General features: G+C 45.9%; 37 protein-coding genes. 19 read left to right on the top strand and 18 right to left on the bottom strand.

Annotated elements, in window-relative coordinates; all coding sequences use genetic code 11:
• The first annotated feature begins 15 nt into the window (after positions 1 to 15).
• From DWU89_RS07930 to DWU89_RS07895, 8 genes are all read left to right on the top strand, one after another.
• Positions 16 to 2832, top strand: a complete 2817-nt coding sequence (locus tag DWU89_RS07930) for a SusC/RagA family TonB-linked outer membrane protein (protein ID WP_115499107.1) — start codon at positions 16 to 18, stop codon at positions 2830 to 2832.
• A 24-nt stretch (positions 2833 to 2856) separates the two neighbouring features.
• The gene (locus tag DWU89_RS07925) at positions 2857 to 4347 is read left to right on the top strand and encodes a RagB/SusD family nutrient uptake outer membrane protein (protein WP_115499106.1); all 1491 of its coding nucleotides are present in this window, start codon (positions 2857 to 2859) and stop codon (positions 4345 to 4347) included.
• A 265-nt stretch (positions 4348 to 4612) separates the two neighbouring features.
• On the top strand, positions 4613 to 5776 hold the full coding sequence (locus DWU89_RS07920) for a site-specific integrase (protein WP_115499105.1): 1164 nt from the start codon (positions 4613 to 4615) through the stop codon (positions 5774 to 5776).
• 290 nt (positions 5777 to 6066) lie between these two features.
• The gene (locus tag DWU89_RS07915; RefSeq protein ID WP_115499104.1) at positions 6067 to 7341 is read left to right on the top strand and encodes a replication-associated recombination protein A; all 1275 of its coding nucleotides are present in this window, start codon (positions 6067 to 6069) and stop codon (positions 7339 to 7341) included.
• An 83-nt stretch (positions 7342 to 7424) separates the two neighbouring features.
• Complete coding sequence (serC, locus tag DWU89_RS07910; RefSeq protein WP_115499103.1) at positions 7425 to 8492, top strand: 3-phosphoserine/phosphohydroxythreonine transaminase; 1068 nt, start codon at positions 7425 to 7427, stop codon at positions 8490 to 8492.
• Positions 8493 to 8494: 2 nt separating this feature from the next.
• Positions 8495 to 9418: an NAD(P)-dependent oxidoreductase gene (locus DWU89_RS07905; RefSeq protein ID WP_115499102.1), complete on the top strand. Its 924-nt coding sequence runs from the start codon at positions 8495 to 8497 to the stop codon at positions 9416 to 9418.
• A 17-nt stretch (positions 9419 to 9435) separates the two neighbouring features.
• Positions 9436 to 10683, top strand: a complete 1248-nt coding sequence (locus tag DWU89_RS07900; RefSeq protein WP_115499101.1) for a DUF1015 domain-containing protein — start codon at positions 9436 to 9438, stop codon at positions 10681 to 10683.
• Positions 10684 to 10828: 145 nt separating this feature from the next.
• Positions 10829 to 11455, top strand: a complete 627-nt coding sequence (locus DWU89_RS07895; RefSeq protein WP_115499113.1) for an HAD family hydrolase — start codon at positions 10829 to 10831, stop codon at positions 11453 to 11455.
• Between the two features lie 13 nt (positions 11456 to 11468).
• Here the strand turns inward: DWU89_RS07895 and DWU89_RS07890 are convergent, their stop codons facing one another.
• The 10 genes from DWU89_RS07890 to DWU89_RS07845 form a co-directional block, all read right to left on the bottom strand.
• Positions 11469 to 13847 carry a response regulator gene (locus DWU89_RS07890; protein WP_115499100.1) on the bottom strand — a complete coding sequence of 793 codons (2379 nt, stop codon included), beginning with the start codon at positions 13845 to 13847 and terminating at the stop codon, positions 11469 to 11471.
• Between the two features lie 773 nt (positions 13848 to 14620).
• The gene (gene galE, locus DWU89_RS07885; RefSeq protein WP_115499099.1) at positions 14621 to 15661 is read right to left on the bottom strand and encodes a UDP-glucose 4-epimerase GalE; all 1041 of its coding nucleotides are present in this window, start codon (positions 15659 to 15661) and stop codon (positions 14621 to 14623) included.
• A 24-nt stretch (positions 15662 to 15685) separates the two neighbouring features.
• Positions 15686 to 16258 (bottom strand): electron transport complex subunit RsxA, encoded by a 573-nt coding sequence (rsxA, locus tag DWU89_RS07880; RefSeq protein WP_115499098.1) that lies wholly within the window; start codon positions 16256 to 16258, stop codon positions 15686 to 15688.
• An 11-nt stretch (positions 16259 to 16269) separates the two neighbouring features.
• A complete protein-coding gene (locus tag DWU89_RS07875) occupies positions 16270 to 16854 on the bottom strand; it encodes an RnfABCDGE type electron transport complex subunit E (protein WP_115499097.1) in 585 nt (194 codons plus the stop codon).
• On the bottom strand, positions 16847 to 17491 hold the full coding sequence (locus DWU89_RS07870) for an RnfABCDGE type electron transport complex subunit G (protein ID WP_115499096.1): 645 nt from the start codon (positions 17489 to 17491) through the stop codon (positions 16847 to 16849). Before DWU89_RS07870 ends, DWU89_RS07875 begins: the two co-directional genes overlap by 8 nt.
• Positions 17492 to 17493: 2 nt before the next feature.
• Positions 17494 to 18453 carry an RnfABCDGE type electron transport complex subunit D gene (locus tag DWU89_RS07865; protein WP_115499095.1) on the bottom strand — a complete coding sequence of 320 codons (960 nt, stop codon included), beginning with the start codon at positions 18451 to 18453 and terminating at the stop codon, positions 17494 to 17496.
• 13 nt (positions 18454 to 18466) lie between these two features.
• Positions 18467 to 19798, bottom strand: coding sequence for an electron transport complex subunit RsxC (gene rsxC, locus DWU89_RS07860; protein WP_115499094.1), 1332 nt, complete (start codon positions 19796 to 19798; stop codon positions 18467 to 18469).
• A 12-nt stretch (positions 19799 to 19810) separates the two neighbouring features.
• A complete protein-coding gene (locus DWU89_RS07855) occupies positions 19811 to 20776 on the bottom strand; it encodes a Fe-S cluster domain-containing protein (RefSeq protein WP_115499093.1) in 966 nt (321 codons plus the stop codon).
• Between the two features lie 10 nt (positions 20777 to 20786).
• Positions 20787 to 21203 (bottom strand): SoxR reducing system RseC family protein, encoded by a 417-nt coding sequence (locus tag DWU89_RS07850; RefSeq protein ID WP_115499092.1) that lies wholly within the window; start codon positions 21201 to 21203, stop codon positions 20787 to 20789.
• A 100-nt stretch (positions 21204 to 21303) separates the two neighbouring features.
• Positions 21304 to 22851 carry a DUF3078 domain-containing protein gene (locus tag DWU89_RS07845; protein WP_115499091.1) on the bottom strand — a complete coding sequence of 516 codons (1548 nt, stop codon included), beginning with the start codon at positions 22849 to 22851 and terminating at the stop codon, positions 21304 to 21306.
• An 804-nt stretch (positions 22852 to 23655) separates the two neighbouring features.
• On the opposite strand from DWU89_RS07845, the gene DWU89_RS07840 reads away from it, so the two are divergent.
• The 7 genes from DWU89_RS07840 (at position 23656) to DWU89_RS07810 (ending at position 31273) form a co-directional block, all read left to right on the top strand.
• The gene (locus DWU89_RS07840; RefSeq protein WP_115499090.1) at positions 23656 to 23955 is read left to right on the top strand and encodes a hypothetical protein; all 300 of its coding nucleotides are present in this window, start codon (positions 23656 to 23658) and stop codon (positions 23953 to 23955) included.
• Positions 23952 to 25184 (top strand): 6-bladed beta-propeller, encoded by a 1233-nt coding sequence (locus DWU89_RS07835; RefSeq protein ID WP_115499089.1) that lies wholly within the window; start codon positions 23952 to 23954, stop codon positions 25182 to 25184. Before DWU89_RS07840 ends, DWU89_RS07835 begins: the two co-directional genes overlap by 4 nt.
• A gap of 111 nt (positions 25185 to 25295) precedes the next feature.
• Entirely contained in the window at positions 25296 to 26033 is a 738-nt protein-coding gene (locus DWU89_RS07830; protein ID WP_115499088.1) for a copper homeostasis protein CutC, read from the top strand.
• A 31-nt stretch (positions 26034 to 26064) separates the two neighbouring features.
• Positions 26065 to 28146 (top strand): alpha-galactosidase, encoded by a 2082-nt coding sequence (locus DWU89_RS07825; RefSeq protein WP_115499087.1) that lies wholly within the window; start codon positions 26065 to 26067, stop codon positions 28144 to 28146.
• A gap of 45 nt (positions 28147 to 28191) precedes the next feature.
• Positions 28192 to 28389 (top strand): PspC domain-containing protein, encoded by a 198-nt coding sequence (locus DWU89_RS07820; protein ID WP_115499086.1) that lies wholly within the window; start codon positions 28192 to 28194, stop codon positions 28387 to 28389.
• Between the two features lie 6 nt (positions 28390 to 28395).
• Complete coding sequence (uvrB, locus tag DWU89_RS07815) at positions 28396 to 30423, top strand: excinuclease ABC subunit UvrB (protein ID WP_115499085.1); 2028 nt, start codon at positions 28396 to 28398, stop codon at positions 30421 to 30423.
• Positions 30424 to 30433: 10 nt separating this feature from the next.
• Positions 30434 to 31273: an N-acetylmuramoyl-L-alanine amidase-like domain-containing protein gene (locus DWU89_RS07810; protein WP_115499084.1), complete on the top strand. Its 840-nt coding sequence runs from the start codon at positions 30434 to 30436 to the stop codon at positions 31271 to 31273.
• A 3-nt stretch (positions 31274 to 31276) separates the two neighbouring features.
• On the opposite strand, the gene DWU89_RS07805 is transcribed toward DWU89_RS07810, so the two are convergent.
• The gene (locus tag DWU89_RS07805; RefSeq protein WP_222940343.1) at positions 31277 to 33454 is read right to left on the bottom strand and encodes a DUF5686 family protein; all 2178 of its coding nucleotides are present in this window, start codon (positions 33452 to 33454) and stop codon (positions 31277 to 31279) included.
• 163 nt (positions 33455 to 33617) lie between these two features.
• On the opposite strand from DWU89_RS07805, the gene DWU89_RS07800 reads away from it, so the two are divergent.
• On the top strand, positions 33618 to 34319 hold the full coding sequence (locus DWU89_RS07800; protein ID WP_115499112.1) for a Crp/Fnr family transcriptional regulator: 702 nt from the start codon (positions 33618 to 33620) through the stop codon (positions 34317 to 34319).
• Positions 34320 to 34405: 86 nt separating this feature from the next.
• Here the strand turns inward: DWU89_RS07800 and kdsA are convergent, their stop codons facing one another.
• From kdsA to prmA, 7 genes are all read right to left on the bottom strand, one after another.
• Positions 34406 to 35206 carry a 3-deoxy-8-phosphooctulonate synthase gene (kdsA, locus tag DWU89_RS07795; protein ID WP_115499082.1) on the bottom strand — a complete coding sequence of 267 codons (801 nt, stop codon included), beginning with the start codon at positions 35204 to 35206 and terminating at the stop codon, positions 34406 to 34408.
• 5 nt (positions 35207 to 35211) lie between these two features.
• Positions 35212 to 36138 (bottom strand): tRNA (adenosine(37)-N6)-dimethylallyltransferase MiaA, encoded by a 927-nt coding sequence (gene miaA, locus DWU89_RS07790; protein WP_115499081.1) that lies wholly within the window; start codon positions 36136 to 36138, stop codon positions 35212 to 35214.
• A 70-nt stretch (positions 36139 to 36208) separates the two neighbouring features.
• The gene (gene gap, locus DWU89_RS07785) at positions 36209 to 37219 is read right to left on the bottom strand and encodes a type I glyceraldehyde-3-phosphate dehydrogenase (RefSeq protein ID WP_115499080.1); all 1011 of its coding nucleotides are present in this window, start codon (positions 37217 to 37219) and stop codon (positions 36209 to 36211) included.
• A gap of 200 nt (positions 37220 to 37419) precedes the next feature.
• Positions 37420 to 37800, bottom strand: a complete 381-nt coding sequence (locus DWU89_RS07780) for a hypothetical protein (protein WP_115499079.1) — start codon at positions 37798 to 37800, stop codon at positions 37420 to 37422.
• Entirely contained in the window at positions 37757 to 38167 is a 411-nt protein-coding gene (locus DWU89_RS07775) for a phage holin family protein (protein ID WP_115499078.1), read from the bottom strand. The genes DWU89_RS07780 and DWU89_RS07775 overlap by 44 nt, the downstream gene beginning before the upstream one ends.
• A 6-nt stretch (positions 38168 to 38173) precedes the next feature.
• Positions 38174 to 38395: a YtxH domain-containing protein gene (locus DWU89_RS07770; protein WP_115499077.1), complete on the bottom strand. Its 222-nt coding sequence runs from the start codon at positions 38393 to 38395 to the stop codon at positions 38174 to 38176.
• Positions 38396 to 38485: 90 nt separating this feature from the next.
• Positions 38486 to 39337, bottom strand: a complete 852-nt coding sequence (gene prmA / locus DWU89_RS07765; protein WP_115499111.1) for a 50S ribosomal protein L11 methyltransferase — start codon at positions 39335 to 39337, stop codon at positions 38486 to 38488.
• A 150-nt stretch (positions 39338 to 39487) separates the two neighbouring features.
• On the opposite strand from prmA, the gene DWU89_RS07760 reads away from it, so the two are divergent.
• From DWU89_RS07760 to rpmA, 3 genes are all read left to right on the top strand, one after another.
• Positions 39488 to 42223, top strand: a complete 2736-nt coding sequence (locus DWU89_RS07760; protein WP_115499076.1) for an alpha-L-rhamnosidase — start codon at positions 39488 to 39490, stop codon at positions 42221 to 42223.
• A 131-nt stretch (positions 42224 to 42354) separates the two neighbouring features.
• Positions 42355 to 42672, top strand: coding sequence for a 50S ribosomal protein L21 (rplU, locus tag DWU89_RS07755; protein ID WP_115499075.1), 318 nt, complete (start codon positions 42355 to 42357; stop codon positions 42670 to 42672).
• 22 nt (positions 42673 to 42694) lie between these two features.
• Positions 42695 to 42961, top strand: coding sequence for a 50S ribosomal protein L27 (gene rpmA / locus DWU89_RS07750; RefSeq protein WP_115499074.1), 267 nt, complete (start codon positions 42695 to 42697; stop codon positions 42959 to 42961).
• The last annotated feature ends 431 nt before the right edge of the window (positions 42962 to 43392 follow it).

Raw genomic sequence — 43392 nt, 5'->3', positions numbered from 1 at the left:
AGTTCTGCAAAGACTCTGGTAATTTCCTTCGTAGGAATGAAGGCCTTGGAAATCGGTGTAAAACCGGTTTTGCACATCGAATTAAGTTCTGATGTGGAATTATTGGACGAAGTGGTGGTGACAGGTTATGGTAACTTTAAAAAATCATCATTTACAGGTGCCGCATCAAGTGTTACTACGGAGAAGTTACAAGATGTACCGTCATTAAGCGTACAGTCTAAATTGGCAGGTGCTGTTTCTGGTGTTCAGATCACTTCTACATCCGGACAGCCGGGTGCTGTGGAATCTGTCCGCATTCGTGGTATGGGTTCTATCAATGCAAGTAACGACCCTCTTTATGTTATCGACGGAGTTCCGATGATGACTGGTAACAGTAACGGCTTCAGCTACGACGATGCTGGAACAAGTATGCTTTCCAATTTGAATAGTAACGACATCGAATCGATGACGGTTATCAAGGATGCAGCAGCTGCTTCTCTTTATGGATCACGTGCTGCAAACGGTGTAATCGTAATTACTACTAAAAAAGGTATGGCCGGTAAAACTAAATTTACGGCCAGAGCTGACTGGGGTTTCTCAAACATGGCTATTGACTATCGCCCTATCCTGAATGGTGCCGACAGACGTGATATTCTGTATATGGGTTTCAAAAACTACGGATTAAACAGTGGTATGGATGAAACTGCCGCCACATCTTTGGCAGACAGGAATATCGATTCTTATGCTGCAGAGCCTTGGAGTGGATATACGAACTGGAAAGACGTTTTGTTCCGTAACGGTTCACATCAGAATTATGAAGTGAATGCTCAAGGAGGTAATGACAAAACGAAGTTCTATTCTTCATTATCTTATGCAAAACAAGATGGTATCACTCTGCAATCTGCTTATGAACGCGTAACAGGACGTGCAAACCTGACTCATAAAACAGGACGCATTACTCTGGAAGCTAATTCATTGTATTCATTGTCTACACAGGATGTAAACAATGAAGGTACCAGTTTCGCCAGCCCGATTATGTGTTTGGCTATGACGGCTTCACCTTCTACTTTCCCGTATAACGAAGATGGGACATGGTCTACTAAATTCCCGGCTCTGAACGGTGCTAACCCGCTGCAAACAGCCACTTATAACTATAACAAGAATAAAGTAAACCGTTTCTTGGGTTCGGTTGCCGCAACTTGGAATATTTGGGATAATCTGAATATCAAGGAAGTTTTGAGTTATGACTTCAACCAGAGTAACAGCCGTGCATGGTGGGATCCGCGTTCTAATGACGGACGTACTGCTAAAGGTGTTTACCAGCGCTATATGCAGAACCGTAGCAAGTTCAATACGCAGACTCAGTTGACTTATAACAAGACTATCGCAGAGAAACATAATCTGGATATTCTGTTGGGTTATGAGACGGAAGATTACGAATTGGATTATACTTACTCTAACGGTTCTCAATATCCTTCTTATAAAGAAGAGATTGCAAATGCAGGTCTGACTCGTTCTTCAAGCTTGAAAAAAGGGTATCGCATGGTTTCCTATCTGGGACGCCTCAATTATGATTTCGACAGCAGATATTATGCCAGCGCCAGCTACCGTCGTGACGGCAGTTCTCGTTTATCACGTGATAGCCGTTGGGGAGATTTCTGGTCTGTATCTGGATCATGGAGACTTTCACGTGAAGCGTTTATGGAATCTTTGTCTGACATTATCAGCGATGCGAAGATTCGTGTGTCTTATGGTTTGAATGGTACTCAGCCTTCTGATTATTATGCATATATGGGTTTGTTCCAATATGGTTATAACTACAATGGCTTCGGTGGTTCTGCAGAATCTACATTCTTCAATAATGATTTGAAATGGGAAAAGAACCATGCTACAAACGTCGGTTTGGATGTGACTCTATTCAACAGGGTTTCAATTTCTGCAGAATGGTATAACCGCGATACCAAAGATTTGATCATGGATAAACCGATTTCCGCTGCTTTAGGTATTATAGACGGCAACGGTACTGCTTCTAAGCTGCTGAACGTCGGTTCTATGAGAAACCGTGGTTTCGAATTGGAAATCAAGTCTACCAACGTCCAGAATGGAGAGTTAACCTGGACAACTTCTTTGAACCTGGGACATAACAAAAATACGTTGACTAAGCTGAATGGTGAACAAGATCAGGTTATCAGCGGTCCATTGATTCACAAAGTTGGTGAACCTTACTATTCTTTCTATGCATACGAATACGCGGGTGTTGATTCTGAAACCGGTAAAGAATTGTATTATATAAATAAAGATGGTAGCCGTGAAACTACTACGAACTCGGCTCTGGCTAATAAAGTGATTATTGGTAACGTGGATCCGAAAGTACAGGGTGGTTTGACAAACTACATCGGCTGGAAGTTTATCGATTTCAATTTTACATTGACTTATGCTTTAGGTGGACATGCCTACGATTATGCAACTTGGTTGCAGAGCAATGGCGGTACATATAACTATTTAGGTAATGTTCCGTCTTATTATAAGATGGAAGATACATGGCAGAAACCGGGTGACAATGCAAAATTACCGCAGTTTGCTTATGGCAACAAAAACATTCAGTCTTCAAGATGGATGATGTCAACCAACCATCTGCGTCTGAAAAACATGACTGTTGGTTTCACTTTACCGCAGAATTGGATTAGAAAAGCAGGCATCGAAAAACTGAGAGCCTATATCTCCGGTAATAACCTGCTGACATGGAAATCCAAAGATCTTTATGTTGATCCTGAAGTTCCTGTAGACGGACTTTGTACATTCGAAACTCCGTCTCTCAGAACCGTAACTTTTGGTATCGAACTTGGTTTCTAATTTTAAACAAATCATAAGAACAATATGAAAAAGATATATAAATCATTCACATTGGCACTGGCTGTTTTGACATTCACGGCCTGTGGAAACGATTGGCTGGATCGTGAGCCGTCTGACGGTATTGAAAGCTCTCAGGCTATAACAAACTATAGTGATGCTGTTACGGCTTACTTTGGTATGTATGACGGCTTGCAGGGAAACTCCACATATAATAGTTACTATGCTGCCCGTATGTTCTATTACGGTGATGTTCGTGGAGACGATATGCAAGCCAGAGATCAGGGCATGCGCTCTTCTTCATGCTACGAAATGAGATATACGGTGGACAACGCTCCTAATATGTGGAACGTTCCTTACAACGTTATTCGTCGTGCAAACCGTCTGATCGAAGCGATCGACAATAAGAAGGTAACTGATGCCAGTGAGGAAGAAATCGGTATGATCTATGCAGAAGCAAAAGTCGTCCGTGCCCTTGTACATTTCGACCTTGTCAGAATATACGGTCTTCCTTATACGGCAGACGAAGGTGCTTCATTGGGTGTTCCTGTAATGTTGCAACCGTTAGAAAGCGATCAGTTGCCGACTCGTAACACTGTAGCAGAAGTGTACACACAAGTCGTTAAAGACATCACGGAAGCAATCGGAAGCGGCTTCATGGAAACAGGAAAAAATAACGGATATATTACGGAATGGACGGCAAAAGCCCTTCTTTCCAGAGTCTATCTGACAATGAACAAAAATAAGGAAGCTTTGGAACTGGCGGAAGATGTAATCAAGAATTCTCCATACTCTTTATGGAAGAACACTGAATATGTCGATGCCTGGAACAAAGATAATGGTGCTCATACAAATGAGATGTTGTTCGAAATTATCAACGAAAGTTCTGATGACTGGGGCGATCGCGAAGGTATTGCTTACCTGTACAATGAAGATGGCTACGCTGATGCTATTGTTACAAAGACGTTCAGCGATATGCTGGGACAAGATCCGGACGACGTTCGTAACGGCGTTATCTTGCCTGTGCGGTTTGACGAAGATCTGGCCAAGATATACGGAGAAACGAGAGTATTCGTGAATAAGTTTCCGGCAGACAAATCCGGAGATATGCGTCTGAATAACCTGCCCGTCATCCGCTTGTCTGAAGTTTATCTGAATGCAGCGGAAGCAGCAGCCAAGACCGGCGATAATGCAACTGCCGCAAAATATCTGAATGAGATTGTAAAGAGAGCAAATCCGAATGCCGCAACAATTGCAGATGCTGACGCAACTCTGGCCCGTATCATTATCGAACGCCGCAAAGAGTTGGTTGGTGAAGGACAGCGTTTCTTCGATGCAATGAGAAATAACGAAACAATTGTTCGCTATACAAGCGAATCAGACAAAGGCTTCCACTATTCTCTGGACCCTGAATCTCAGAAATTTGACCGTACTTATTACCGTGCAATCCTGCCGATTCCGGTAAGTGAAACTAACGCAAACCCAAATATTGCCAAACAGCAGAATCCGGGTTATTGAGAATTTCTGATTATGACAGCCCGACAGTAGGGCTGTCGACAGGGCAAAGTTGAAGATTAAATAATATTTAAAAATAGGAAGAAGAGGTGTGCCGATGACACGGTACGCCTCTTTTTTATGCCCTAATGTTAATTTAGTACTACTGTTTTTGACGAATATATATTCTATTGATACACAAAATATAACAAACTTTTAGTTTGTCTCATACGAAAGAAAGAACTTATTATTGTTCCTTCGTGTTCTCATTCAGAAAATAATGTGTATTATGGAAAAAGTTATTTACAATCTGGTGTTCAATCGGAAAAAAAGATTGAATGCGGAAGGAAAAGCTTTGATTCAGGTAGAAGCCTATCTGAACAGGCAAAAAAAGTATTTTTCAACAAAAATCTATGTGAAGCCCACTCAGTGGGATAGCAAGCGGAAAACTGTAAGAAATCATCCTAATATGGATGAACTTAATCAGTACATTAAAGATTATATTTCTTATTTGGAACGGATCGAATTGGATATGATCCAGAGCGGACGCCCGTTTTCTTTGAAATATTTGAGGGAAAGGGGTGATTATGATTCTTCTTCTTTTATTTCTTTTATGAAAAATGAGATTGAACATAGTAATCTCAGGTTGTCGACGTTGAAAAACCATCTCTCGACTTTACAGGTGTTATGCCAGTTTCAGCCGGAGGTGGCTTTTGATGATCTTACATTTAATTTCCTTTGTGACTTCGAGCATTTTCTTCTCGAACACAGCTACCACAGGAATACGATAGCCAAGCATATGAAGCATTTGAAAAGATATGTCAATCTGGCTATAAATAAGGATTTGTTTGATTTGCAGAGATACCCGTTTCGCAAGTATAAGATTAAATATATGGAAAGCAAGCGTGGTCATCTTACTCCGGAGGAGTTGGGATTGTTGGAGAAAGCTGCCTCTAAATTGCAACGAACACTCAGGCGGACACTCGATATGTTTCTGTTTAGTTGTTACACCGGGCTTCGTTTTTCCGATATCGTGAATATCACACCGGATAATTTTCATTTGATCGATGACAAATTATGGTTGGTTTATTCTTCTGTAAAAACAGACGTGAATGTCCGTTTGCCTTTATTCTTATTGTTTGACGGAAAGGCGCTTGCCATTTATGAACGCTACCGCAGGCGTTATTCCAAGACTCTGTTTGGCGTATCCGCTTCGGCTAACTCGAATGTGAATAAGCAATTGAAGCGTATCTGCCGATTGGCGGAAGTAGATAAAAACCTGTCTTTTCATATGGCGCGTCATACAAATGCGACCTTGTTATTGTATAATGGGGCGAATATCACGACGGTTCAGAAGCTGTTGGGACATAAAAGTGTAAGGACGACGGAGATTTATAGCGATATTATGGATATGACTGTAATCCGTGATCTGGAAAATATCAGTCTGAAGTAGCCTGTTCCCGCGCTTGAAGCGGGGTTGCATTAAGCTTGGCCGCATAATCACGAACTTGGATAAGGCTTGCTTTTTTGCTGTCTCACGTCAAGTGCGGGAACAAGGCGTTTTTAGCCTGAAATGGATCTTATTTTTGACAAATTGATAGTATTTTGTGCTCGCGCACGTGGTGTGTTGCTGTGTGTGCTTACTTTTTATCATATTTTTCTGCTGTCAAACATCAAAATTATCTTGAATTTTTACGGCGTTTATACTTTGAAAAGTAAATAAAATATACGACTTTTGCCAACATGATGAGTCAACCGTTAGCAGAGAGGTTACGTCCGAAAACGTTGGACGATTATATTGGACAGAAACACCTGGTGGGTCCGGGGGCTGTTCTAAGAAAGATGATTGATGCGGGACGTGTCCCTTCTTTTATATTGTGGGGACCTCCGGGAGTTGGAAAGACAACGCTGGCGCAGATTATTTCAAATAAGCTGGAAGCACCGTTCTATACATTGAGCGCAATCAGTTCAGGCGTGAAGGATGTGCGTGAAGTGATAGAAAAAGCAAAGAGTAATCGTTTTTTCAATACCGTTTCACCGATCCTGTTTATAGATGAAATACATCGTTTCAGCAAGTCGCAGCAGGATTCCCTGCTGAATGCGGTAGAGACAGGGGTGGTCACATTGATCGGAGCTACAACGGAGAATCCTTCATTCGAGGTGATCCGTCCGTTGCTTTCACGTTGCCAGGTATATGTGTTGAAATCTTTGGAAAAGGACGATTTGCTGACTCTGTTAAATAAGGCGGTTACGGAGGATGTGGTGCTGAAGGATATGAACATCGTGCTGACTGAAACGGACGCCGTGTTGCGCTATTCCGGAGGTGACGCCCGGAAATTGCTGAATATCCTGGAGCTTGTAGTAGCTGCGGAAGAAGGTAATGAAAAGATTGAAATAACGGATGAGAAGGTGGTGGAACGCTTGCAGGAGAATCCGGCGGCGTACGATAAAGGAGGAGAGATGCATTACGACATTATATCCGCTTTCATCAAATCCATCAGGGGAAGTGATCCGGATGCGGCTGTTTACTGGCTGGCACGTATGGTGGCCGGTGGGGAAGATCCGGAATTTATAGCCCGTCGTCTGGTTATTTCAGCATCGGAAGATATCGGATTAGCGAATCCGAATGCTCTATTGTTGGCAAATGCTTGTTTTGAAGCCTTAAAGAAAATCGGCTGGCCCGAAGGACGGATTATTTTAGCGGAAACGACCGTCTATCTGGCATGCAGCCCTAAAAGTAATTCGGCTTATATGGCGATCAATGACGCGTTGGAACTGGTGAATCGCACGGGAAACCTTCCCGTTCCCCTTCATTTGCGTAATGCGCCGACTAAACTGATGGCTGAATTGAATTACGGGAAAGACTACAAATATGCACATGATTATGAAAATCATTTTGTCAAGCAGGAGTTCCTTCCAAAAGAGATTTTGAACGAACGGCTGTGGAAAGGACAGGAAAATCCGGCCGAACACAAACTGATCGAACAGATGAGACGTTTGTGGGGTGATCGGTACTAAGGTTTTCAATTTAATTTGTACATTAGCCGTCTGTTTTTGGGAAATTAGTTACTTGAATTATATAACATTAAAAAGACATTGGTATGAAGAAGCACAATTTTTATGCAGGTCCCTCTATCTTGAGCGAGTTTACAATTAAAAATACGGCTGCAGCTGTAGAGAACTTTGCGGGTATGGATTTATCCCTTCTTGAAATCTCCCACAGAAGTAAAGAATTTGTTGCTGTAAATGACGAAGCGCGTGCATTAATCAAAGAGTTACTGGATGTTCCTGCCGGCTACGAAGTAGTCTTTTTGGGCGGTGGCGCCAGTCTGCAGTTCTGTATGGTGCCTTACAACCTTTTAAAGAAGAAAGCTTCTTACATTGATACCGGAACGTGGGCATCCAATGCGATCAAGGAAGCAAAGTTGTTCGGCGAAGTGGACGTAGTTGCCTCCTCAAAGGATGCGAACTATACGTATATTCCTAAAGATTATACGATTGCAGAAGATTCCGATTATTTCCATTATACATCCAATAACACTATTTATGGTACGGAAACACGTAAGGATCCGGACGTAAAGGTTCCGTTGGTATGTGATATGTCGTCTGATATTTTCTCCCGTCCGATCGATATTTCCAAGTATGATATTATTTATGCCGGTGCACAGAAGAATCTGGCTCCTGCCGGTGTAACGCTGGTGATCGTACGTCAGGACGCTTTGGGACATGTGGATCGTCCGATACCGACTATGCTGAATTACAACACGCATATCAAAAAGGATTCCATGTTCAACACTCCTCCCGTATTGCCTATCTACGCTGCTTTGCAGACATTGAAATGGTATAAGGAACAGGGCGGTATCGCTGCTATGGAAAAGAAAGATATGGAAAATGCCGCTATCCTGTATGACGAAATCGACCGTAACAAATTGTTCAAAGGTACGGTAGCCGTAGAAGACCGTTCCATCATGAACGTATGTTTCATCATGAACGACGAATACAAGGAGCTGGAAGACGAATTCAGCAAATTTGCAACTGCCGCCGGTATGGTCGGAATCAAGGGACACCGTTCTGTAGGCGGTTTCCGCGCTTCTCTGTATAACGCAATGCCGAAGAGCAGCGTTGAGGCTTTGATCGCATGTATGAAAGAATTTGAAAGAAAGCATTAATTATGGCAAAGATATTAGTAGCAACAGATAAACCTTTCGCAGCGGTAGCTGTGAAAGGTATCCGCGAAGTCGTGGAAGGTGCAGGTGACGAACTGATCCTGTTGGAGAAATACGGTGAAAAAGCAAAACTGCTGGAAGCTGTTAAAGATGTGGATGCCATCATTATCCGTAGTGATATTATTGATGCCGAAGTCTTGGACGCAGCAAAACAGTTGAAGATCGTGGTACGTGCCGGAGCCGGTTATGACAACGTGGACCTGGCTGCCGCAACAGCCCACAATGTTTGCGTGATGAATACACCGGGACAAAACTCGAATGCCGTTGCCGAATTGGCTTTCGGTATGATGGTAATGGCTGTCCGTAATTTCTATAACGGTACTTCCGGAACAGAATTGAAAGGAAAGAAATTAGGTATCCATGCGTATGGTAATGTAGGCCGCAATGTGGCTCGCATTGCAAAAGGTTTCGGTATGGAAATCTATGCTTTCGATGCTTTCTGTCCGGCATCTGCTATCGAAGCAGATGGAGTGAAGCCGGTTGCTTCCCAAGAGGAACTTTATGCAACTTGTGATGTTGTCTCTTTGCATATCCCGGCAACAGCCGAGACAAAGAATTCCATCAATTATGCTCTGGTCGGCAAGATGCCGAAAGGCGGTTTATTAGTGAATACGGCCCGTAAGGAGGTGATCAACGAAGCTGAGTTGATCAAGCTGATGGAAGAACGTACAGACCTGAAATATATGACCGATATTATGCCGGCGGCCAACGAAGAGTTTGCCGCCAAGTTTGCCGGTCGCTATTTCTCCACTCCAAAGAAGATGGGTGCACAGACTGCCGAAGCCAATATCAATGCCGGTATTGCTGCCGCTAAGCAGATCGAAGGTTTCTTGAAAGAAGGATGTGAAAAGTTCCGCGTTAACAAGTAAAAGAAAGGAATCATACCATGGCACGAATCAAACCTTTTAAGGGTATCCGCCCTCCGAAAGATTTAATTGAACAGGTTGCTTCCCGTCCTTATGATGTGTTGAACTCGGCAGAAGCACGTGAAGAAGCGAAAGGAAATGAGAAATCGCTCTATCATATCATCAAACCGGAAATAGATTTTCCGGTCGGAACGGATGAGCATGATCCTGCCGTCTATCTGAAAGCCGCTGCAAATTTCAGCATGTTCCAGGAAAAAGGCTGGCTGGTTCAGGATAAGAAGGAGTGTTACTATGTATATGCCCAGACAATGAACGGTAAAACGCAATACGGTCTGGTTGTCGGCGCTTATGTGCCCGATTATATGAATGGCATTATTAAGAAGCACGAACTGACGCGTCGTGACAAGGAGGAAGACCGCATGAAGCATGTCCGTGTGAACAATGCCAACATCGAACCGGTGTTCTTTGCTTATCCCGATAATGCCGAACTGGACAGGATTGTAGCCAAATATACATCCCGCGCTCCGGAATATGATTTCGTGGCAAAAGATGATGGCTTCGGACATACGTTCTGGATTATCGACGATGATGCCGATATCGCCCGCATTACAGAACTGTTCGGTGAGATGCCTTCCTTGTATATTGCCGATGGCCACCATCGTTCTGCCGCCGCTGCTCTGGTCGGCGCTGAAAAAGCAAAACAGAACCCGGCCCATAAGGGAGACGAAGAGTATAACTATTTTATGGCTGTCTGCTTCCCGGCAAACCAGTTGACCATTATCGACTACAACCGGGTGGTGAAAGACCTGAACGGTTTGTCGGAAGAAGAGTTCCTGGCTAAGTTGGGTAAGAACTTCATTGTGGAAGAGAAAGGCACGGATATTTATAAACCTGCTGCTTTGCATAACTTCTCGCTCTATTTGGGTGGAAAATGGTATTCGCTGACCGCTAAGCAGGGCACGTATAACGACAGTGATCCGATCGGAGTACTGGATGTAACGATCTCTTCCAATCTGATCCTGGATGAAATCTTAGGCATAAAAGACCTTCGTTCGGACAAGCGTATCGACTTCGTCGGTGGTATCCGCGGTCTGGGAGAATTGAAACACCGTGTGGACAGTGGCGAGATGAAGGTGGCTTTGGCCCTTTATCCCGTTACGATGAAACAGTTGATGGATATTGCCGATACCGGTAATATCATGCCTCCTAAGACGACCTGGTTCGAACCTAAACTGCGTTCAGGTTTGGTTATCCATAAGCTGGAATAAACAGGGTTCTTCGGCTTACTGGTCTGTCCGGACCTTGTGAACGAATAAATTAAACTGAAGGCTGTATGCGACTCTTTGCATACAGCCTTTTTTATTTGCTCATCCGGAGGCTTTTGTGTAAGTTTGCGGGAATAAGAGGATGAATATGGGAACAATAAAAAATATAGTATTCGATTTGGGAGGCGTCTTGATCGATCTGGACCATAGCCAGGCTGTACAGCGCTTTAAAGAGATAGGAGTGGAGGATGCCGAACAATTGCTCGATCCTTATGAGCAAAAAGGTATTTTCCTGGAATTGGAGAACGGAACGATTGATGCCGATGAGTTCTGCCGGAAACTTCGCGAACATACGGGAAAAGACATTACCTATGAAGATATCAGGCATGGCTGGCTGGGGTTTATTGCCGATACGCCCCAGTATAAGCTCGATTATCTGTTGGCGCTCCGTGAGCGTTACAATGTCTATCTGTTGAGCAATACCAACCCTATTATCCAGGAAGGATGGGCACGGACAACCGGATTTACTCCCGCAGGCCGTCCGATCGGAGACTATTTTGACCGGATGTACACGTCATATGAAGTAGGGGTGACAAAACCCGACCGGAGAATCTTTGATTATATGATCAAAGATAGCGGCCTCATCCCGTCGGAAACACTTTTTGTGGATGATGGTAAAAGTAATATTGAAGTAGGGCGCTCACTCGGCTTTGCCACCTACCAACCCCGGAATGGGGAAGATTGGCGGGCGGCTGTCGATGCGCTGTTGAAATAACGGCTGGTCCGCATTAGCGAAACCATCTTCCCATGATGCTGTAGAGTCTTTCTATATCTATCGGTTTGGGGATATGTTCGTTCATGCCGGCTTCCAGGCTAAGCCGTACATCTTCGGCAAAAGCGTTGGCAGACATGGCTATGATTGGTAAGTTCCTTATATCCTTACGGTTGAGATGGCGGATTTGTTTCGTCGCCTCGAGTCCGTCCATGACAGGCATTTGTATATCCATGATGATGAAATCGTAATACCCTTCCGGGGAAGCGGCGACTTTGTCTACGGCTTCCTGGCCGTCGCAGGCTGTTTCGACTTCAGCATGGGTTTCCTTCAGCAATTCATAAGCGATTTCACGATTCAGTTCGTTGTCTTCCACCACCAATATCCGTTTACCGGGGAAAGAGGTGATGACAGAAGGGATAATAATCGTGGTCTCCTGTTCATCTTTCTTGTTCGTCGCAAACTTTTTCATCAGGTGGAACAGTTTGGATTTCATGATAGGTTTGCTGATGAAACCGTTGACCCCAGCCTTCAACGCTTCGATTTCGTAGCCGGAGTAATCGTAGGCCGATATGATAATGATGGGGACATCCGGTCCCACATATTCCCGTATTTTGCAAGCCGTTTCAATACCGTTCATGCCAGGCATCATCAAATCTATGATAATAGCAAAATAGCTGTTCCCGTCAATGATCTTCTGTACGGCATCCTGTCCGGAAAGAACCCATTCCGGTTTCATTCCCAGCTCAGACAGGTTTTCACAGGCTATCTCGCAGGAGATATCGTCGTCATCCACGACCAATACAGGCAAGTCGACCAATATGTCGTTAGTGTATTCATCTGCGCCTCCCAGTTTGATGTGAATATCCATGGTAAACGTGGAGCCTTTTCCATATTCGCTTTCCACATGGATATCTCCGTTCATCATCTGGGCGATATGCCGGCTGATGGCCATGCCGAGGCCTGTACCTTGGATATTCCGGGTAGCTGTGTCGTTCGAGCGTTCGAATGGTTCGAATACTTTTTCCAGGAAATCGGGTTTCATACCTATTCCGTTATCCGAGACTGCTATTTCGAATTGTCCATAACCGTTATAGACGGAAGGTTTTTCTTTTACCGATAGTTGTATCTGCCCGCCTTCCGGGGTATATTTGATTGCGTTGGTCAACATGTTCAGTAATGCCTGCTGTATGCGCTGTACGTCGCCTATCAGGCATTCATGTTTTACCTTGGTAACATGTATGAGTAATTTTTGATTCTTTTCCTCAAAGGCTTGCTGTACCATTATGAATAAGCTGTCCAGCAGTTCGTCGAGTTTGAATGACTCCTCCGTCAACATGATCTTGCCGCTTTCTAACTTCGACATATCCAGGACTTCGTTAATCAGATTCAACAGAAGTTTGGAGGATATGGTTATTTTTTTCAGACAGTCGGCTATGCGATTCTGGTCATCCATGTGCAGGCTGGCTATTGCCGTCATACCCACAATGGCATTAATGGGTGTGCGTACGTCGTGACTCATTCGTGACAGGAAATCGGATTTGGCACGATTGGCAGCCGTTGCGCTTTCCAAGGCTTCCTGCAGCAGTTGCTTCTGCTTTCTTTCTTCTTTGATTTCCGTTATGTCGGTCCGGGTCATCAGCCAGATGTTCTTTTCCTTGTCGAAATAGCTGAATCGCATTTTCTTTTCCCGGTTCACGCCGTTTTCTATCATGGTGCCGTAGACTGTGTATTCGCCGTATTGCCGTAATATCGGATCCACATGGGCTATGCTTAGCTTTCGGGTCATTTCCTCACACAGTTCCGGTGCCATATACTGGCGGTTGTATTCGGCCACCACACCGTCGTAATCGCTGCTGGCGATGGGAGGGGGGCTGTCGCTTCCCGAACCGGAAGTGTACATGACATAATTGTTTTTCGAAGCTTCGATATAAATCACATAATCGTATTCTGACTGTACGGCTGTTTCAATGATTTGTGATTTTCTGAAATCGTTGACATTGCGACTGAGCAGGACAACCCTGTCCGGCACGCCTTCTTCGTCGACAAGGATATCGATAAAGGCTTCGCGCCATTCGAAACCGAAAAGCTCATTGCAGAAACGCATATCGAATACCTTATGGAAGCATCCTTCTGTTATCATTTGATGAAAAGCATCCAGTGAAACCGTTTCATCCCATAGGTTACGGTCCGGAGGATAGACGTCTTTTCTCAGTATGTTGATAAGGCTGGTGTAATCCTGTCTGGTGTTTTCCAGTTCAGGGTGCATGCAATCTTTCTGTGTTTCGACACTTCCGTCTTCCAAATAGATGGTCCGGATAGTGTTCATAAGATATTGGTGGTTTGCCAATGGGTTTGCACCGGCTTTTTTATCCTTGCTGTTTACTTGTCTCATTCTCCTTTGTGTTTCCTCAATTTATCTGTAATCAAAAACGTTACAAAGATAAATAAAAAATATGTGCGGTAGTGTAAAAGGCTTTATTATTCAACCGCATTAGCCGTCTTTCGATATATTCACCGTCCTTATAAGTTGCGACCTGTTTGATAGATAGTCCGTATCTAAGAAATTGTGAGCGATCCTGTTCCCGCGCTCCGACGCGGGATCGCAAAATAGCCTGACACATCCTAAACCATAAATGATGATTTAACGATGTGTTTAACCGTAGAGATGCACGGCTGTTAAATCATCATTTATAGGTTCAGGATAACACCTGTTTCCTTGCGTTCCCGCGTCGGAGCGCGGGAACGGGATAGTTCATATCTGGCAAATAATGAATCAATAACAGATAAACTCGGTCCTCTATTGTATGTTACGGCTGTATTCTTTCTATGTCACAACTGTCTTCCTTCTATGTTACAGTTGGATTTCTTTTGTTTCACGGCTGTAACATGAATAGCGGGTAGGTATGGAAGTAGTACACATCCCGTATCGTCTATTCTATCTGCCGGGTTATTCATTCCTTTACGGAACTATAACCCCATGAAGTACTGCAATACCATTTCTCAGGCGATCTTGGCAAATCAGGACCTTCCCGTTTGCTTATACAGATACAGTTGTAAGAATATTTGATTCAAATTTGCCAAATACAGAAGCCGGGAAGAGGAAAAAAATGCCGGAAGGAACTGCGAAGCTCTTTCCGGCATTTTAAATTATGTATGTAAAATCTATTACATGATACCGCGTTCACGCAGCTTCAGCTGCCATTTCCAGGCGGAAGCCAATGTGTCGGCAAGTGTTTCCGTTGCTTTCCAGCCCAATACCTTGTTGGCATGTTCGGGGTTTGCCCAAACTTTTTCGATATCGCCTTCGCGACGGCCTACGATCTTGTGCGGTACTTTTACGCCGGTGGCAGCTTCGAATGTGTTGATCAGTTCCAATACGGAAACGCCGTTACCGGTTCCGAGGTTGAAGATTTCCACATTAGCCAGCGACTTGCCTCCTAACATACGGTCCATTGCGATTACGTGGGCCTTAGCCAGGTCTACAACGTTGATATAGTCGCGGATACAAGAGCCGTCAGGTGTGTCGTAATCGTCACCGAATACGCTCAACTCTTTGCGGATACCCATAGCGGTCTGTGTCAGGTAAGGGATCAGGTTCTGCGGAACGCCGTTAGGCAATTCGCCGATCTCTGCCGTCGGATGTGCTCCGATCGGGTTGAAGTAACGCAAGATAATGCTCTTGAAAGGAGCGCCTGCGTGGATCGTGTCGCGGATGATCTCTTCGTTGATCTGCTTTGTGTTTCCGTAAGGAGAAGTAGCCGGTTTGATCGGTGCGTCCTCTGTTACAGGCAGATTTTCCGGATCAGGCTGTCCGTAAACCGTACAGGAGGAAGAGAACACAATCCCTTCGATACCGGCTTCCGGCATCAATTCCAGCAGGTTGACCAACGTAACGACATTGTTACGGTAGTATTTCAACGGCTGTTGTACGGATTCGCCCACTGCTTTGCTGGCGGCGAACAGGATGATACCTTTGATTCCCGGATGGGCTTTCAACGCTTCGCGGGTTGCTTCTTTATCTTTCAGGTCCAGCTTGATGAATTCAGGACGGATGCCTGTGATGCGTTCGATACCGTCCAATACTTCTATATTGGAGTTAGAGAGGTCGTCGATAATGACTACTTCGTAGCCTGCATTCTGCAATTCTACTGTGGTGTGTGATCCGATGTAACCAGTTCCACCTGCTACTAAAATCTTCTGTTTCATCTTCCTTTTTATTTAGATTAGTAATTACACAATCCCGGAAAATCCCATGAATGCCATTGCCAGCAAGCCTGCTGTGATAAGGGCGATGGGAGTGCCTTTCATGCCGTCGGGAACTTTTGTCATTGCCAATTGTTCTCTGACACCTGCAAAGATAATCAAAGCTAACGCAAATCCAATAGCAGTTGAGATTGCATATACCACCGATTCCAATAAATTATATTCTTTTTGAATTACGAGGATGGCTACACCCAGGATACAACAGTTGGTCGTGATCAACGGGAGGAACACCCCAAGCGCTTGGTAGAGAGCCGGTGATACCTTTTTCAGGATGATTTCCACCATCTGTACCAAAGCGGCAATGACCAGGATGAAGCTGATGGTCTGCATAAAGCCCAGTCCGAATGCATCCAGAACATATTTCTGTATGAGGAACGTCACGATGGTAGCGATCGTCAATACGAAAGTCACGGCTGCACCCATGCCGGCTGCCGTTTCCACCTTCTTGGATACGCCCAGGAACGGACAGATACCCAGGAATTGTGCCAGTACAACGTTATTTACGAAGACGGCGGCGATAAAGATCAATATATATTCCATATCTTTCGGTTTTAAGCTTTACGCAGTTTGTTTACAATAGCGACCAGATAACCTAATGCGATAAAGGCACCCGGGGCCAGTACGAAGATCAGCGAACCGTATTCTTCGGGCATCAGTGTCAAGCTGAACAGTTTGCCTGTTCCTAACAATTCGCGGGCCGCGCCCAGCAATGTCAGAGCCAGGGTGAAGCCCAACCCCATTCCTAATCCGTCGAATGCTGAAGGGATAATGCCGTTCTTGGCAGCGAACGCTTCGGCACGCCCTAATACGATACAGTTTACAACGATCAATGGAATGAACAAGCCCAAGCTGGCATACAAGGCCGGCACGAAAGCTTCCATACACATCTGGACAACAGTTACGAATGTTGCGATCACGACGATGAAAGCCGGAATACGCACCATATCGGGAATCAGATTCTTCAATGCGGAAATCACAATGTTGGAACAGACCAGCACGAACATGGTGGCAAGCCCCATACTCATACCGTTCAGTGCCGAAGAGGTCGTTCCTAACGTCGGACACATCCCTAAAAGCAGTACGAATGTCGGGTTCTCTTTGACGATACCGTTCATCAATATTTTCAGATTACTCATTGTCGTTTCCTCCCTCTTTAGTTGTGTTATCGGATGAAGTGGTAGCTCCGGTCAGTCCGTCGGCACCGGAGAATGCGCTGTAGGCACGGTTCACGGCGTTCAGGAATGCACGGCTGGTGATCGTGGCGGCTGTGATAGCGTCTACATCGCCACCGTCCTTGGATACTTTCAACTGACCGTCGGCCAGGTTACGTCCCAGTACACTCTGGTGGTTCTTGTCCGCCCGGAACCATTCCTGCATCTTGGCACCCAGACCCGGAGTCTCGGCATGTTGCAGTACGGAGTAGTTCAGCAGCTTTCCGGCGGCATCGAAACCGACGATTACTTTGATCTCGCCGCTAAAGCCTTTCTTGGTGTTGCTTTCTACGGCGGCACCTACGAATTTGCCGTCTTTGGTGGCCGGATATATCTTCAGTGAATCGCCGTCGGCCGTAACAGCCATGTAGGCTTCTTCCGAAGGTTTGTTATCGAAATCCGGCGTGACTGCTTTGATCGCCTCTTCCAGCGCAGCGGCTTTGGTGGCGGCAATCGGACCGGTGGTGTACATATTCACACCTGCTAATATGGCTCCTGCCACGACACAGATGACCGTGAGCGAAAGGAACATATTGGGTAATGTTGATTTTAGTTTTGCCATGCTTATTTTCCTCCGAAATGTTTAGGTTTCATATAACTGTTGATTAGCGGAGTAACTCCATTCATGATGAAGATGGCAAATGACATACCTTCGGGATAAGAACCGAACAGACGGATCACCGTTGTCAGGATACCAATGCCGACACCGTAAACGATCATCCCGCTCTTGCTCATCGGCGAAGTCACGTAGTCGGTCGCCATAAAGATAGCTCCCAACATGAGACCGCCGGACAGCAGATGGACGAACGGGCTTGCATATTGAACCGGGTTCACCAGGTGCATGATACCGGTGAATACAAATACCGTGGCGAAAATAGACACCGGAACATGCCAGGTGATGATCTTCTTCCATAACATATAGCACATACCCAACAGCAGTGCGATCGCACTGACTTCACCCAGGCTACCGCCCATATTACCGACCAGCATATCGCTGAGTGTCGGCATCTTGTCGAGTGCTCCCTCGTTCATCAATGACAGGACAGTTGCACCCGTCGTGGCATCTGTATAGGAAGTCAGTTGTCCGACAACCGGCCACGTAGTCATCTGTGCCGGGAAAGAGATCAGCAGGAAGATACGTCCTGTCAGCGCCGGGTTGAAGATGTTGTTACCCAGTCCGCCGAATGACATCTTACCGATGCCGATTGCGGCCAGTGCGCCGATAGCGATAATCCATACCGGCAGATTCGACGGCAGGTTGAAAGCCAGCAATACGCCGGTCAGGATAGCCGAACCGTCGCAGATGGTCGGTTCCTTTTTCATCAGGAACTTTTGAATCAGATATTCGAACAGGACACAGAAGAAAACCGAAACGACGGTTACGATCAGCGCACCCAGTCCGAAGAAGTAGAGTGATACCAGAAAAGCCGGAACAAGGGCAATCAGCACACCGTACATATTTTTGCTTATGCTGTCGCCGCCATGAATGTGGGGCGAAGGCGATACGTATAATTTGTTTTCCATATTGCTCTTTGTTTTATGACTTTCTTGCACGAATAATACCCATTACTTTCCCTTTGCCCAAACGGATCTGGTCCAGCAACGGGCGGTTGGCCGGGCAGGTGTAGCTACAGGAGCCACATTCGATGCAGTCCTGGATGTAGCCCGCTTCCGCCTTGTCCCAATCCTTATACACGGTAAACTTCATCAGGAAAGCCGGATTCAGCCCCATCGGACAGACATTTACACATTTGGCGCAACGGATGCAGTCTTGCATCGGCTTGCGGACGGACTCTTCCTTTGTCAGCAGCAAGACACCCGAACTGCCTTTTGTCACAGGAACTTCGGCGCTCACTAACGCTTTACCCATCATCGGGCCGCCGCCAATAATCTTGCCCGTATTCTCCGGAATACCGCCGGCCACTTCGATCAGCATATTGATCGGTGTCCCCATGCGAACCAGGAAGTTCGATGGGTTGGCTACAGCCTTTCCGGTTACGGTTACGACACGTTCGAACAACGGTTTGTTCTTTTGGACCGCCTCATATACGGCATAAGCGGTACCCACGTTCTGTACGACCGCTCCGGCAGAGATAGGCAGTGCGCCGCTCTTCACCTGACGGCGTATTACGGCGTCGATCAACTGCTTTTCACCTCCTTGCGGGTATTGCACCTTCAGCGGCATGATTTCGATGCCGGAATAGCCGGCTGCCAGCTTCGTCAGGTGGGCGATTGCGTCGGGTTTGTTATTTTCAATGCCGATAACGGCTTTGTTTACGTTTACGGCTTTCATCAGCAAGGTCACGCCTACCAGGATATGTTCGCCTTTTTCCATCATCAGGGAATGGTCGGAAGTCAGATAGGGTTCGCACTCGACAGCGTTGATGATGATGATTTCCGCCTTGCTTCCGGGAGGAGGCATCAGCTTCACCTGTGTCGGGAAAGTCGCACCACCCAAGCCAACGATGCCGGCAGCGGCAATCTTGTCGACAATCTCTTTGGATGTCAGCGTACATTCTTTTACCAGTGTTTCGCTGCGGTCTATCGTTTCTTCCCATTCGTCTCCTTCCACGTCGATGTAGATGGCCGGGCGTTTGTAACCGCTTGCGTCGAGAGCGCTGTCTATTTTGTTCACTTTACCGGATACCGACGAGTGGATGTTGGCCGAGACGAAACCTCCAGCCTTGGCGACGAGCGTTCCGGCCTTTACCGGATCCCCCTTCTTGACCACTGCCTGGGCAGGAGCCCCGATGTGCTGACTGAGCGGTATGATTACCTGCTTAGGAGCAGCCAACGCGGTAATCTTCTTACCGGCAGACAATTTATTTTCGGGCGGATGGATACCTCCGATTCGAAATGTCCTTAGCATACTATTAGATTTTTATTTTTGATTTGTTTCTTCTTTTGTTTCAACTTTGGGAGCTTCTGTCTTCGGCGTCGCGCTTACTTCCGGAGCTTCTGCTTTCGGGGCAACCGGTTTCGGAGCTGCAGCGGGCTTCACTTTGTCGGCGTCCACGGCGGGAGCTGCTTCTTTACGCGGCGGGAAGTTCAGTTCGTGGATAGCGCCGGTCGGACATACGGCAACACACTTGCGGCACAGGCGGCATTTGGTGTAATCGATGTAAGCCAGGTTGTTTTCCACGGTAATCGCTTCGAACGGGCATTCCTTTGCACATTTGCCACAGCCGATACAAGCGTTTGCGCATGCTTTCTTGGCGACTCCGCCTTTGTCTTTGTTTACACAGCTGACGAAGATACGGCGGGATTTCGGTCCCTTCTTGCGCAGTTCGATGATACTCTTCGGACAAGCCTTTACGCAAGCCCCGCATGAAGTACATTTTTCTTCGTCTACTTCGGCAAGTCCTGTTTCCGGGTTGATGTGGATGGCGTCGAAGTTACAAACCGACACGCAGTCGCCATAACCCAGACAACCGAATGAGCAGCCGGTTTCTCCGCCATACAGGGTGGAAGCAATCGCACAACTCTGTACGCCGTCGTATTGGTTGACGCGCGGACGGGCTGCACAGGTTCCGTTGCATCGTACAACGGCTACCATCGGTTCTGCACTTCCTGCTTCCATACCGAGGATGGAAGCGACCTGGCTCATGACCGGTGCTCCACCGACGGGACATAAGAGTCCGTCCAGCGTGTCGGCCTTTACGCAGGCGGCCGCAAAACCACCGCATCCGGGATATCCGCAACCTCCACAGTTGGCCCCAGGCAGTACCTCCTGGACTTGTGCGATACGAGGATCTTCATATACCTCAAACTTCTTGGAGGCGGCGTATAGAAAAACTGCACCGATGGCTCCAATCGCTCCTAATGAAATAACGGCAATTAAAATCATGATATTTTTGTCAATTAAGTTTTTTCAAGGTGAAAATGAATCGTCTTTTTAGTTTATCGCGTAAAAAGTATAATATGCAATAATAAGGAACTAAGAGCAGTAGTCCGGTTAACCCGCTTGTGGTTTCTTCCCATTGCATACTGGTACCTGTTACAATAGCCGCAAGTACAATAATCAGCGGAAATACAAATGCCAGAAGTACGGCCAGCAGTCCTAATGAACTTTGCCCGCATAGCTGGACTTCTTCATTGACATGGAACTTTCCTGAGTTGTCGGGAACCTCGATAATCTTTACCTTACTTTCGGATGCCGCACACATGCTTTGCGCATGGCATCCGGAACAGGCCGATTGCTGGATGATCCGAACGTAGACCGTACCGCCGTCGATCTTCTCTATTATCCCATTGTGTTTGATACTTTCGCTCATATTTGTAATCTCGACATTGCAAAACCGAGGCAAAAGTAAGTAATATTTGGATATTATGTCACGATTAACAAAGTTTATTATGGAAATAATAGACTTTGCCTTACCATTTGTAATTAAAGCCGAAGCTCAACAGCTCGTTGATCTGCAGATAACTGTCAAAATCATCTTTCTTGGCCACCGCATCGTCGTAACGCAAATTCAGCGATATGGTAGTCGAGAAGAAACGGCTGATCGCCATCGTCAGGCGGTTTTCAAACTCTCCCAACATACGGTCGTAACTGGTAAAATAATAGAAACGGGAATACCAGCTTACGTTCCGGTTGAACTGGAATGTCATGGTCGCATTGATTGTGGAACCGAACTGGCTCAGTTTGCGCTCGTATTCGTCTGTCCCTTCTATCTTTTTGAAACCGTGACGGCCCAAGTCGATATTTTTGTTCGTGCTATACATAAATGTATAAGAAAGCGGAGCCAAGTTGGCAGACAATGTCAGTTTCTTATGGCGGCTGTTTGCAAAGCTCTTGTTCAGGTCGTATTTCATACCAAGACCGAGGTTGATGCTGAACGGCGAAAGGAATCCGGCCAGCTTGTTGTCCGTGTTTTCGGCAAAATTGCTGAACATCTGCGTCTGGAATGTGGCATCGAATGTGTAGAACCATTTGTTGAAGGCCTTATAACCGATGTTGCTGTGCAGACGCAATACGTCGTCACCGATCTTATAATCGCGCAATGTATCTTTCGGCGCCGTGTAGACATTCGTTTTCCATTCCAGCTCGTTGGTAAACTGTATCTTGTCTTTATTATAATTGTACACGAAATACTGGCGGTTGGTCAGGTTCAACGTACTCACACCGCCCTTATGCCAGTTCGGGGAGATATAATTCTGGGCGAACTGTATGGCGCTTTCGAAATGCGAAGTCCAGTAGCGGCGTTCCGGAATAAATTTGACTGGAGCGTCTACGTCGCTGAATGCATTCGGGTCTTTTTCTATTTTGATCAGTTCCGGTTCGTATGTTGGTTTCTTTATTATATGCGTTTGCACGATATCGGTCGGCAGGTCACGTTCCGAGTAACGGAAATATTCCGGATGGTTTATGCGGACATAATCATACGCCATATTCTGCAACTTGTTTTTGAGCACTTCATCCTGGAATAAGGTCGTGTCCGGTTTGAACAATGAATAGTTCGGACGCAGTTTGCTGATGAAGTCTTTGTCGGAAAGCCGGAAATCTTCCGGTATAAGTCCTCCCCTAAACAGGAGCGGGGTGAACAGCGGGTTGACAATCATTGTGTCCCGGAATGTCATCCAGGGACTGATAACAGTCGACGGGTCCCGTACCCAATCGACCCAATATTGAGCTTCCGGTGAAAGTTCAACCTCGTCTTTTTTCAAAAAACGAAGCAGGTTCTCACTGGGGGCAACGGGAGAAGAGTAGCTGCTGTTCAGCTTCTCAAACTGTGTTCTTAGATCTGGAATTTTCTCCAGTTCGACTTCATCTATCTCCAATAAAGGGAAAGTATCGGGAGCAGCCACCTGAACCGATTTGTTCAACTGGTTTCCACCGATTATATTAACGTCTTGTGCTCCTACCCGGTTACTGCTGAATAACAATACAATAAATAACGCTAAAACAGATCTCTTTACCATTGCCGTATCTTTTTTACATTCATTTAAAATATTGGTGCGAAATTAGTGAAAAGTTATGAGATAGACTAATCTTTGAAAAGAATGCCCTGAACAATTTTGAAAAAGCGGAACAAGCCTCCACTCAGTTTCGGTATAATAGGAGGGGACTTATTGTAAAAAACGTCTCGAAAACCTCCTTTAGAGGCTTTATGAAGTGTCTCCCGAACGATTGTTTTCCGGTCGAAAAAGCGCTTTCGGACCGGTTATTTTAGTGAAATATGCGATTTTTCCAAAAGACGACCGTCCTAATCGCCACCGCGACCGTGCTAATGTGTAGTGCACTCGGCACCTCGCGAAGATTAGGACGGTCGTAATGGCGATTAGGACGGTCGTAATGGAAAAGAGCTGCCAGTTTACCGAAAAATAGCCTCCGAATCCTTGCCATATTCCTGTCCCTCCCCCTTCATGCTTTCAAATATTCGATTCTCCGGGAGTTAAGCTTTATCGGAATGTCGGGAAGTCTCTGTTCCGGTTTGACAAATGTCATCCTTTTTGAACGGGCTGCGCAGGTCACCGGTTCGTTTGTCACGAAAAGGGCTGTTTCGATAGCGAAAAGTCAAATTGAAATCGTTCGTTTTTTGAGGTGAAATAGAAAAATAGGGGGTTATTGTAAAAAAAGGTATGAATGGATGTTCTTGTAGTTTATGTATTCTTGTTGGAGATATTTGTTTTTATACAGAAAATGTAAGTGTCAATAAATTGTCAATAAAATGATATGGAAATAAGGAAAGGTTTTTGTATCATTGTATCTACAAACACACAAATATGAAAAGACACATTCACCTGATACTATTTCTGTCTATTGTTAGCTTGGGCGCTTGCCAGAAACAATCTCATATCTTTCCTCTATTTCAGGAAGCCGAAATCCTTATGGGCAGTCGGCCGGACAGTTCGTTGTACCTGCTGGAATCAGTGCAATCTCCGGAAAACCTTCCGGTGGCAGAATATGCCTCCTGGTGTTTGCTGATCACGCAGGCATGGGATAAGAATTATGTGGAACATACGTCAGATTCGTTGATCGATGTGGCGGAACAAAAACAATTAATAAAGGAGATGGACTTATGATTAAGTATTGGATATTTTTAATTGTCATATTTCTTTCTTGTTCTGAAAAAAGAGAAATTAAAGACAAAACGATTATTTCGGTCGCAGAAGCTGTCGGGACGGGGGAGATTCTGAATTTAAGCGATTATGCCAAATCAGTGAAGTATATACCGTTGGAAACGAATGACAGCGTACTTGTGGGGCATATTGAAAATGTGATCTATGAAAACGGACATATTAGCTTATATGATTTTCAGGAAGGACTATGCTTACTTTTTCGTGAGGATGGAAGTTATAAGAGTCGTTTGGGACAAAAAGGGCATGGACCTGGAGAATATTCTTTTATACGGGCTATGAGTCTTATGCCTGAATCAGGGAATGTCTTTTTAAGTACTAATGAGGGATATTATGTGTATAATTTGGATGGAGTATTTGAAAAATCGATGCCTCGTGTTGAAGTTCCACCACCTTTCTTTGAACCAACGACTGTACCAATTACAGATGAATTATTTTTGTCTCATCTTGTTGCTCTGAATGATTTAAGATATAAAGCTTTGATATGGGGAAAAAAGGATACATCTCGAGTTTATGAATTATGTCCTGCTAATACAGGATGGAAGTATTCGGAGGAATTATATTCATATACAGTATCTACGTGTAAATGGCGTTTTGGAGATCAAATCCGTTGTTATTGGCCGGCAACGGATACTATTTTTACTGTTGGTTCGGATGTAGAAATGAGGAAAGCATTTGTAATAGATTTAGGTATTTATAAACGGCCTTTGAAGTGGATATTAGGAGGTGCCCCGTGGAGGGAGGTTGAAGTTTCCAAGACGATAAGCGTTGGTTTTGATATATCGGAGTCTTCTCGTTATCTTTTTTTAGATTTTAATATGCATGTGTTAGCTCCGGAGGTTTTTACATATAAAAGACATAATCCTCGTGGGTATGTACAAGAAGTGGAAGTTACAAATGCATATGCTTTATTTGATAAGGAATCGGGAGTGCTTACACTATTGAATCAACCGGTTAAGCATAAATATTTAGGTTTCCGTAACGACTTGGATAATGGTCCTTGTTTCTGGCCTAAATATATATCCTCCGAAAACGAAATGGTGACTTGGTGGGGGGCAGATGAGTTCTTGGAAATCTATGAACAATTACCGAATCCGTCTGTCGAGTTGAAGGCTGTTGCGGAGAAGTTGAGTCCGGACGACAATCCGGTATTGATGATAGTTACATTAAAATAAAGGGACGAAGGATAAGCATGCGATTCAGAATCTCTTGAAGTAGAAATAAGGATAGTTTCATATAATAGTTTTATCTTTGTGTAAGTAGAAACAAACAAAGACAAGATTTTTATGAAACCGACTCGTATTATCGAAATTTGTGCAAACTCTGCCCAGAGCTGTGTGGAAGCGGAAGCCGGCGGAGCCAAGCGTGTGGAACTTTGTGCCGGCATCCCGGAAGGGGGGACGACACCCAGTTACGGAGAGATCCGGACGGCGCAGGCACTGACTTCGTCTATCGATATAAATGTGATTATCCGTCCGCGCGGGGGAGATTTCCTCTATACACCGGCTGAGGTGCAAGCGATGTTATTGGATATCGAGATGTGCAAACAACTGAAAGTGCATGGCGTTGTCTTTGGTTGCCTGACGAAAGAGGGAGATATAGACGTTCCCTTGATGCGCCGGCTGATCGAGGCAGCCAAGCCACTGTCCGTCACTTGCCACCGTGCCTTCGACGTGTGTCGTGATCCGTATGAAGCCTTAGAGCAGCTGATCGGATTGGGCTGCGACCGCATCCTGACATCCGGCCAGCAGTCTGATGCTGTGAAGGGTATCCCGCTCATTGCCGAACTGGTCAAACGGGCGGCAGGCCGTATTATCATCATGCCCGGCTGCGGCGTGCGCGAGAATAACATTGCCCGGATCGAGGAAGAGACCGGAGCAAAGGAATTTCATACTTCCGCCCGCAGTATTGTGTATAGCCGGATGGAATACCGGAACGAAAATGTCCCGATGGGCAGCAGCATTGTCTCCTCTGAATTCGAGACGGTGGAAACAGACCGGCGGAAGGTGGCGGCTTATCTATAAAGCATATCATTCTTAATACTTAAATATAAACATGAAAAAACAGTTGTGGGGGATATCCCTGTTCTCATTATTTCTGACCGTTCCTGCCTTTGCCGTCGTGCAGCCTTATAAACAGGTGGCGGGAGATTGTAAAGTGGAGCTGAAGCAAGATACGTTGACGCTCGAAAACAGCCTGATCAAGAGATGCTGGCTCTGGAATAACGGTAATCTGATTACCTGTAAGCTAAAAGATAAGAAGAACGGCCTGGAATGGCAGACGCGGAACAGCCAGCCTGATCTTTCCCTTCCCGGGGAGAAGAAGGAGGGTGATGGCGCGACTATCCGTGCCGAGGAAATACCTGCATCTTTGCAGTTCACCCGGCATCTGCGTGTCTTTGTGGAGTATGCAATCGGAGATCTGCAGGTGAGAAAGGTCTTTAAAGTGTACCCGGACTGTCCGGCTATCGCTTGTGAACTGTATCTGAAAGGGAAGGCGTCGCAGAAATGGGTAAAGACCATAGATAATCCGGCCGATTTGCAGAATATAGAGAAGCTGACGCAGAACTCGCAGGGAGGCAATGTCCCGGTGATGGAACAGCTTGTGCTGGAAGGCAAGCACTGGCAGTTGGAAGCTGTGGAGTTTTTTGATGTCACCGACCGTTTCAATACGTTAGTTCGTCCGGTGCGTGCACTTTCCTATAGGGATTGTCTCTACAGGGGTAACCTGTTGTTTGCGGAGAATACGGAGAAGGAAGCCGGCTTTTTCATGTTGAAGGAGGCGCCTACTTCCAACGTGCAGCTCTATTATCCGGGAGGGGATTTCATGGTTAGTGAAGGTACTTTCCGTATGGTCGGGCTCGGTATTGACAGTGCGGATGTGAAGGCAGATGAATGGACAAAGGCCTACAGCTATGTGACCGGTACCTACCGTTCCGGCGAGAAACAGAAACGGATGGCCCTTCGGAATTACCAGATGCGCATCCGTCCGTTCCTGCAAGACCGCGATGAGATGGTGATGCTGAATACTTGGGGAGACAGGGGGCAGGACACGCGTGTGAACGAGGCTTTCTGTCTGAAGGAACTGGAATTGGCTTCCCGCTTGGGCATTACGCATTTCCAGATAGACGACGGATGGCAGGCGGGGCGCAGTGCTAATTCCGCCTATGGGGGCAGTTTTAAGAATATCTGGGATAATCCGGATTACTGGACGCCCGATCCCGGCCGTTTCCCGAATGGCCTGGCGCCGATTGTAGAGCGGGGGAAAGAGTTAGGTATCGAGGTCTGCCTCTGGTTCAACCCCAGCATCCAGCATGATTATGCCGACTGGCAGAAAGATGCCGATGCATTGATCGCTTTGTATGAGAAATATGGCATCCGGACCTTTAAGATCGACGGTACATTCTTTGATAATAAATTGTCCGAAAGCTGCCTGCGCAGCCTGTACGACCGGGTGATGGAGGCGACCGGATGGAAAGCTGTCCTGAACCTGGATGCAACAGCCGGACGGCGGGGCGGTTATTTTTTCTTTAATGAATATGGAAATATCTTCCTGGAAAACCGGTACACGGATTGGGGTAACTATTATCCGTACTGGTCCTTGCGTAATTTATGGATGCTTTCGCGTTATGTCGCCCCTCAGTCCTTACAAATCGAGTTCCTGAACAAATGGCGTAACGGCGATAAATACAAGGGCGACAGGTTTGCTCCGGCAACTTATTCCTTCGATTATCTGTTTGCCATAACGATGGCGGCCCAACCGCTGGCTTGGTTCGAAGCTTCGAATCTGCCGGATGAGGCTTTCCCGACAGGCGAGGTAATCAAGAAGTATAAGGAAATCCAACATGACTTCCATACCGGCTCCGTTTTCCCGGTTGGGAATGAGCCTTCGGGCAAGTCTTGGTGCGGCTTCCAGTCGATAAAGGAGAAGAAAGGATATTTCCTTGTGTTCCGCGAATACAATGACGCTGAATCCTTCGATATGGATACTTTCTTCGAACCGGGCGATGAAGTCGAGTTCAAACCCGTCATCGGTGCCGGAAAAGCCTTTCGCTCCATCACCAGCGGAAACGGACGAATCCGCTTCTCCCTTCCGCAACCGAATAGCTATGCGTTGTATAGTTATCGGGTTTTATAAGTATATTTGCCGGTAGAATATTATAAAACTAAAATAAAGAAGACGATGGAAGAATCTAAAAAAAGACTTTATCGTTCCAATAAGGGGATGATTGCAGGTGTTTGTGGCGGGATCGCGGATTATTTCGGCTGGGACCCGACATTAGTGCGTATCGGATACATATTATTGAGTATCTTTACGGTGTTTTCCGGGGTGATCGCCTATCTGATCCTCTGGATGGTTATACCTAAACAACCTTATTAATAAAGAATGAATTTTGAATTATCTTCTCCATTCAGTCCGACGGGCGACCAGCCGGAAGCGATTGCGGCTCTGTCCGACGGTATAAAGAATGGTGTGCCTTTCCAGACCTTGTTAGGGGTAACGGGGTCCGGAAAGACGTTTACAATTGCCAATGTGATCAAGGAGGTGAAGAAACCGACCCTGATCCTGAGTCATAATAAAACGCTTGCAGCACAGTTGTACAGCGAGTTTAAGGCGTTCTTTCCGAATAATGCCGTCGAGTATTTCGTTTCTTATTACGATTATTACCAACCGGAAGCCTACTTGCCGAGTACGGATACTTACATCGAAAAGGATTTGCAGATCAATGACGAGATCGACAAGTTGCGTCTGCGGGCTACTGCTTCGTTGCTCTCCGGGCGGAAAGATGTCATTGTCGTCTCTTCCGTTTCCTGCCTCTATGGTATGGCGGACCCGACTGCTTTTGCCGAGAAGGTGACGCATCTGGAAAGGGGCATGCGCATCGATCGCGACAAGCTGTTGCGTCGTTTCGTGGATGCCCTCTATGTCAATAATAAGCTGGAATTTAACCGGGGCTGCTTTCGGGTAAACGGGGACACGGTCGATATCTTTCCGGCGATTGAAACCTTTGACGGGGCGGCTTACCGTATCGAGTTCTGGGACGATGAGATAGACCGCATCTCTTCGTTCGACCCACAGACCGGACAGGAGATAGACGAACAGGACGAACTGAATATCTATCCGACGAATCTTTTCGTCACTACGCAGGAACGTATCAACATGGCTATCGGGCAGATCGATGTGGACTTAGGTACGCAGGTGAAATTCCTGCAAGAGATCGGTAAGCCTTACGAGGCAAAGCGTTTGTATGAACGGGTTACTTTCGATCTGGAGATGATACGCGAACTGGGACATTGTTCCGGTATCGAGAACTATTCCCGTTATTTCGACGGCCGCCAGGCGGGTGAACGTCCTTTCTGCCTATTGGACTATTTTCCGAAAGATTTTATGCTGGTCGTGGACGAGAGCCATGTGACGATCCCGCAGATACGGGCAATGTACGGGGGTGATTATTCTCGTAAGAAGAACCTGGTGGAATATGGCTTCCGGCTACCTGCAGCGATGGATAACCGGCCGCTTACGTTCGACGAGTTCGAATCGTTGACTCCGCTGGCTATTTATGTCAGTGCGACGCCTGCCGATTACGAGTTGGAGAAGAGCGAAGGTATCGTGGTCGACCAGGTGATCCGTCCGACCGGACTGCTCGATCCGGTGATCGAAGTGCGTCCGACACTGAACCAGATCGATGACTTGATGGAAGAGATAACGAAACGTTCCGCTGTGGACGAACGTGTCCTGGTTACGACACTGACGAAACGCATGGCGGAAGAGTTGACCACCTATTTGATGCGGATGGGAGTCCGTTGCAACTATATCCACAGTGATGTCGACACGCTGGAGCGTATTCAGATTATGGATGACCTCAGGAAAGGGCTGTTCGATGTGCTGATCGGTGTCAATCTGCTTCGTGAAGGGCTCGACCTGCCGGAAGTTTCGTTGGTCGCCATTCTGGATGCCGATAAAGAAGGATTCCTCCGCTCGCACCGCTCCCTGACGCAGACTGCCGGACGTGCGGCCCGAAACGTGAATGGAAAGGTGATCTTCTATGCCGACAAGATAACCGACAGTATGCGTCTGACAATGGACGAAACGGCACGTCGCCGTGAAAAACAGCTTGCCTACAATGAGAAACATGGCATCACGCCTCGTCAGGTGATCCGGAACAGCGTCTCTCTGATGGCGGAAAAACAGCAACCTGTTACGGGTGAACCGTATGCTTATGTGGAGCCAGAACCAAGCTTGGTCGCAGATCCGGTGGTTCAGTATATGAACCGCGCGCAGCTTGAAAAGGCTATCGAGCGGACGAAGAAACAGATGATGGAAGCGGCTAAGAAGCTGGAATTTATCGAAGCTGCCCAGTTCCGTGACGAATTGGTGAAGTTAGAGGATCTGTTGGGAACAAAAAAGGAATAAAAAGAGCGTTATGAAACTGAAGTATCTGATATTGTTACTGTTGCTTCTCTCTTTCTCTGCCGGAAATGCGCAGTCTGTCGAAGACAAGGCGGTCTATGACCGGTATTGCCGGGCGATGGAATCGAAGAAGGCTTTGCCGACGGGTGAACTGATGGTGGAAACGGCCCGTTTCTTCTTGGGAACTCCTTATGTGGCCGGTACATTGGAAAAGGAACCGGAAGACTTGGTTGTTAATCTGCGCGAACTGGATTGCATGACGCTGGTCGAGAATACGGCTGCTTTAGTTCGTTCTTTGAAGGAGCAACATCCGTCATTCGATCTTTATATGTCCGCCCTGAAAGGGATGCGTTACCGGAAACCGGATAAGGCTACACTGGATTATACAGACCGCCTCCATTATACTTCCGACTGGATTTATGAGAACGAACGGAGAGGCTACCTGAAAGATGTCACGAAAGAGATAGGAGGAGAACCGCTTATGTTGGACCTCTTTTTTATGTCTATGCATCCGGGTAGTTACAAACAGTTGAATGGGCACCCTGATCGTGTGGCAATAATGGTGGCGAAAGAGCGGGAGATCAGTGCCCGGCCGTACTATTACATCCCGCAGGACGAGATCAATGCACATGCCGGAAAGATCCGGAACGGCGATATTGTTTGTTTTGTGACGACTATAAGGGGATTGGATATTTCTCATGTCGGCATTATCTGCCGGGAAGGGGAGAAGCTGACCTTTATCCATGCCTCGACTTCTAAGAAGCAGGTGATTGTGAATGAGGAACCTTTACAGGAATATGTGCAGAGCATCAAGCGTAACAGCGGCATAATGATTGTCCGCCCGCAATTCTGACGGTTACTGGAAGAGTTCGAATGCAAACTTGAATCCGATGCCGTCATATTTCAATTTATCGAATCCGACAAAGGCGGCTACGTTGAAGATGTGATTACCGAAACCGTATCCTATTTCCGTATAGCTGGGCTTGATCGGCATCCACAGCTGGCTGAGGTAGAAACGTTCCGAAATGATATGTTTGGTTGCTTCCGGTTTGAACAGTTGGATGAGCATAAACGGGCTTTCATACATGAGATGACCTTGCACGTATTTGTCGGAGGCGTTGAACCATACACTTCTCAGCTGATGGAAGACACCTCCGAAATCATCTCCTCCCCACGACTCGGGAAAGTTATGCCGGGTGAAATACCGGTAATCGGCAAAATAGGTTGATTTCTGGTTTGTGTACATACCTCCGCTGATGTGGTAGTTAAACCGGCGGGATAGCCCCAGGTAAATGCTTTGGTGGATGTCGGCTTCTATGCGTCCGTAATTTCCGCTACTCTTCCATACGCCGGGTATGGATTGTCCGAATTCCAGGGAAATAGTAGGATAGTAGGAGTAGAGATACTCTTTACGATAACCGTCCATCCAGTAATACTGCCTGGGTGTATAGGAGAAACCGATCGTTGGTATGAAGTCGTGATAGTTTTCATTGATAATTTCCGTTACGCCGTCTCCCGGATCGATCGCGCTTTTCCGGGTTGGAACACGGCGGTGGTATGAGACACCGGTCGTTAGTTGAAAACCGTTGAACAACTCGATTTGATTTTTGAGCTCGACGTAGTAGTGCTTAAAGTATTCCAGATCCAGATTGTCGAAGTTGAAGGCGGAGTCTTTCAACTGCTCGTTGATTTCCTCCATGATCTTGGATGAGTATCCCTGGTTGGTGTTTCCAAGGCTGAGACTTAGGGCGCCTCGTTTTTCCGGAAGATATTCCCAGTCTCCTCCAAACTTGAAAAACAATTCTTTTCGTTTGAAGACGAAACCGATCTCCGGGTGGAAACGTAGCTGGCGGTCCCGTTTGAATGTCTTGCTGAAGCGGACCTGTTGCCTGTAGGTAATGCCGTTTCGCCCTGAATAGCCTAACTGGAAAGGATTCAGTATGCCGGAATACTTCAGACGGGTGGTCTTGTAGTCCAGATTGATCGTATTGGTTAGCTTTTCCGTTATTTTCAGATATTTCTGGATATTGCCGGTATCGCTTTTTTGCAGGACTGCAATGTTTTTCTTTTCGTATTTTATCGCTTCTTCTTTGGTCAACGGTATGTCCCGTTTCTTATTCCAGTAACTACTGTCGCTTATGATCGGGATCGTGTCGGATGATAGCCGGTAATATCCTGTCAAGTCGAGCGGCTTGTATTTTTTACTTTCGTAATCTTCTTCCACCCATTCGACTGCATTGTACTTGAAAGAGGTGTGATAGGAGCTGGCGATGGCATTCCCTAATACGTGATACCGGAGAAAGAGGTCGGCTTTTTGCGGCAGAATGAAATGGCGGTAATCACGTCCGAATGTCATGACGAGGTTGAACTCGGCAAAGGAGAAGCGTCCGTTCACGTCGATCTTGTCGATGCGCCAGTCTTTATCCGTGATATAGAGGTCTCCGCAGATTAGTTTCTGGCTCCATAGCTTGGGCATGAAACGTATCTTGTATATTTTCAGATTATCGGCAATTTCAATACTTTCCAGATTGAAGTTGTAGAACTTGAACGCTTCCCGGGCGACCGGCATGATGATTCCTTCGTTATAGATGGTAGGCGAGTAGACGTTCAGGTTCAGGAATGCCAGGACCTCCTGTTGCTTAGCCCCGTTTGGTATACTGTTTCCGTATAACGCCTTGAAGTTATGTTGATAGTTATTGGGGGCGTTGAATTTGGAATGACTTACCATTTCGAAGATCATGTCCTTGTTCTTCCGGTCTACCGGGAAAAGGTGGTGGGCAAAGCGCATTAAAGCGTTTCGCTTAAGGATTTCGGTTTTACCTTTAATATAGATTTCCGCTTCATATTGGTTAACGGCAGTCCTGTATTTATCTGCATATTCGATTACTTTATTCATAATAGAATCTCCTTGCAGAGACGACACCGTTTTTTTTGTTCGTCCCAACAATAAAAGATCTCCATAACTACCGTCAGGGTTAGCTAAGGCATTCGCTGCGATAAAAAGCAGAATGATTATATTAATATACTTTTTCAACAAATTATCGTCCCTTTCTTTACAAACGTAATTAATAAAATCGAATTTCCAGGCTAAAGAGTGTAAAATGTTTATGAATTTAGTAAATTATCAGATTAAACATATTATGCTTTTAAAAGAAAAGTATTACATTTGTGCTTCACAAGTATGTTATATAGCAGTCGTGGTTAAACAACAAAAAGAAGAGGTCGATCTATCGGCCAGTTTGGCAGAAGTATGGAGAGTCCTGACCGAAAAGGAACGGGATGTGCTCCGTAATAATTCGACGATCCAGCATTTCAAACGTAATGAGTTGATATATTGCGAGGGCGACGAACCGAGGGATATGATGTGCTTATTAAAAGGCAAGGTGAAAATCTTTAAGGAAGGTGTAGGCGGTCGAAGCCAGATCATCCGGATGATTAAGCCTGTGCAGTACTTTGGTTACCGGGCAAATTTTGCTCAGGAAAACTATCTGACGAATGCTTCTGCTTTTGAGGCTTCGACAGTATGCCTGATTCCGATGACGATTGTTACTGACCTTTTAATGGGAAATGCGAATCTTGCAATGTTTTTTATCCGCCAACTTTCTCTCGATTTAGGAATCGCTGACGAACGTACAGTCAACCTTACCCAGAAACATATCCGGGGTCGTCTGGCAGAATCGTTGTTGTTCCTGAAAGATAGTTACGGCTTGGAAGAAGATGGGGCAACGTTGAGTATTTACCTGTCTCGTGAAGATTTGGCAAATCTCTCTAACATGACAACATCCAATGCTATCCGTACATTGTCTACATTTGTCGCTGAGCGTATTATTGCAATCGATGGTCGAAAGATCAAGCTGATAGACGAAGATAAGCTCAGAAAGATAAGTAAGATGGGATAATGGAATAAATTGAAGATTGAGAGTTGAAAATTGAAAATTAAAAGACTGAGAGGTCTCTGTAATAATTTTCAACTCTCAATTTTTAATTATAAAGCTTCCCTGATACGGACCAGCCGTGTCAGTAATCCTTCCAGTAAATCGAGTTGCAGCATATTAGCTCCGTCTGATTTGGCCTTGGATGGTTCCGGATGGGTTTCGATGAATAATCCGTCGGCACCGACGGCAATGGCTGCTTTGGCTATTGTTTCGATCAAAGCAGGAAGTCCGCCTGTTACGCCGGAAGTCTGGTTCGGCTGCTGCAGGGAATGGGTTACATCCATGATAACCGGATAACCGAACTGCTGCATTTGAGGAATCCCCCGATAATCCACGACCAAGTCGGTATAACCGAATGTTGTGCCTCTTTCCGTAATCATAATATTGTTATTTCCGGCGTCGGCTACCTTTTGTACGGCAAACTTCATGGCTTCCGGTGAAAGGAATTGTCCTTTTTTGATATTGACGATCTTGCCTGTTTTGGCTGCAGCAACCAATAAGTCTGTCTGGCGGCAAAGGAAAGCCGGGATTTGCAGGACTTCGACATATTCGGCTGCCATTGCGGCTTCTGTCGTTTCATGGATATCTGTGACTGTCGGGATATCGAATGTCTCACTGACTTTGCGCAGTATCTTGAGCGCTTTCTCGTCTCCTATGCCGGTAAAGGAATCCAGGCGTGAACGGTTGGCTTTCCGGTATGATCCTTTGAATACATACGGGATGTTCAGTTTATTCGTGATGCCGACCACTTTTTCGGCAATGCGCAGTGCCATATCTTCTCCCTCTATCACGCAAGGGCCTGCCATCAGGAAGAAGTTATCGTTGTTTTTTAAATCGTTTATTGTTATCATAATCGTTATATGTTGTTTTGTCTCAATAACTCCAATGTCTTCTCGATCTTTTCCTCTGTCGGCAATGTTGCGTCTATCCAATGGATGATGCTTCCCCGGCGTTCCATTCCGCGGAACCATGTCATTTGCCGTTTGGCGAATTGGTGGATGGCGATTTCCAATTGTGAAACCATTTCCTCATAAGACAGTTCGCCTATTATATATAATGTTAGGTATTTATATTCCAGTCCGTAATAAATCAGGTCTTCCGGCTTTACACCCGAATCGATGATGCCGCGTACTTCATCTACCATCCCTTCATCCAGGCGGGTGCGCAAGCGACGGGAAATCTTTTCGCGCCGTAACTCGCGGTCGATGTCGATACCGATGATCAGGCTGTTGATCGGGTCGTATTCGTTTGCATCCGGAGCTTCGTTCCTGTAATATTCTTCAATCTCGATAGCGCGGATGGCGCGTTGGGCCGTATCTACGTCTGTTTTGTTGTGTAAGGTCTTATAGCTGGCAAGTATTTGTTCCAGTTCCGGGAGTGATTTGTCTTTTAATGACTCACGCAGTTCCGGGTTCTGGGGAACATCCAGCAGCTTATAACCTTTCAATACGGCTTCTATATACATTCCCGTACCTCCGCAGAGAACAGGCAGTTTCCCTTTCTCCCGGATTGATTCGTAAGCCCGGAAGAAATCGTGCTGATATTCGAATACGTTATATTTGTATCCCGGATCGCATATGTCGATCAGGTGGTAAGGAATTGCTTTTCCGTTTACCGTATAATCGGCCAGGTCTTTCCCTGTCCCGATATCCATCGAACGGTAAATCTGTCTGGAGTCGGCGCTGATAATCTCCGTGTCCAGCCGGGCGGCGAGTGCGGCGGCAAATGTTGTCTTGCCGGAAGCTGTCGGCCCTAAAACAGTGATAAGTTGATAGGCATCCATAGTGGTACAAAGGTAGACAAAAAAAGCCGCAACCCGAAGGATGCGGCTTTTAAACTATATAATCTTATGATTATCCGTTTACAGATGCCATGTGAGCTACCAGGTCAAGAACCTTGTTAGAATAACCGATTTCGTTATCATACCAAGAAACAACCTTTACGAATGTATCTGTCAAAGCGATACCAGCTTTAGCATCGAAGATAGAAGTACGAGCGTCGCCCAGGAAGTCAGAAGAAACAACAGCATCTTCAGTGTAACCCAGGATACCTTTCAGTTCGCCTTCAGAAGCTTCCTTCATAGCTGCGCAGATTTCTGCGTAAGTAGCCGGCTTAGCCAAGTTAACAGTCAAGTCAACAACAGAAACGTCCAGAGTCGGAACACGCATTGACATACCAGTCAATTTGCCGTTCAAAGCCGGGATAACTTTACCTACAGCCTTAGCAGCACCTGTAGAAGAAGGGATGATGTTGCCAGAAGCAGCACGACCACCTCTCCAGTCCTTCATAGACGGACCGTCAACAGTCTTCTGAGTAGCAGTAGTTGAGTGAACAGTTGTCATCAAACCGTCTGTGATACCGAACTTGTCGTTCAGAACCTTAGCGATAGGAGCCAAACAGTTAGTAGTACAAGAAGCGTTAGAAACGAACTGAGTACCTTTAACATAAGTTTTTTCGTTTACACCGCAAACGAACATTGGAGTGTCGTCCTTAGAAGGAGCAGACATTACAACATATTTAGCGCCAGCTTCGATATGAGCCTGAGCTTTTTCTTTTGTCAGGAACAGACCTGTTGATTCAACAACATATTCTGCACCGATTGCATCCCATTTCAAATCAGCAGGATTTCTTTCTGCAGTTACACGGATAGCTTTACCGTTTACAATCAGTTTGCTGTTTTCAACGTCAGCTTCAATAGTTCCGTCGAACTGACCGTGCATAGTGTCATATTTCAGCATATATGCCAAGTAATCAACCGGGCAAAGGTCGTTAATACCTACGATCTGAATATCGCTTCTCTTCTGAGCAGCACGGAAAACGAAACGTCCGATACGGCCGAAACCGTTAATACCTACTTTAATCATTGTAATAAAACTTTTATGGGTTTATTAAAAATAATAATTTTATATCCGAATTAGCGTCTACAAGGAGTAGCACACGAGCTTGAAAAGTTTGTTGTATCTCATTCCTTGTTTTTAACGACTGCAAATTTAGTCATTTTTTTTATTGTTTGGGAAATAGAACGAGAAAAATATGCCCTCTAACATAAATTAATTGTTGAGGCTTATTTCTTTTTCTTAAAAAGTTTCCTTATTATCCATGTCTGGACCTTTTGTATCCCCCAAGCGGTCAGTAATGGGCGTGCAACGTCCCAAGCGACGGGTAGTAAACTCTGTGCAACAGAAAGATAATCGGAAAATCCCAACGACAGGGAGGGCACTTCCGAAGCCGGTTGCACGGACTGGCTGTTTTCTGTTCCTTTGGATTTAGCTTTTGTGTTTGGGAATAAAAGAGCGGAGACACCCGAGAGTAGCAGGCTACCGGCATTCTCTTGTATGTATGAGAAATCGGTATTCAATTTCTGTTCCTGTAGCACGCATGCCTGTTGGATGCGGCGGCGGTCAGAAATCAGTTTCTCCAGCGGGGTCTGTTGCTGCTTGTTCATTGTCTGTCGCGTTTGTTTTATCGTCATTTGTTGTCAATGCAGAGATCACAACGTTCAATACCTTGTTGCTGATTCTGTCTTTGTTCATTATAATAATTCCGATCAGTATCAGATAGAGGATGGCGACCACGCCAAACCCCGAGCCGACCGATCCGAACAGGTCACCGAGGAAGAAACCTAAAGCCAGGAAGATGAACAGAATTGCAAAGAAAGCCAGAAACAACAAAATAACACCATACGAAAGGACAGCGATCACTTTCCCCGTCCTCTCGTATGTGTTTAATTTTAGGAGTTCGAGCTTCAACTCCACGTAAGCCGAAAGGTCATCTTTCAGCTCCCGGAAGATTTCTCCTGAGTCTTTCTCCATACAAACTTATTCTGCTACGATTTCTTCTGTAGTTTTTGCAACTTCGGCTTTACCCTCTTTGTATTTAGCAAGAGCAGAATTGAAGCCTTCTTTTACTTTTCCAACTACACCATTCAATTCTTCTAATAGTTGTTCTCTTTTATCTGTTGCTGCCAGATAACCAACTGCAGCGCCAACGGCTGCACCAACTACTAATCCCAGTAATAATTTAGAATCTACATTTTTCATAACTCTTTCTTTTTATAATGTTGCTACTAAGATAACGAATATACTTGAATGATAGTTTACTTCGGCCTTAACTTTTAGGGTTAATTAATGTTATGGTTTTTGAACTTTCACCGCAACCCAATTATTCTTCTCTGTGTGCGACAACAAGGTGAGTCCGTTGCGCTTGCATTCTTCCTCGATGGCGGGAATGTCCTGTACGTAGAAGCCGCTCATGAAGAGTAGCGCACCCGGTTTCATGCAGTCGTTGTAGTGGCGGATGTCATTCAGCAGGATATTCCGGTTGATATTGGCGAATACGATATCGAATTGTCCGGCACTTGCGATCTGTTCGGCGCCGCCGAGCGCGACCTGTATGTCGTCTGTATTGTTGAGGCGGATGTTTTCGAGCGCATTGTTGTAAGCCCATTCGTCAATATCGATGGCGACAACGCGTCCGGCTCCTTTCATGCGGGCAAGGATGGCCAATACGGCTGTTCCGCATCCCATGTCGAGCAGTTCTTTCCCGGCCAGGTCCAGTTTGAGCATTTCGCTGATCATCAGATAAGTCGTTTCGTGGTTGCCGGTTCCGAAAGCCATTTTCGGATCGATGATAATGTTATAGGTATAGCCCGGTTCGTGTTCGTGGAAAGAGGCGCGGATGATGCAGTCTTTGCCGATGCGGATCGGTTTGAAGTAATTCTTTTCCCACTCTTCGTTCCAGTCCTTGCTTTCCACCAAAGATTCGGTATAATGGATCTCGACATTTTCCAGCGGGAAAGCGGCAAGTTTCTCCTGCAAGCTCTTTACATTATATAATTGATCGGAAATATATCCTGACAGTCCGTTTTCGTTTTCAGTAAAACTTTCAAAGCCGATTTCTCCCAGTTCGGCGGCCAGCACGTCGTTAATGATGGAAGTCTCGATAGGAGAGTCGTAGGTGAAAGTGAGTTCGTAATAATTCATATCTTTTTGTTTAACCTGTTTATACTGACAAATATAGTAATTATTATCAAAAACATAAGATATAAAATCATTTTTAGGAATGGAATAAGGCCTGAAAGCTTTTCCTTTGACTGCAAAAGTCATGCTATTAACAGATTAAATCGCAACGATATGAAAAAGACAACACTATTGCTTTTGATCGCTTTGATTTTCAGTTGGGCGGGATGTACGTCCGATTCGACAGTAAAAGTAGAGAATCTCCGGTTGGAGATGAAAGAAAATCCATTAGGAATTAATGTGACGCAACCTCGCTTCTCCTGGCAAATCGTTTCCGATAGGCCGGATTTGGCACAAGTCTCTTATCAGATACAGGTGGCCGCATCTCCCGAACAGTTAGAATCAGGAGAAGGCCTTTTGTGGGATTCGGGCGTAGTCCGTTCGGATCAATCGGTGCTGGTTCCGTATGCAGGGAAAGCGCTCAAATCGGGAAAGCCTTATTTCTGGCGTGTAAAGTTAGCGACTAATCAAGGCGACAGTCCCTGGAGCGATGTCGGAAGCTGGTCGATGGCCCTGCTCGATGACTCGGAATGGAAAGCGACTTGGATCGGTGAGGATGCCCTTTCCAATCCGGGCGAAGAAATAGGAGTGGCCGGTGGAAACAATAAGACCCGTCTTGCCGCCCGTTACCTGCGTAAAGAGTTTACGGCAGACAAGGCTGTGAAGCGAGCTGTCCTGTATATTTCCGGTCTCGGCTCGCACGAAGCCTATCTGAACGGAAAGAAGGTGAGCGAAGATGTTTTTGCCCCGATGCCTTCCTTATATTATAAGCGTGTATATTATAATGTATATGATGTGACGAATTTACTGGCTGCCGATAAGAATACGCTGGGTGTGATATTGGGTAACGGCCGCTTCTTCTCCATGCGTAATCCGGGTATGAAAACGTTTGGTCTGCCCCGTTTGTTGGCACAGCTTCAGATTGAATATGCCGACGGGTCGCAGGCAACAGTTGTCAGCGATGCTTCCTGGAAAATCACTTCAAAAGGACCGATCGTTGCCAATAACGAGTTTGACGGCGAAGAATATGACGCCCGCTTAGAAATGGCAGGCTGGAACACGAATGGTTATGACGATGGCGCCTGGAAAACTCCCGACGTAATGGAAGCTCCGGCCGGAAAGCTGACTGCACAGCAGAATCCGAATATCCGGGTACAGGAAACCTTGAAACCGGTTGCCATCTTTGAACGTCCCGACGGCAAATATATCCTGGATATGGGACAAAATATGGTCGGCTGGTTGTCCATAAACCTGAAAGGGAAAAAAGATCAACCCGTCTCCATGACGTTTGCCGAACTGTTGCAGAAAGACGGTTCGCTCTACTTGGCAAACCTGCGTAAAGCGTTGGTGACAGATATTTATACGCCAGCCAAAGACGGCGATTTCAGTTGGCAACCCCGTTTTGTCTATCATGGTTTCCGTTTTGTGGAAATCTCCGGGCTTGATTATAAACCTGAATTGTCTGCTTTTACCGGCCATGTGATTTATGACCGGATGGCGACGACCGGATGTTTTGAGACTTCCAATCCGTTGGTGAACCAGATACATCAGAACTCTTATTGGGGAATCCGCAGTAATTACCGGGGCATGCCGACCGATTGTCCGCAGCGTGACGAACGCCTCGGCTGGCTGGGTGACCGTGCGACGGGCGCTTATGGCGAAGCCTTTATCTTCGACAACTCCCGATTGTATAATAAATGGTTGCAGGATATCGAAGACTCCATGAGTCCGGAAGGCAGCATCTCGGATGTTTCTCCGAACTATTGGACGATTTATGCAGACGATGTGACCTGGCCGTCCGCCTTCTTCTATGTCGCCGATATGCTGTATCGCCAATATGGTGACGACAGTGCGATCCGCACGCATTATCCGGCCATGAAACGTTGGATGGCGCATATGGAAGCGACGACCATGCAGGATTATATCATGACGAAAGACCAGTATGGCGACTGGTGTATGCCGCCCGAATCACAGGAACTGATCCATTCAAAGGACCCGGCTCGTAAGACAGACGGGGCGATTCTCAGCACGACTGTTTATTATGATTTGCTGAATAAGATGATCGGTTTTGCCCGTATCTGCGGACAGGAAGCCGATATCCCCGGATTCGAATCGCTTGCCGCTAAGATGAAAGAAGCCTATAATGCTAAGTTCTTTGATCAAGAGACGGCGCAATATGGAAATAACACGGTGACAGCCAATATCCTGTCCTTGCGTCTCGGACTCGTGCCGGAAGGATACGAAGGCAAAGTGTTCAAAAATATAGTGGATAAGACAGAAGGCGACTTCGGCGGCCATGTCAGTACCGGAGTGTTGGGAATCCAGCATCTGATGCGCGGACTGACCGAATACGGACGTGTGGATATGGCTTATAAAATCCTGACAAACGAAACATATCCGAGTTGGGGCTACATGATCAGGAATGGCGCAACGACGATCTGGGAACTTTGGAACGGTGACACGGCAGATCCCGCCATGAACTCGGCCAACCATGTGATGCTGCTCGGCGACCTGCTGATCTGGTATTACGAAGATTTGGCCGGTATCAAATGCGCTCCTGATGCCGTCGGGTTTAAAAAGTTGGTGATGGAACCTGTGTTTCCCGACGGCCTGGACGAAGTCTCCGCTTCCTATCGGTCTGTTTACGGCGAGATCAAGAGCGCTTGGACAAAGAAGAACGGCGACTTTAGCTGGGATATCACACTGCCGGGCAATACGACGGCACTTGTCCGCATACCGAAAGAATACGTTGTGACGGTCGGTAATCTGCCGGGCGTACGGCGAGTTTCGGCGACGGAAGGATATACAGAGATCGAGATCGGTTCCGGAAGCTATCATTTTGGAAAATAGTTTCAAAAAGATTTGGATGATAAATTAAGAAACAGTAATTTTGCACACTGAATTCCGCAGAGGGTAAACAAGTGATGCTTAGATGTGTATCCACCCCCGGGACATAACCTGTTTAAATAGAAAAAAGACAGATGTACGTAATCGTAGAAATCAACGGACAGCAGTTCAAAGCTGAAGAAGGCAAGAAGTTGTTCGTTCATCACATTCAGAACGCAGAAAGCGGTGCTGTTGTGGAATTTGACAAAGTGTTGTTGGTTGACAACAATGGAGAAGTTAAAGTAGGTGTTCCTACTGTAGAAGGCGCAAAGGTAGTATGCGAAGTACTGTCTCCGCTGGTAAAAGGTGATAAAGTGCTGATCTTCCACAAGAAGAGAAGAAAAGGTTATCGTAAATTGAACGGTCACCGTCAGCAGTTCACTGAAGTGAATGTAAAAGAAATTGTTGCTTAACGTTTAAAGGAGAAAAGAAGAAATGGCACATAAGAAAGGTGTGGGTAGTTCTAAGAACGGCCGTGAATCACAAAGTAAGAGATTAGGTGTTAAGCTTTTCGGTGGCGAAGTTGCTAAAGCTGGTAACATTTTGGTTCGTCAGAGAGGAACTGTTCATCATCCGGGTGAAAACGTTGGTATCGGTAAGGACCACACGTTGTACGCATTGGTTGATGGCGTAGTAACTTTCCGCAGAGGTAAAGAAAACCGTTCTTTCGTTTCTGTAAAAGAAATCGTTGCAGAAGCATAAGTACCGGTATTATAGAATAAGAAAAAAGGATATTCGCTTGGCGGGTATCCTTTTTTTGTGTCTGATTATACGGTTTTATCTTTTGTATTCGATAAAATTAGCCTATTTTTATCGAGTATAAAAGATAAAACAGTTCTTTCTGTCCGGTGAATTATCCAGCATCAGCTAATATGTATGTTTTATGCGTTCGATAGCCCATGTTTTGGGTGATTTCGTTGGTGAGGAATTTATCTTTACGAGACCGGTCATATTGTTTATATTTGCCAGTTTTGAACCTTCTGCAAACCTGAATAATTTACAATAACCCCCATTTCTGACATTTTTCTATTTCGTCCAAAATCTTGATCGATTTTGGATTGACTCTTTTCACGGTTTAAGCTCCCCTTTCTGACAATAGGAAAAACGAGGTGCGCAGTCCATTCCGAAAAGCG

This window comes from Parabacteroides acidifaciens (assembly GCF_003363715.1).
Classification (GTDB): domain Bacteria; phylum Bacteroidota; class Bacteroidia; order Bacteroidales; family Tannerellaceae; genus Parabacteroides; species Parabacteroides acidifaciens.
Note: the sequence above shows the minus strand (reverse complement) of the source record. Positions and strands in the feature narration are given on the sequence as shown.

Bases quoted from the DNA above. Each gene is read 5' to 3' on its own strand.
- serC (WP_115499103.1), top strand. From the start codon at position 7,425: ATGAAGAAGCACAATTTTTATGCAGGTCCCTCTATCTTGAGCGAGTTT.
- prmA (WP_115499111.1), bottom strand. From the start codon at position 39,337: ATGAATTATTACGAACTCACTTTCACCTACGACTCTCCTATCGAGACT.
- DWU89_RS07900 (WP_115499101.1), top strand. From the start codon at position 9,436: ATGGCACGAATCAAACCTTTTAAGGGTATCCGCCCTCCGAAAGATTTA.
- DWU89_RS07760 (WP_115499076.1), top strand. From the start codon at position 39,488: ATGAAAAAGACAACACTATTGCTTTTGATCGCTTTGATTTTCAGTTGG.
- galE (WP_115499099.1), bottom strand. From the start codon at position 15,661: ATGAAACAGAAGATTTTAGTAGCAGGTGGAACTGGTTACATCGGATCA.
- DWU89_RS07845 (WP_115499091.1), bottom strand. From the start codon at position 22,851: ATGGTAAAGAGATCTGTTTTAGCGTTATTTATTGTATTGTTATTCAGC.
- DWU89_RS07920 (WP_115499105.1), top strand. From the start codon at position 4,613: ATGGAAAAAGTTATTTACAATCTGGTGTTCAATCGGAAAAAAAGATTG.
- rplU (WP_115499075.1), top strand. From the start codon at position 42,355: ATGTACGTAATCGTAGAAATCAACGGACAGCAGTTCAAAGCTGAAGAA.
- kdsA (WP_115499082.1), bottom strand. From the start codon at position 35,206: ATGATAACAATAAACGATTTAAAAAACAACGATAACTTCTTCCTGATG.
- DWU89_RS07855 (WP_115499093.1), bottom strand. From the start codon at position 20,776: ATGATTTTAATTGCCGTTATTTCATTAGGAGCGATTGGAGCCATCGGT.
- rsxC (WP_115499094.1), bottom strand. From the start codon at position 19,798: ATGCTAAGGACATTTCGAATCGGAGGTATCCATCCGCCCGAAAATAAA.
- DWU89_RS07850 (WP_115499092.1), bottom strand. From the start codon at position 21,203: ATGAGCGAAAGTATCAAACACAATGGGATAATAGAGAAGATCGACGGC.
- DWU89_RS07840 (WP_115499090.1), top strand. From the start codon at position 23,656: ATGAAAAGACACATTCACCTGATACTATTTCTGTCTATTGTTAGCTTG.
- DWU89_RS07915 (WP_115499104.1), top strand. From the start codon at position 6,067: ATGATGAGTCAACCGTTAGCAGAGAGGTTACGTCCGAAAACGTTGGAC.
- DWU89_RS07890 (WP_115499100.1), bottom strand. From the start codon at position 13,847: ATGAGACAAGTAAACAGCAAGGATAAAAAAGCCGGTGCAAACCCATTG.
- DWU89_RS07830 (WP_115499088.1), top strand. From the start codon at position 25,296: ATGAAACCGACTCGTATTATCGAAATTTGTGCAAACTCTGCCCAGAGC.
- DWU89_RS07870 (WP_115499096.1), bottom strand. From the start codon at position 17,491: ATGGCAAAACTAAAATCAACATTACCCAATATGTTCCTTTCGCTCACG.
- DWU89_RS07775 (WP_115499078.1), bottom strand. From the start codon at position 38,167: ATGGAGAAAGACTCAGGAGAAATCTTCCGGGAGCTGAAAGATGACCTT.
- rpmA (WP_115499074.1), top strand. From the start codon at position 42,695: ATGGCACATAAGAAAGGTGTGGGTAGTTCTAAGAACGGCCGTGAATCA.
- gap (WP_115499080.1), bottom strand. From the start codon at position 37,219: ATGATTAAAGTAGGTATTAACGGTTTCGGCCGTATCGGACGTTTCGTT.
- DWU89_RS07820 (WP_115499086.1), top strand. From the start codon at position 28,192: ATGGAAGAATCTAAAAAAAGACTTTATCGTTCCAATAAGGGGATGATT.
- DWU89_RS07825 (WP_115499087.1), top strand. From the start codon at position 26,065: ATGAAAAAACAGTTGTGGGGGATATCCCTGTTCTCATTATTTCTGACC.
- DWU89_RS07895 (WP_115499113.1), top strand. From the start codon at position 10,829: ATGGGAACAATAAAAAATATAGTATTCGATTTGGGAGGCGTCTTGATC.
- DWU89_RS07810 (WP_115499084.1), top strand. From the start codon at position 30,434: ATGAAACTGAAGTATCTGATATTGTTACTGTTGCTTCTCTCTTTCTCT.
- DWU89_RS07875 (WP_115499097.1), bottom strand. From the start codon at position 16,854: ATGAGTAATCTGAAAATATTGATGAACGGTATCGTCAAAGAGAACCCG.
- DWU89_RS07835 (WP_115499089.1), top strand. From the start codon at position 23,952: ATGATTAAGTATTGGATATTTTTAATTGTCATATTTCTTTCTTGTTCT.
- miaA (WP_115499081.1), bottom strand. From the start codon at position 36,138: ATGGATGCCTATCAACTTATCACTGTTTTAGGGCCGACAGCTTCCGGC.
- DWU89_RS07780 (WP_115499079.1), bottom strand. From the start codon at position 37,800: ATGAACAAGCAGCAACAGACCCCGCTGGAGAAACTGATTTCTGACCGC.
- rsxA (WP_115499098.1), bottom strand. From the start codon at position 16,258: ATGGAATATATATTGATCTTTATCGCCGCCGTCTTCGTAAATAACGTT.
- DWU89_RS07925 (WP_115499106.1), top strand. From the start codon at position 2,857: ATGAAAAAGATATATAAATCATTCACATTGGCACTGGCTGTTTTGACA.
- DWU89_RS07865 (WP_115499095.1), bottom strand. From the start codon at position 18,453: ATGGAAAACAAATTATACGTATCGCCTTCGCCCCACATTCATGGCGGC.
- DWU89_RS07770 (WP_115499077.1), bottom strand. From the start codon at position 38,395: ATGAAAAATGTAGATTCTAAATTATTACTGGGATTAGTAGTTGGTGCA.
- uvrB (WP_115499085.1), top strand. From the start codon at position 28,396: ATGAATTTTGAATTATCTTCTCCATTCAGTCCGACGGGCGACCAGCCG.
- DWU89_RS07905 (WP_115499102.1), top strand. From the start codon at position 8,495: ATGGCAAAGATATTAGTAGCAACAGATAAACCTTTCGCAGCGGTAGCT.